The sequence below is a fragment of the Citrobacter telavivensis genome, from assembly GCA_009363175.1.
Taxonomy (GTDB): Bacteria; Pseudomonadota; Gammaproteobacteria; order Enterobacterales; family Enterobacteriaceae; genus Citrobacter_A; species Citrobacter_A telavivensis.
Window position 1 is genome coordinate 1,264,067 of record CP045205.1, and the last position, 57,671, is coordinate 1,321,737.

Annotated in this window: 46 protein-coding genes (2 of these 46 running past the window's edge); 17 read left to right on the top strand and 29 right to left on the bottom strand. The window is 55.0% G+C overall.

Annotated elements, in window-relative coordinates:
• The 5 genes from GBC03_08230 to GBC03_08250 all read left to right on the top strand — a co-directional run.
• Positions 1-10,892, top strand: partial view of an Ig-like domain-containing protein gene (locus GBC03_08230; protein ID QFS73949.1) — the 3' portion only. The gene continues 2,110 nt to the left of window position 1, outside the view; the window shows 10,892 of its 13,002 coding nt (coding positions 2,111-13,002); its start codon lies beyond the left edge, outside the window; the stop codon is at positions 10,890-10,892.
• Positions 10,893-11,084: 192 nt separating this feature from the next.
• A complete protein-coding gene (locus GBC03_08235; GenBank protein ID QFS70194.1) occupies positions 11,085-13,268 on the top strand; it encodes a type I secretion system permease/ATPase in 2,184 nt (727 codons plus the stop codon).
• A gap of 1 nt (position 13,269) precedes the next feature.
• Positions 13,270-14,445: an HlyD family type I secretion periplasmic adaptor subunit gene (locus tag GBC03_08240; GenBank protein QFS70195.1), complete on the top strand. Its 1,176-nt coding sequence runs from the start codon at positions 13,270-13,272 to the stop codon at positions 14,443-14,445.
• 673 nt (positions 14,446-15,118) lie between these two features.
• Positions 15,119-15,319 (top strand): hypothetical protein, encoded by a 201-nt coding sequence (locus tag GBC03_08245; GenBank protein ID QFS70196.1) that lies wholly within the window; start codon positions 15,119-15,121, stop codon positions 15,317-15,319.
• Positions 15,320-15,339: 20 nt separating this feature from the next.
• On the top strand, positions 15,340-15,567 hold the full coding sequence (locus GBC03_08250; protein QFS70197.1) for a hypothetical protein: 228 nt from the start codon (positions 15,340-15,342) through the stop codon (positions 15,565-15,567).
• On the opposite strand, the gene GBC03_08255 is transcribed toward GBC03_08250, so the two are convergent.
• The 8 genes from GBC03_08255 to GBC03_08290 form a co-directional block, all read right to left on the bottom strand.
• Positions 15,542-16,750: a YbfB/YjiJ family MFS transporter gene (locus GBC03_08255; protein ID QFS70198.1), complete on the bottom strand. Its 1,209-nt coding sequence runs from the start codon at positions 16,748-16,750 to the stop codon at positions 15,542-15,544. The two genes, GBC03_08250 and GBC03_08255, sit on opposite strands and share 26 nt — an antisense overlap.
• A gap of 78 nt (positions 16,751-16,828) precedes the next feature.
• Positions 16,829-17,692, bottom strand: a complete 864-nt coding sequence (locus GBC03_08260; GenBank protein ID QFS70199.1) for a hypothetical protein — start codon at positions 17,690-17,692, stop codon at positions 16,829-16,831.
• A 113-nt stretch (positions 17,693-17,805) separates the two neighbouring features.
• Positions 17,806-18,063 (bottom strand): DUF3343 domain-containing protein, encoded by a 258-nt coding sequence (locus GBC03_08265; protein QFS70200.1) that lies wholly within the window; start codon positions 18,061-18,063, stop codon positions 17,806-17,808.
• Positions 18,060-18,827 carry a hypothetical protein gene (locus GBC03_08270; protein QFS70201.1) on the bottom strand — a complete coding sequence of 256 codons (768 nt, stop codon included), beginning with the start codon at positions 18,825-18,827 and terminating at the stop codon, positions 18,060-18,062. The genes GBC03_08265 and GBC03_08270 overlap by 4 nt, the downstream gene beginning before the upstream one ends.
• Positions 18,828-18,836: 9 nt before the next feature.
• The gene (locus GBC03_08275; protein QFS70202.1) at positions 18,837-19,988 is read right to left on the bottom strand and encodes a 2-hydroxyacyl-CoA dehydratase; all 1,152 of its coding nucleotides are present in this window, start codon (positions 19,986-19,988) and stop codon (positions 18,837-18,839) included.
• A 96-nt stretch (positions 19,989-20,084) separates the two neighbouring features.
• On the bottom strand, positions 20,085-20,324 hold the full coding sequence (locus GBC03_08280) for a DUF2164 family protein (GenBank protein QFS70203.1): 240 nt from the start codon (positions 20,322-20,324) through the stop codon (positions 20,085-20,087).
• Positions 20,325-20,333: 9 nt separating this feature from the next.
• Positions 20,334-21,617 carry a DUF445 family protein gene (locus tag GBC03_08285; GenBank protein QFS70204.1) on the bottom strand — a complete coding sequence of 428 codons (1,284 nt, stop codon included), beginning with the start codon at positions 21,615-21,617 and terminating at the stop codon, positions 20,334-20,336.
• Positions 21,618-21,667: 50 nt separating this feature from the next.
• A complete protein-coding gene (locus GBC03_08290; protein ID QFS70205.1) occupies positions 21,668-22,594 on the bottom strand; it encodes a LysR family transcriptional regulator in 927 nt (308 codons plus the stop codon).
• Positions 22,595-22,818: 224 nt separating this feature from the next.
• Between GBC03_08290 and GBC03_08295 the strand changes: the two genes are divergently transcribed.
• Both GBC03_08295 and metC read left to right on the top strand, forming a co-directional pair.
• Complete coding sequence (locus GBC03_08295) at positions 22,819-24,057, top strand: cation:dicarboxylase symporter family transporter (protein ID QFS70206.1); 1,239 nt, start codon at positions 22,819-22,821, stop codon at positions 24,055-24,057.
• 25 nt (positions 24,058-24,082) lie between these two features.
• On the top strand, positions 24,083-25,273 hold the full coding sequence (metC, locus tag GBC03_08300) for a cystathionine beta-lyase (protein ID QFS70207.1): 1,191 nt from the start codon (positions 24,083-24,085) through the stop codon (positions 25,271-25,273).
• Between the two features lie 33 nt (positions 25,274-25,306).
• On the opposite strand, the gene mdtM is transcribed toward metC, so the two are convergent.
• The 10 genes from mdtM to GBC03_08350 all read right to left on the bottom strand — a co-directional run bounded on the left by mdtM (position 25,307) and on the right by GBC03_08350 (position 37,236).
• Positions 25,307-26,548 (bottom strand): multidrug efflux MFS transporter MdtM, encoded by a 1,242-nt coding sequence (gene mdtM, locus GBC03_08305; GenBank protein QFS70208.1) that lies wholly within the window; start codon positions 26,546-26,548, stop codon positions 25,307-25,309.
• Between the two features lie 317 nt (positions 26,549-26,865).
• Positions 26,866-27,507: a LysE family translocator gene (locus GBC03_08310; protein QFS70209.1), complete on the bottom strand. Its 642-nt coding sequence runs from the start codon at positions 27,505-27,507 to the stop codon at positions 26,866-26,868.
• A 48-nt stretch (positions 27,508-27,555) separates the two neighbouring features.
• Positions 27,556-28,371 carry a helix-turn-helix domain-containing protein gene (locus GBC03_08315; protein ID QFS70210.1) on the bottom strand — a complete coding sequence of 272 codons (816 nt, stop codon included), beginning with the start codon at positions 28,369-28,371 and terminating at the stop codon, positions 27,556-27,558.
• 119 nt (positions 28,372-28,490) lie between these two features.
• Positions 28,491-30,014, bottom strand: a complete 1,524-nt coding sequence (locus tag GBC03_08320; protein ID QFS70211.1) for an altronate dehydratase — start codon at positions 30,012-30,014, stop codon at positions 28,491-28,493.
• A gap of 17 nt (positions 30,015-30,031) precedes the next feature.
• On the bottom strand, positions 30,032-31,090 hold the full coding sequence (locus GBC03_08325; protein ID QFS70212.1) for a mannonate dehydratase: 1,059 nt from the start codon (positions 31,088-31,090) through the stop codon (positions 30,032-30,034).
• Positions 31,087-32,436 carry an MFS transporter gene (locus tag GBC03_08330; GenBank protein ID QFS70213.1) on the bottom strand — a complete coding sequence of 450 codons (1,350 nt, stop codon included), beginning with the start codon at positions 32,434-32,436 and terminating at the stop codon, positions 31,087-31,089. The genes GBC03_08325 and GBC03_08330 overlap by 4 nt, the downstream gene beginning before the upstream one ends.
• Positions 32,437-32,496: 60 nt before the next feature.
• Entirely contained in the window at positions 32,497-33,258 is a 762-nt protein-coding gene (locus GBC03_08335; GenBank protein QFS73950.1) for a 2-dehydro-3-deoxyglucarate aldolase, read from the bottom strand.
• A 2-nt stretch (positions 33,259-33,260) separates the two neighbouring features.
• Positions 33,261-34,157 carry an NAD-binding protein gene (locus GBC03_08340; protein QFS70214.1) on the bottom strand — a complete coding sequence of 299 codons (897 nt, stop codon included), beginning with the start codon at positions 34,155-34,157 and terminating at the stop codon, positions 33,261-33,263.
• A gap of 11 nt (positions 34,158-34,168) precedes the next feature.
• Positions 34,169-35,473 (bottom strand): FAD-dependent oxidoreductase, encoded by a 1,305-nt coding sequence (locus GBC03_08345; protein ID QFS70215.1) that lies wholly within the window; start codon positions 35,471-35,473, stop codon positions 34,169-34,171.
• 50 nt (positions 35,474-35,523) lie between these two features.
• The gene (locus tag GBC03_08350; protein QFS73951.1) at positions 35,524-37,236 is read right to left on the bottom strand and encodes a dihydroxy-acid dehydratase; all 1,713 of its coding nucleotides are present in this window, start codon (positions 37,234-37,236) and stop codon (positions 35,524-35,526) included.
• Between the two features lie 273 nt (positions 37,237-37,509).
• Between GBC03_08350 and GBC03_08355 the strand changes: the two genes are divergently transcribed.
• Positions 37,510-38,223 (top strand): GntR family transcriptional regulator, encoded by a 714-nt coding sequence (locus tag GBC03_08355; protein ID QFS70216.1) that lies wholly within the window; start codon positions 37,510-37,512, stop codon positions 38,221-38,223.
• A 36-nt stretch (positions 38,224-38,259) separates the two neighbouring features.
• On the opposite strand, the gene GBC03_08360 is transcribed toward GBC03_08355, so the two are convergent.
• The 7 genes from GBC03_08360 to GBC03_08390 all read right to left on the bottom strand — a co-directional run bounded on the left by GBC03_08360 (position 38,260) and on the right by GBC03_08390 (position 45,016).
• Complete coding sequence (locus tag GBC03_08360) at positions 38,260-38,979, bottom strand: prolyl oligopeptidase family serine peptidase (protein QFS70217.1); 720 nt, start codon at positions 38,977-38,979, stop codon at positions 38,260-38,262.
• Positions 38,980-38,982: 3 nt separating this feature from the next.
• Positions 38,983-40,101 (bottom strand): mandelate racemase/muconate lactonizing enzyme family protein, encoded by a 1,119-nt coding sequence (locus GBC03_08365; GenBank protein QFS70218.1) that lies wholly within the window; start codon positions 40,099-40,101, stop codon positions 38,983-38,985.
• A 9-nt stretch (positions 40,102-40,110) separates the two neighbouring features.
• Positions 40,111-40,992: a D-hexose-6-phosphate mutarotase gene (locus tag GBC03_08370; GenBank protein QFS70219.1), complete on the bottom strand. Its 882-nt coding sequence runs from the start codon at positions 40,990-40,992 to the stop codon at positions 40,111-40,113.
• Positions 40,993-40,994: 2 nt separating this feature from the next.
• Positions 40,995-42,134 carry a mandelate racemase/muconate lactonizing enzyme family protein gene (locus GBC03_08375; GenBank protein QFS70220.1) on the bottom strand — a complete coding sequence of 380 codons (1,140 nt, stop codon included), beginning with the start codon at positions 42,132-42,134 and terminating at the stop codon, positions 40,995-40,997.
• 17 nt (positions 42,135-42,151) lie between these two features.
• Positions 42,152-43,432, bottom strand: a complete 1,281-nt coding sequence (locus GBC03_08380) for an MFS transporter (protein ID QFS70221.1) — start codon at positions 43,430-43,432, stop codon at positions 42,152-42,154.
• Between the two features lie 85 nt (positions 43,433-43,517).
• A complete protein-coding gene (locus GBC03_08385) occupies positions 43,518-44,228 on the bottom strand; it encodes an SDR family oxidoreductase (GenBank protein ID QFS70222.1) in 711 nt (236 codons plus the stop codon).
• Positions 44,229-44,242: 14 nt separating this feature from the next.
• Positions 44,243-45,016 (bottom strand): SDR family oxidoreductase, encoded by a 774-nt coding sequence (locus tag GBC03_08390; GenBank protein QFS70223.1) that lies wholly within the window; start codon positions 45,014-45,016, stop codon positions 44,243-44,245.
• Positions 45,017-45,289: 273 nt separating this feature from the next.
• Here GBC03_08390 and GBC03_08395 point away from each other — a divergent pair, with 273 nt between their 5' ends.
• The gene (locus GBC03_08395; protein ID QFS70224.1) at positions 45,290-45,940 is read left to right on the top strand and encodes a GntR family transcriptional regulator; all 651 of its coding nucleotides are present in this window, start codon (positions 45,290-45,292) and stop codon (positions 45,938-45,940) included.
• Positions 45,941-45,966: 26 nt separating this feature from the next.
• On the opposite strand, the gene GBC03_08400 is transcribed toward GBC03_08395, so the two are convergent.
• Complete coding sequence (locus GBC03_08400) at positions 45,967-47,412, bottom strand: aminotransferase class I/II-fold pyridoxal phosphate-dependent enzyme (GenBank protein QFS70225.1); 1,446 nt, start codon at positions 47,410-47,412, stop codon at positions 45,967-45,969.
• A gap of 176 nt (positions 47,413-47,588) precedes the next feature.
• Here GBC03_08400 and GBC03_08405 point away from each other — a divergent pair, with 176 nt between their 5' ends.
• From GBC03_08405 to GBC03_08430, 6 genes are all read left to right on the top strand, one after another.
• Positions 47,589-47,753, top strand: a complete 165-nt coding sequence (locus tag GBC03_08405) for a DUF1127 domain-containing protein (GenBank protein ID QFS70226.1) — start codon at positions 47,589-47,591, stop codon at positions 47,751-47,753.
• Positions 47,754-47,903: 150 nt separating this feature from the next.
• On the top strand, positions 47,904-48,368 hold the full coding sequence (locus GBC03_08410) for a MarR family transcriptional regulator (GenBank protein QFS70227.1): 465 nt from the start codon (positions 47,904-47,906) through the stop codon (positions 48,366-48,368).
• A 6-nt stretch (positions 48,369-48,374) separates the two neighbouring features.
• The gene (locus tag GBC03_08415) at positions 48,375-49,442 is read left to right on the top strand and encodes a biotin/lipoyl-binding protein (GenBank protein ID QFS70228.1); all 1,068 of its coding nucleotides are present in this window, start codon (positions 48,375-48,377) and stop codon (positions 49,440-49,442) included.
• Positions 49,432-50,496, top strand: coding sequence for a DUF2955 domain-containing protein (locus tag GBC03_08420; protein QFS70229.1), 1,065 nt, complete (start codon positions 49,432-49,434; stop codon positions 50,494-50,496). The genes GBC03_08415 and GBC03_08420 overlap by 11 nt, the downstream gene beginning before the upstream one ends.
• 142 nt (positions 50,497-50,638) lie before the next feature.
• Complete coding sequence (locus tag GBC03_08425; GenBank protein ID QFS70230.1) at positions 50,639-50,926, top strand: BrnT family toxin; 288 nt, start codon at positions 50,639-50,641, stop codon at positions 50,924-50,926.
• Positions 50,913-51,215: a toxin-antitoxin system, antitoxin component gene (locus tag GBC03_08430; GenBank protein QFS70231.1), complete on the top strand. Its 303-nt coding sequence runs from the start codon at positions 50,913-50,915 to the stop codon at positions 51,213-51,215. The genes GBC03_08425 and GBC03_08430 overlap by 14 nt, the downstream gene beginning before the upstream one ends.
• 100 nt (positions 51,216-51,315) lie before the next feature.
• Here the strand turns inward: GBC03_08430 and GBC03_08435 are convergent, their stop codons facing one another.
• The 3 genes from GBC03_08435 to btsT form a co-directional block, all read right to left on the bottom strand.
• Positions 51,316-52,275, bottom strand: coding sequence for a GTPase (locus tag GBC03_08435; protein QFS70232.1), 960 nt, complete (start codon positions 52,273-52,275; stop codon positions 51,316-51,318).
• A 12-nt stretch (positions 52,276-52,287) separates the two neighbouring features.
• Complete coding sequence (locus GBC03_08440) at positions 52,288-52,491, bottom strand: putative selenoprotein (GenBank protein QFS70233.1); 204 nt, start codon at positions 52,489-52,491, stop codon at positions 52,288-52,290.
• A gap of 107 nt (positions 52,492-52,598) precedes the next feature.
• On the bottom strand, positions 52,599-54,749 hold the full coding sequence (gene btsT, locus GBC03_08445; GenBank protein QFS70234.1) for a pyruvate/proton symporter BtsT: 2,151 nt from the start codon (positions 54,747-54,749) through the stop codon (positions 52,599-52,601).
• A gap of 296 nt (positions 54,750-55,045) precedes the next feature.
• On the opposite strand from btsT, the gene GBC03_08450 reads away from it, so the two are divergent.
• Entirely contained in the window at positions 55,046-56,053 is a 1,008-nt protein-coding gene (locus GBC03_08450; GenBank protein ID QFS70235.1) for an oxidoreductase, read from the top strand.
• 165 nt (positions 56,054-56,218) lie between these two features.
• A protein-coding gene (locus GBC03_08455) for a methyl-accepting chemotaxis protein (GenBank protein QFS70236.1) crosses the window boundary here: on the top strand, positions 56,219-57,671 show its 5' portion. 212 nt of this gene lie beyond the right edge of the window; only the first 1,453 of its 1,665 coding nucleotides appear in the window; the start codon lies at positions 56,219-56,221; its stop codon lies beyond the right edge, outside the window.

Sequence of the window (57,671 nt, forward strand, 5' to 3'; positions counted from 1 at the left end):
ATGCCGCAGCAGGCGACACGGTTTCCATCATGGTGGGCGGCAAGCATTATACCGCCACCGTAGAAAATGATTTGAGCTGGAAAGTAACCATTCCGGCGAGCGACCTGAACAGCGTTGGTGATGGTGATCTGACCTTTACCGCTTCTGTAACGAACAGCCACGGCAACACCGGTACCGGCGATCGCGATATCAACATCAACGCGTCGTTGCCTGGCCTGCGTATCAATACCCTCTCTGGCGACGACATTATTAACGCCATCGAACAACATCGGGATTTGGTGGTCACCGGGAGCAGCAGCCATCTGGCGGCAGGTACGACGGTCAACGTGACTATCAATAACGTGACTTACCAGACGGTCGTTGATAGTAGCGGTAACTGGCAGATTGGGGTACCGGCTGCGGATCTGCAAAGCTGGACCGCAGGCCAGGTGGTGGTGAATGCCAGCGCACAGGATGCCTGGGCAAACACGGTGACGGTTGACCACCAGGTCGAACTCGATCTGGATCCTGTCGCGATCTCCATTGATACCATCTCCACCGATGATCTTATCAATAGCGCCGAAAAAGGGGGCGACCTGCTGATTTCTGGTCAGACTCAGGGCGTTGAAGTGGGTCAGACGGTAGTGGTGAAGTTCGCCGGTCAGACCTTTACTGCGCTGGTTCAGACCGATGGTTCATGGAGTGTGACCGTGCCGCCTTCGGCCATTGCATCACTGACCGACAGCCGCGAACAGATCAGCGTTAGCGTCACCAATGTCAGTGGTAACACGGCCGATGCGGGTCGTACCGTCACTCTGGATACCTCTGCGCCATTGATTACGATCAATACCATTGCCGCTGACGATATCCTTAACGCCACCGAATCACTGGCGGACCTGGTGATCACCGGGACCACCACGGCACCGGCCGGTCAGACCGTCACCGTGACCATTAACGGCAACGATTACACCGCGCTGGTACAGGCGAACGGCAGCTGGAGCGTCACCGTTCCGACGGGGAGCGTCTATTCCATCATGGCCGTCGCTGGCGTACTGACCACCGGCACGGTTACCGCCACGGTCTCTGACGCGGCCGGCAACACCGGCTCGGCGAGCCATGCCCTGACGGTTGACACCACGTCACCGGTGGTGACCATCAGCACCGTGGCGTCCGACGACATCATCAACCGTGCCGAGCACGGCCAGACCCAGATCATCAGCGGCTCCGCCAGCGGGGCGGCGGCGGGTGATGCGGTCACCGTGACCGTGAACGGCAAAAACTACACCACGGTGGTGGACGCGGCGGGCAACTGGAGCGTCGGCGTGCCGGCAGCGGACATCAGCGCCCTGAACGACGGCACCACCACCATCGCCGTGACCGTGACGAACACGGCCGGCAACAGCGGCTCCGCGACCCACGATGTGACCGTGGACACCGCGGCACCGTCCGTCACCCTTAACAGCGTGACCGCCGACGACGTGATTAACGCCGCCGAACAGGGCGCGGACCTGGTGCTCTCCGGCACGACCACGAACGTGGAAGCCGGTCAGCTGGTCACCGTGACCCTGAATGGCCAGACCTATACCGCGCAGGTGCAGGCGAACGGCGAGTGGACCCTGACCGTACCGTCTGCGGACCTGTCCGGTCTGACCGACGGCAGCGCCCGCGTGGAGGCCAGCGTCAGCAATGCCGCCGGCAACAGCGCGTCGGCGACCCACGACTACAGTGTCGACACCACCGCGCCGGTCATCACCATCAGCACCCTCGCGGCGGACGATATCCTCAACGCCACTGAAGCACAGGCGGACCTGGTCATTACCGGGACCACCACCGCACCGGCCGGTCAGACCGTCACCGTGACCATTAACGGCAACGACTACACCGCGCTGGTACAGGCGAACGGCAGATGGAGCGTCACCGTCCCGGCCGCAGAAGCCGGTGCCCTGACCACCGGCAGTGTTACCGCCACGGTCTCTGACGCGGCCGGCAACACCGGCTCGGCGAGCCATGCCCTGACGGTTGACACCACGTCACCGGTGGTGACCATCAGCACCGTGGCAGCCGACGACATCATCAACCGTGCCGAGCACGGCCAGACCCAGATCATCAGCGGCTCCGCCAGCGGGGCGGCGGCGGGTGATGCGGTCACCGTGACCGTGAACGGCAAAAACTACACCACCGTGGTGGATGCGGCGGGCAACTGGAGCGTCGGCGTGCCGGCAGCGGACATCAGTGCCCTGAACGACGGCACCACCACCATCGCCGTGACCGTGACGAACACGGCCGGCAACAGCGGCTCCGCGACCCACGATGTGACCGTGGACACCGCGGCACCGTCCGTCACCCTTAACAGCGTGACCGCCGACGACGTGATTAACGCCGCCGAACAGGGCGCGGACCTGGTGCTCTCCGGCACGACCACGAACGTGGAAGCCGGTCAGCTGGTCACCGTGACCCTGAATGGCCAGACCTATACCGCGCAGGTGCAGGCGAACGGCGAGTGGACCCTGACCGTACCGTCTGCGGACCTGTCCGGTCTGACCGACGGCAGCGCCCGCGTGGAGGTGAGTGTGAGCAATGCCGCCGGCAACAGCGCGTCGGCGACCCGCGACTACAGCGTCGACACCACCGCGCCGGTCATCACCATCAGCACCCTCGCGGCGGACGATATCCTCAACGCCACTGAAGCACAGGCGGACCTGGTCATTACCGGGACCACCACCGCACCGGCCGGTCAGACCGTCACCGTGACCATTAACGGCAACGATTACACCGCACTGGTACAGGCGAACGGCAGCTGGAGCGTCACCGTTCCGGCCGCAGAAGCCGGTGCCCTGACCACCGGCACGGTTACCGCCACGGTCTCTGACGCGGCCGGCAACACCGGCTCGGCGAGCCATGCCCTGACGGTTGATACCACGTCACCGGTGGTGACCATCAGCACCGTGGCGTCCGACGACATCATCAACCGTACCGAGCACGGCCAGACCCAGATCATCAGCGGCTCCGCCAGCGGCGCGGCGGCGGGTGATGCGGTCACCGTGACCGTGAACGGCAAAAACTACACCACCGTGGTGGACGCGGCGGGCAACTGGAGCGTCGGCGTGCCGGCAGCGGACATCAGCGCCCTGAACGACGGCACCACCACCATCACCGTGACCGTGACGAACGCGGCCGGCAACAGCGGCTCCGCGACCCACGATGTGGAGGTTAATACCGCAACCGTCACGCTGGCAGTAGATACCATTGCCGTCGATGACGTGATCAACGCGCTGGAAGCGGGGAGTGATCTCATCATCAGTGGAACCAGCGGTCAGTTGCCTGCAGGTACGATCGTCACGATGATGCTGAACGGACAGAGTTACACCGCGACCGTACAGGCGAACGGCACCTGGACCGTGACCGTACCGGCAGCCGATGTGGCGCAGCTTGGCGACGGCCAGCGTTATACCGTCTCTGTGACGGCGCAGGACAGCGCTGGCAACAGTGCGTCGGCCTCCTCTCTGGTCTCGGTGGATACCTCTGCTCCGGTTGTCACTATCAACACGATCTCCGCAGACGATGTGCTCAACGCTGCCGAACAGCAGCAGCCTCTGACTATTCAGGGCAACACCAGTGCAGAGCCGGGTCAGGTGGTGACCATCACAGCAGGCGGTCAGTCCTGGACTGCCGTTGTCGCCGCCGATGGTACCTGGAGCGTTACCGTTCCGGCAGCGGATCTGGCTGGACTCAGTGAGGGTGCGTTGATTGTGACGGCCACCGTCAGCGATAAGGCGGGCAATGAAAGCCAGACAACGCATAACGTGACGGTCGATACCACGGCACCGCTTATCACGATTGATACCGTGGCAAGCGACGATATCGTGAATACTGGGGAGCAGCGAGCCGGACAAACCATTAGCGGTACGACAACCGCAGAACCGGGTCAAACGGTAACGGTGACCTTTAACGGTCATTCCTATCAGGCCACGGTGGATGCCAGCGGAAACTGGTCGGTCTTTGTGCCAGCAACGGATTTCAATGGTCTGGTGGATGGAAATTACACCATCACCGCCACGGTGAACGATACGGCGGGCAACGCGGGTGATACCAGCCACGACGTGACGCTGAACGGTGATGCTCCGACGATTACCATCAATACGCTCAGCACCGATGACATCATTAATGCTGCAGAGCACGGGACATCGCTGATCCTCAGCGGGACGACCACTGCCCCGGCGGGTCAGACGGTCACGATCACGCTGAACGGCCAGACATATACAGCCGTCGTGGACAGCAACGGTCAGTGGAGCTGCGTTGTGGGCAGCGCCGATGTTGCCGCGCTGGCAGATGGCACGGCTTACACGGTGCATGCGGAGGTCAGCAACGCCATTGGCAATAGCGCCAGTGACGATCATTCGATCAACGTGGATCTGACCGCACCGGCGCAGATCATCACTATCGTGGCGGTGCAGAATGATACGGGGCTGAGTGCCTCTGACTTCATCACCAGCGATAACCAGATTGTGCTCGATGGTTCACTTTCAACAACGCTTGCTACCGGTGAAACCGCGCAAATCAGCCTTGATGGCGGCGCAACCTGGATTGACCTGGTGGTGAATGGTACCTCCTGGTCGTATGCCGATGGGCGTACCCTGGCGGATGGTTCATATCAGTATCTGGTGCGTGTGATTGATGACGCGGGCAACGTTGGCGCGGTCATCAGCCAGACGGTGGTCGTGGATACGACCCCACCGGCAGTGACGTTGATTTCCGTCGATTCCATTACTCAGGATTCAGGGCTCTCGACAAGTGATTTCATTACCAGCGACAACCAACTTACCGTACAGGGCTCGTTAAACGCGCCGCTGGCCAGCGGTGAACATGTGCAGATAAGCCTTGATGGTGGGAATACCTGGATTGACGTCAGCGTGAGCGGTCAGAGCTGGTCTTATGCGGATGGACGCACGCTTGCTGACGGTGATTACGTTTACCAACTGCGGGTGATTGACGATGCAGGTAACGTCAGTGCGACCACCAGCCAGACGGTGACCATTGATATGCAGGCACCGGACGCCAGCAAAACAATCACTTTTGACAGCATTACTGACGACAGTGGCCTGAGCAATACCGACTTCTTGACTAATGATACCTCGCTCAGCCTGAAAGGTACGCTGGGGGCGTCGCTGGCGGCAGATGAAACCGTACAAATCAGCCTTGACGGTGGCGCGACGTGGCAGAACGTGACGGTGATTGGTAATCGCTGGACCTTTGATGATGGCCGTACGCTGGCGGAAGGGACTTATGACTACTGGGTGCGCGTGATGGATACGGCGGGCAACGTCGGTGAGACTGCGCATCAGCAGGTGACAGTCGATCTGACTCCGCCGGATGCCGCGACCACCGTGACCGTTGACCGCATCTCCTCCGATACGGGGGCGGATAACAATGATTTCCTGACCCAATCGCGCATCTTCACGCTTGAAGGGACATTGGGTGCCCCTCTGGTAGCGGGCGAAGTTGTGCAGATTAGCCTGGATAATGGGGTGACATGGATTACCACGACGGTCACCGGGACGCAATGGCATTACGACGATAACCGTATCCTGGCGGATGGTGACTATCTCTATATGCTGCGTGTGGTTGATGCGGCGGGCAACGTTGGGGCGACAACGTCTCAAAGGGTGACTGTTGATAATGACGTCAGCTGGCCGACGATCCAGTTTGACAGCGTGTCAAATGATACCGGTATTTCAGGCAGCGATTTTATTACCAGTGATACCACGTTGACTATTCAGGGCTCGCTTAGCAACGCCCTGCGCGGCGACGAACATTTAATGATCAGTGTCGATGGCGGCGCTACGTGGGTTGAAGCAATCGTAAACGGCACAGGCTGGAGCTTTACGGATCCACGTGTACTGGCAGATGGGGATCATACCTGGCAGGTTAAGGTTGTTGATGACGCCGGTAATATGGGCGGAGCGGTGTCTTCTGTGACGGTGACAGTCGATACCACTCCACCGGTTATTACCCTTAATACGGTCGCGTTTGATGATGTGGTCAACACGGCAGAACAACAGGCCGGGCAGACCATCAGCGGGACCTCCGATGCAGGGCAGGGGAGTATCGTGACGGTGACCTTTAACGGTCATCTCTATCAGGCACTTGTTGATGCCAGCGGAAACTGGTCGGTACTGGTTCCAGCGAGTGATTTCAATGGCTTGCCGGATGGTGATTACACTATCAAGGCAACCGTGAACGATAAGGCGGGTAACACCGTTGATATCAATCATGACGTTACGCTGAGTCGTGAAGTTCCGACAATTACGATTGATACGCTCAGTATGGATGATGTGATCAATGCTGCGGAACACGGTGTACCGCTGACGATTAGCGGGACGACGAACGCGCCGGCGGGTCAGATGGTCACTATTACGCTGGGGGGGAAAACCTATCACGCCGTGGTGGACAGTAATGGTCAGTGGAGCTGCGTAGTCAGCAGTACTGACGTTGCCGCTCTGGTGGATGGCACCGCGTATAGTGTGAATGCAGAAGTCAGCAATGCCATCGGCAACAGCGGCAATTCGATGCATGTGGTTAACGTTGATTTGACCGCGCCCGGCCAGACAATCTCTATCGATTCGGTACAAGGTGACAGTGGCCTCAGCGCCAGCGATTTTGTGACCAACACGAATCAGGTCATGCTTGAGGGTTCACTTTCCGCCCCTCTGGGAAGCGGTGAAACCGCGCAGGTAAGCCTTGACGGCGGCGCAACCTGGATTGACCTGGTGGTGAATGGTACCTCCTGGTCATATGCCGATGGGCGTACCCTGGCGGATGGTTCATATCAGTATCTGGTACGTGTGATTGATGCCGCAGGCAACGTTGGGTCGCTCGACAGTCAGACGATCCGGGTGGATACAACGCCACCGGCAGTCACGTTGATTTCCGTCGATTCCATTACTCAGGATACCGGTCTGTCGACCAGCGACTTCATCACGCACGATAATCAGCTTGCACTGCATGGTTCACTGAATGCGGTTCTTGCCAGCGGCGAACATGTGCAGATTAGCCTTGATGGCGGGCTCACATGGATTGACGTCAGCGTAAGCGGGCAGACCTGGTCTTACGCGGATGGACGTACGCTTGCCGATGGTGATTATGTTTACCAACTGCGGGTGATTGACGACGCGGGTAACGTCAGTGCGACTACCAGCCAGACGGTCACTATCGACACGCAAGTGCCAGACGCCAGCAAAACGATCGTGTTCGACAGCATCTCTGACGACAACGGTCTGAGCAGCAGCGACTTTATCACTAAAGATACGTCGCTCAGTCTGCAGGGGTCTCTGGGCGCGACGCTGGCCCCGGGCGAAATCGTACAGATCAGTCTGGACGGCGGCGCAACCTGGCAGAACGTGACGGTGATTGGCAATAACTGGTTCTTCGATGATGGTCGTACGCTGGCTGAAGGGACTTATGACTACTGGGTGCGCGTGATTGATACCGCGGGCAACATTGGCTCGACCGCGCACCAGCAGGTGACGGTCGATCTGACGCCGCCGGATAGCGCCATTACCGTCAGCATCGACAGCATCTCTACGGATACGGGCTACAGCAGCACAGACTGGCTGACCAATGACACATCGCTGACGATCAAAGGTTCTATTGCTGCGCCGTTGGCGGCAGGCGATCGCGTGCAGATCAGTATCGATAACGGGGCGACCTGGCAGGATGTCATCATGAATGGCACCAACTGGTCGTATGTGGATTCACGTACGCTAGTGGAAGGCGATCACACTTATCAGGTACGTGTGGTGGATGTCGCCGGAAACGTTGGGGCAACCAACGATCAGATCGTGACGGTTGACCTGACCCCGTCGGCGACGACGGCAACGATCGTCAGCTACACCGATGATGTGGCCTCTTCTCGGGGTGATTTTGCCTCCGGTACGACCACGGATGATCGTACGCCAGTACTGAACGGCACCCTGTCGACCACGCTGCAAACCGGTGAACGGGTGCGTATTTACAGCGCCGACGGCACGCTGTTGGGCGAAGCGGATGTGAATGGCACAGACTGGACGTATCAACTGAACGTCCCGCTGGTCGATGGTGAAAAAGGGGAGTTCTACGCGGTGGTGGTTGATGCCGCCGGTAACGAAGGGACGCACTCTCCGGTGTTTGATTTCACCGTTGATCTGGTGATGTATGCCGATACCCAAAGCACGCTGGATACCACGCCAATCATTACGGGCAGCGTTGATTTTGAAATCCTTCCGGGTGAGTACGTGGAAGTGACGGTCAACAACGTGGTGTACAGCTCGCGCAATGGCGCGGTGGTGATTGATCCGAAAAACAGTACCTGGTACGTGCAGATCCCTGACAGCGATGCGCTGGCGCTGGGAACGTACGAGGTGAAAGCCGTCCTTTATAAAGCGGACGGCACGGAAATTACCAAAGATGACAGCAGCAACGAGCTGACGGTCGCCGCAACGCCGTCAATCTCCTTTACGTCAACGGCGGCCTCTTCTGAAGATACCGGAACGGCGCTGACGATGAGTGAAGATGGCACATGGCGCATCCTCAGCAACTCGACGGTGTTTACCCAGAACGCGACCGATTCCACGACGTTAGGGTCGTTTGATTCGGTGGCAATTAGCGGTCCGGACAAACAGCAGCAGTCGTCGTTTGTCGATTTTGACCGCGACGGCCTGATGGATATTCTGGGGGCGGACACCGGCTATGCGAACGGTCAGCAGTCGTTCAAATACAACGAAGATGGGACCTATACCTCCTTCCAGGTGGGTGCCTACGGTGTGACCGGGCAAACTAACGATCCTAACGGTAACGTCTACGGCTGGTACGGCGGCGCAATGGGCGTCGATATCAATGGCGATGGCTATATTGATATGGTGTACGGCGATGAAACGCCGAACGATTCTGAGGGGCGAGGTGGCTACGACACCGGGTTTGTGATCAATACCGACGGGACAATTGCCGGATTTGATAAGACGGGTGCCTATGTGAACTCGAGCACCACACAAGATGGTGTGGCATCGACGAACAACAACAATGCTACCCCAGACCGCGAGGTTTCAGGTGTCGATCTGAACAACGATGGCTATGTCGACATCACCTATCACGGTACATCTGGCACGAATACCACTTCGGCGGGAGGAGCAAGTACTTCGAGCAGTCGTCTGGTCGTCGTGACCAACGGCGTGGATAGTAATGGCAATATGACGCTCACCAACACCCAGGTGGTGACGGGTGTGTTTAACGGTGACAGTGCGACGACCAACTACTACACCACCATGACCTGGTCCGACTTAAACGGCGACGGTTATATGGATCTGTTTGTTGGCGGTCTGACCGGTCAGGGGAATGCCACCAGCGCCATCTTCTATAACGACGGTACAGGTAAGTTAACTTCAGCCGCAAACGGCATGGGCGCCGGATCGAACGTGCAGACGTTGGGCGACAGCGTTAACAGTATGACGTCGCTGGCAGTGGACTGGAACGGCGACGGCAAGATGGATTTGATCGAAATTGCCGGTGCAGCAGGTTCAACGGTTGCCACCAATACCAACAACATCGGTCTGCTGTGGACCAATAATGGTGTGAATGGCAGCAACCAGGTCGACTGGACGTCACAGACCCTTTTAACCGGAGCAAACCAGGGCAGCACCAACATCACTACCGGTGCGCTGACGCTGGACCTGGATTACGACGGCGACAAGGATCTGGTGGTCTTCCGTGCCGCAGGCGGTAAAACGGAATACATCACCAACAACAGCACTATCGCTGACGGAACCAGCATTATCCTGCGTATTTCGGATGCGAACGGCATTAACGCCTTCTATGGCAACACGGTGCTGCTCATTGATGAAAGTACCGGCAAGGTGGTCAGCTCACAGGTCATTAACCCGCAGGGCGGCGTGAACATGAACGACTCGTCCGGCATGGTCTACTTCTACGGACTGGATGCGAGCAAGTCGTACAGCGCAGTACTGCTGGCTAGCGGTAAGGACTATGGCGGTGTCTCCTCGGTGAATTTCGACTCCTCCGGCGTGTCGAATACCATCGAGAACGTCAACGCCGCCTGGGGTGGCCTGAAAGCGGTTGAGAAGAACCACGCGTACACGCTGACCGCAGAAGACGGTGCCTCGGCGACGAACAGCGCCACGGCAGCGACGGACGGGACGAACACCACGGGTATTGTCGGAACCGGCTACAACGATACGCTGTATGCCACGGCAGGTACGCACGTTTATAACGGCGGCGGCGGTAGCCGCGTAGTGTCTGATGCCGACGTCTGGACCGCACAAGGTGGGATGGACATTGTCGACTATGAACTGGCGGGAAGTTCCGCGCTGAACATCGATCTAAGCAACACCGGAATGCAGAATACCGGTTTCGGTAACGCGCAGTTCGTGAATGTGGAAGGGATTGCCGGCGGCAACGGCAATGATGTGTTTACCGGCAACGCGACGGAAAACTTCTTCGAAGGTCGCGGTGGCGACGATACCTTCAATATTGGTAACGGCGGCCAGGATACCCTGTTGTACAAGTTGATAACTGCCTCAGACGCCACGGGCGGCAACGGCAGCGATGTTGTAAACGGCTTTACCATCGGTACCTGGGAAGGGACTGCAGATACTGACCGTATCGACCTGCGCGAACTTCTGTCCGGCAGCGGCTACACCGGTAGCGGCGCCGCGAGCTATGTGAATAGCGTTGCGACGCTGGATGCCCAGGCAGGGAACATCGAGGACTACGTCCGCGTGGTGCAGAACGGCAGCAACACTGAAATCCATGTGGATCTCGATGGGGCGGGCGGTAACTTCTCGTCCACCAATGTGGTTACCCTGAACGGTGTACAAACCGACCTTGCCACTCTGCTGGCAAACCATCAGTTAGTGATTATGTAATGCACTATTCCGGGGGAATGATTTCCCCCGGAATATATCGCGTCAAAATCGCACTAAAATAAAAGTCATGAACATTACCGTCCGCAGATGACGAGTGTCTTTTCGGACGAATATAAAAGTATGAGCACACATTCCGTTATTCCTAATGCAATTCCGTTATGGCGCAGTGCCACACAACAGGAACCGAACGCTATGAACACGCAGTCGCAATACGAACCCTGGTTACAGGCAATGATCGGTGTGGCGCAGCATTATCGTCTCGATTTCTCTCAAGAGCATGTTCGGGTGTCGATTAATTATGAAAGCGACTCGCCGCGCGACCTGGTGTTAAAAGATATGGCTCGCCAACTGGGGCTGGGACTGCGCGTTGTGGCGGCAAAAATCTCTTTTCTCGATCCGTGGCGTTTGCCGCTGATTGCGGAATTTAGCGAAGGGCAAATCGCGGTGATTAACCGAATGGACAGCGACGGCAATATTAGCCTTCAGTTCAGCGGTGATGAAGGACTGGAAACTGTGTTAACGCGTGATGAATTACGCGCACGGATAAAAACATTACTGGTTCTGCGTCCACTCGAATCCACGCCCGATGCGCGCGTTGACGATTATATTAAGCCATATAAGAAAAACTGGTTCTGGCGACTGGCGTTAAAAGACTGGCATCGCTATATCGATATTATGGTTGTTGCGCTGGTTGCCAACGTGCTGGCGCTTTCCGGCATGATTTTCTCTATGCAGGTGTATGACCGTGTCGTGCCCTCACAGTCAGAAACCACGCTGTGGGTGCTGTTTGGCGGGGTGATGCTGGCAATCCTGTTCGAATTTATTATGCGCATGCTGCGGGTTTATATTTCTGATGTCGTTGGTAAACGCGCAGATCTCCGTATCTCTGAGCGTATCTTTGCCCATGCGCTGCGCATCAAAAACGGTGCGCGTTCGAAATCGACGGGCTCGTTTATCGCCCAGATTCGTGAACTAGAGTCGGTGCGTGAACTGATCACCTCAACGACCATCTCGGCTATTTCCGACCTGCCGTTTTTCCTGCTGTTTGTGTTTATTTTGTGGATGATTGGCGGGCCGCTGGTACTGGTCGTGCTGATGGCGGTTCCCCTGTTATTGATCCCCGGCCTGCTGGTACAACGCCCACTGGGACGGCTTTCCAACGAAGGGATGCGTGAATCGGCAATCCGCAACGCAACGCTCGTGGAAGCGGTGCAGGGCATTGAAGACATCAAACTGATGCGTGCCGAACAGCGTTTCCAGAATCAGTGGAACAACACCAATTTTGTGGCCGCTGAAGTGGGTATGCGTCAGCGCTGGCTGACCAGTCTGCTGCTGACGTGGACCCAGGAAGTGCAATCGATAGTCTACGCCGTGGTACTGCTGATTGGCTGCTACCTGGTGATTGATGGCGATCTGACGACCGGTGCGCTGGTCGGGACCTCGATCCTCGCCTCACGCACTATCGCGCCGTTGTCGCAGATCTCCGGTGTGCTTTCGCGTTGGCAATCGGCAAAAGTGGCGCTGAAAGGGCTGGATGAACTGATGCAGCGTCCGATTGATGAGCCGCTTCAGGGTAAGAAAGTGCACAAAGCGCACCTGCGCGGCCACTATCAACTGGAAAACGTCAGCTTTTACTACGACGAAGAAGAGAAAGTGAACGTGCTGACGGTGCCGGCGTTGAACATCAAAGCCGGTGAACGCGTGGCGCTGCTCGGGCGCAATGGCTCAGGTAAAAGTACGCTACTTCAGGTACTGGCGGGGATGCAGGAGCCGCAGCAGGGGGCCGTCTTACTGGATGACATCGCCCTGAATCATCTGGACCCGGCGGATTTGCGCCGCGATATGCAACTGCTGAGCCAGCAGGCACGCCTGTTCTTTGGCTCCATTCACGACAACATTACGTTGGGTAACCCTACGGCGACAGACGACGACATCCAGCAGGCACTGGCGATCGGTGGCGCGCTCGATTTTGTCCGTAAGCAGAAGATGGGGATGAACTACGTGATAAGCGAAGGGGGGGCCGGGTTGTCTGGCGGTCAGCGTCAGTCGCTGCTGTTGGCGCGTGCGCTGCTAACATCACCCACTATTTTACTGCTTGATGAACCGACCGCGTGGCTGGATGAGATTGGTGAAAAGCAGTTCATTCAGCACCTCAAAACTTGGTTAGGTAGCCAGCGTACGATGGTTGTCGCGACGCATCGCCTGCCGATCCTCGAACTGGTGGATCGCATTATCGTGCTGGATAACGGACGTATTGTGATGGACGGTCCGCGTGACGCCATCCTGAATAAACATGGTATGGCGCAGCCGGAGACGACACAAAGTAATGTGTCGAGAATCAATACCCCGCCGTCAAACAATCCTGGGAGGTCGTAATATGAGCGATTTTAACCGTTTTAACAGTCGCCTCAGTGAACCGAAGCTCCCGCGCTCTTCACTGGTCGCCTGGTTCCTGTTTGCTCTGTTGGCCGCGTTTGTCGGTTGGATGAGCTACTTTCATCTCGACGAGGTCACCACTGGCAGCGGTAAGGTGGTGCCGTCATCCCACGAGCAGGAGATTCAGTCGCTGGAAGGCGGCATTATCTACAAACTGCATGTTCGTGAAGGGGATATCGTTGAAAAAGGGCAGATTCTGGCGCAGCTTGACCGGACGAAAACAGAATCGGGCGTGAAAGAGAGTGAATCGAAACTGAATGCTGCGATGGCGACGTCGGCGCGTCTTACTGCGGAAGTGAACGGCACCGATCTGGTGTTTCCGGCAGAACTGAACAACGAGACGGCACTGATTAACCAGGAGCGCGCGTTGTATCATTCCCGCCGCGAAAGCCTTGAGAAAGGCGTTGAAGGGCTGCGACAGGGGATTGCACTTATTCAGAGAGAGCTGGCGCTGACCCAGCCGCTGATTAAAGAGGGGGCGGCCAGCCATGTCGAAGTACTGCGTCTGCGCCGTCAAATGAATGAGATGGAAAATAAGATTGCCGAGTTGCAGACGCAATATTACGTTCGCGCCCGGGAAGAGCTGGCGCGGGCTAATGCGGAGATTGAAACAGAGCGTTCGGTGATGCACGGACGTGAAGATTCGCTGACGCGTCTGACCTTTACCGCCCCTGTGCGCGGGATCGTGAAAGATATCGACGTGACCACCGTCGGTGGGGTGATCCCGCCAGGCGGAAAACTGATGAGTCTGGTGCCGTTAGACGATCAGATCCTGATTGAGACGAAGATCCTGCCGCGCGATGTTGCCTTTATCCATCCCGGGCAAGAAGCGATGGTGAAGATTACGGCGTACGATTATTCCATTTATGGCGGTATCAATGGCGTGGTGACGGTCATCTCACCGGACACCATCCAGGATGAAGTTAAACGCGATCTGTATTACTACCGCGTCTATATCCGTACCGACAGTAATCAGTTAATTAACAAGCAGAAAAAAGCCTTCCCGGTTTTTCCAGGCATGATTGCGACGGTGGACATCAAAACGGGGAATAAAACGATTCTTGAGTACCTGTTGAAACCGCTGAATAAGGCGAAAGAGGCATTAAGGGAACGATAACAGACAGTGCGCCGTGTCTCCGGCTGATGGGGGGAAGCAGCACAGACCGGCGCGGTACATGAAGTCAATGCCTGTAGTTTATTATGCATCTGGCAGGTAACGTAAAATTTAGTGTACAAAAGCCGTCGGTATTTGTGTGCTTCATCAGATTCTTACCAAAAACTGGCAAATCACACCTTTAAGAATTGATTAATATCAATTAATGCGCACTTAATTTGCGCCGTTAAAAAATGTCCTTATTTACGACCTGTTTACCTTTTTGGCGTTTGCGGTGGTGGTGGTAAGACGTCGGATGACAAAAGGGATATGCTGCCTTAGCGAAAATAATTGAAAGAGGTCGTCGTAACTCGCTCTAAAAAAGCCCGTTATTGTCCTCAATGTAAACATTTATCTCAGAAGTAACGTATTGGCGGATAGGAATTTTCAATAATTGCAGTGAATGTTTAGCCGGGAGAATGGGGGCTGAAAATCACTGAATTAATCCTGGCATGTCAATAAACCCTGACATCATTAGTCTGCTACGGGTCATCTTTCACTTGAAACGGCGTTCCATTTCAAGGCGTTTTCTTAACATTTTCATCACCCGACTGCTGAAATACTGTGCGTTGACTTGTTATTCAGCCAACTGCATATTCCTCCCCAGTTAAGATGAAATAGCCTTCAGGAGCTGACGATGCCTTCCCGCGATTATCCCGATATCCGTAAAGCCAGAGGAACCCGTTCTAAAGATATGGTGCTGTTAAGTGCCCGTGTTGAAACCACGCTTTGGGACTATGTCCGGACACTGGCTTTAGAAACGCGTAAAAGCAAACAGGATATTATTGCCGAAGCGCTTATGCTTCATCGCATCGCCCATGAAGGCGGTCGTGAATAAGTGCGGGCCGGTTTTACAGGATGATGCCTTTACCATTCTGGCGTTCTGTGGCGTGTATTACGGTCATCGCAGTTGGCCTGACTCTGGTCGTGACGACCGTTTCGTTCATGGCGTGGGAGCTCAGCGTGACGCTCTTTTCCTGGTCAATCGCCGCCGCCAGTAAAATCGTCGCGGCTTCACTGCTTAACGAATTACTGGCGTGGATTCACCAGGCTCCCCGCATTATGATCGTGAGCGCATGTCGTTGATACGACACGCCAGCAAACGCTTTTGTTTATAGCACTGCAGGGCGCTGATTGTTGCGGCGATAAATAACGCCAGTGCACCACACAGCGTGGCATCGGTAATGGCCTGCGTACCGCTGCCCAACAGCGTGGTTAACAGCGGTCCCAGGATCTGCCCGATGCCGTAGGTCAGCGTGACAAACCCCAGCAGATTGAGGTTTCCTGGCACAATAAGCTGGCGCGCGAGGGTCATAACCAGCGACGTGGTACCCATAAACGTCGCGCCAAATCCCACGCTGCTCAGTACCAGCAACAGCGGAGAGCCGCTGGCTAGTGTCAGGAGCACACAGGCGGCCTGAATCACCAGGTTTGCGGTCAGACATTGCAACACCCCCCAGCGTTTCGCGGCCCACAGCCAGGCGAAGCAGCCCGGCACAATCGAGACGCCAACCAGCGTCCACAGATGGACCGTCAGCAGTGGCGAACCCGCGTCTTTTGCCATCAACGGCAAATAGGTCGCGACGATGATGTAGCCGAATCCGGCCAGGCCGTAGAGCAGCGCCAGCAGCCACCAGCGCATCGACTGCGATACGTTTTTTGCCTGCGTTACGGCTGGCAGCGCGTGAGCGCGGGACGGAAGCAACAGCGCCAGCAGAATCGCCAGCACGGCGGAGAAGGCCGCCGCCCCGACCCACAGCGCGTGGGAGGAGAGCGCAAAGTGCAATCCGGCAATCACGTACTCGTTACCCAGCGCAATCCCCACGCCGACGCCAGAAAACAGTGAGGCAATGACAAAAGGATTGCGGGTATGTTGCAGTACCAGCGTAGAGCCAAAGATCAGCATCCCGGCGCTGGCGACGCCCGCCAGAAAGCGTACCAGCATTACCACCACTGGCCCGGAGAATAGCGCCATCGCGAGGATCAGTCCGCCGGTTGCCACCGCTGAACTCAGCAGCATGGGGCGTAAACGTCCCGGCTGATGAAAAAGTCCGAAGGAGAACAGCAGGCTGCCGACCAGGTATCCCGCATAGTTGACGCTGGCTACCCACGACAGTTCGGAAAACGTAAAGCGCCCCTCGGCCAGCAGCACCGGCAGCATCGGGGTATAGAGAAAACGGCCAATCCCCATGCCCAGCGCTAATACCATCATCCCGAAGAGGGCGGTGCTGAGTGAATACCGGTCTGCGATGTGCTGTGGCTGGCTCATGCCGTACCCATTGTTATTTGTCGTGTGCGAAATGCGAGAGTAACAAATTTATAACAAATGGGTAAGGCGATGGAGGAATTATTGTGCGGTGTTGGACGTGAAGCGGTAAAACAAATTAGGCTCAGCAACCATAAACAGCGATCCCTGGTTATCCATCGCGATCCCTTCTGCCTGCCGTATGGTGTGTTCTAACCCGTGGTGGCCTTCGGTCAGCGTCATGACGCCGATGACGTCGCCGTCGGTTTTGACCTCTTTGAGCACGCGTGATTCGTGAGACAGGATCAGCAGGCTATTCTGTCGCGCATTAAATTCCGCGCCTGAAATATCCTTCACATTAAGCTGCTGTTGCAGAGTATTGTCTTTAGCAATAGTCAAATTGTCATTATTGAGCAGCCCCGTCACTTTATAGATCCCAATCGGTCTCTTTTCTTTGAAAAACCAGAATGTCTTTTTCTCTCGTGACCAGGCGAGTCCCTCAAAGCCATCGTTGGTCGGGGTTTCATACAGATCAAGCTTCAACTTTTTTATGATGTTCACCTGTGACTGCGCATTGATAGTAATAACGTAAATGGAATAATCACTTTCATCGCTGATGACAAAGGTGTCGTCGCCGATGAACTCAATGGTCTCCAGATCGCGAATAAAATCGAGTGGGATGGTACGCAGTAATTGACCCTGTTTGGTCAATTCAATAATCGCGGCAGGTTTATTGATCGTGCTGAACAGCGTGTCACTTTTATCAGACCAGGTGAGTGAGGAGACATTCTTTTTCACTCCGGCGATTCGTTCCCCATCTATCGTCACGCGATAATCCGCAAGGGAATTATTGTCGCCGTCGGGCGCGGCCCCACCCGATACGACATCACTCACTCCCACAATGAGTAAAGCAAGAAGTAGCATGACTCGCAGAGGGGGATTCAGACATCGGGCGGACAATCTCATTATTCTTCCTTAAATAAAATCAAAGAGAGCAAGATGAGAAGTATAACGATTTATCTTAATGAATCCTTAACTTCGCGATAATTGCAGAGTGAAATTTATCGCGGTTTAGCGGGTCAACGCGCTGGCGCATCGAAGGTTGCCACACATTGCCAGTCGCCCGACTCAAGGCGGTAGATCGATTCGGTGTGACCGGGGATCACCCACCGCTCTTCTTCTCCGGGCTGGCAATGCAGGTAGACACACAGCCCGCAGCCCCCGCGCAACTGGCGGGGAATATCAGCAACCCGAAAGGTCATGCCTGCGGCCTGCAACGCTTTGCGGGTCTGAATCACGCCCACCGTCGAATGAAACAAAAACAGGTATTCCGTCATTCGCGCTTTCTCTGCCGTTGACCAATCAGCGCCGCGCCAATGGCACCGGCAAACTGCGCGTCAGGGTGGGTGTGTACCGGGATGCCGACATGGCCTTCCAGCATATGGGCAAAGGCCGCGCAGTGGCTGACGCCGCCGGTAAACAGCAGCGGACCTTGTGAGGAGAGTCGACCAATGAAGTTGGCGCTGCGCCGCGCCATTGCGTTGATCACGCCCGCGAGGATCGCTTCCGGAGCGATACCCGCAGAGCGCAGGCTAATCACTTCGGATTCGGCAAAGACGGTGCACATGCTGCTGATGGCGTGCGGCGCAACGCCGGCGGTAATGGCGTCGAGTTGCTCCACGCTGGCGCCCAGGGTACGCGAAATGACCTCCAGAAAACGTCCGGTGCCCGCTGCACACTTGTCATTCATCAGAAAGTCGGTGAGGTTGCCGTCGTCATCCAGTTGGATAACCTTGCTGTCCTGTCCGCCAATATCAATGACCGTGCGGGTGGCGGGAGCCAGTAGCCGCGCCCCCAGTCCGTGACAGGAAATTTCGGTTACCTGCTTGTCGGCAAAATCAACCAACTGGCGACCATAGCCGGTTAAGGTCAGGTACGGTCGCGTTTCCAGACCTTGTGCGAGAACGTCCCAGGCCTCGCGGATGGCGTCGGCTGGTCGGAATGGCGTCGGGCACAGGAAACGGCGCTGAATCACGCCGCCTGCCAGTAAGATACCTTTGGTCGCCGTCGAGCCGGAATCAATCCCTATCGAATACGTCACGCCTGTTCCTTACAGCATTTCAATAAAGGCCGCGACGCGGGTGCTGAGTTGGCCGATATCCGAGGTGGAGTAGTCGGTTTCAATGGCGATATAAGGGAGGTTGTGCTGCTGACGAACATGACGCTTAATGGCCAGTGACTCAACGGCATAGGTATGACAGGCCTGCAAAATCACATCCACCACGCCGTCGGCCTGGTACTCTTCCACCATTTGACTGAGCAGCGTCAGACGCTGTTCGTTTGGAGAGATGCACGAACAGCCGATGGCGAGATATTTATCGGTGAGCGCGTCATAGACGTCGCCGGTTTCCGCAACGCACTGCTCGGTCGCCTTCGCGCCGGTGCAGTTTTCGTATCCCACCACCCAACCGCCGTTGTCTTCAATGGCGCGCACCACTTTTTCTGCCGCCCCGCCAATCGGGCAACCGGTGATCAGAATGCGCGGACGGGCGTCCAGTCGTTTGCCATCTTGCCACGCCTGGCGCACCCGCGCGGTCATGCTGTTCAGTTCGTCAATGAGGGCTTCTTTATCAAAGCGGAAGGTTGCACCGTACACCACTTTCAGGATATCGCTGCCGCTCAATGCGGGGGGATTAAGCTGCCCGAGACGATAGAAATTCGCCAGCGCGCGACGTTCACGGTTTTTGAGGACAATGGCTTCACGCAGCGCCGCTTCAGTTACCGGCGTCCCAAAGCGTGCTTCCACGGCCTGTTGCAGGCGCAGAATTTCTGCTTTCCACAGTGTGCGTGAGGCGGCATCCTGGCTGCTGTTTGGCAACTGCATGACGTGAACGGCTTTAAACTCAGCCATGTACTCGTACATTTTCTTTTTGCCGTCGCAGGTGGTTTCACCCACCACTAGGTCAGAAAAGTAGAAATAGGGGCATTTGTCGGTTTTGCCGAAGCCGTAGCTACTTTTGATCAACGGGCAGAGGTTGCGCGGCAGATCTTTTTCGGCCTCTTCGATGGTTTCATCGGACGTTGAGCACAGCGAGACCACCACCGCTCCCGCCGCCATCGGGATCTCCTGCGGCATGAAGGTGCAATAGGTCCCCACCAGCGGGATACCCTGCTCTTTGAGATCCATCACGGTGAGAAAGCCTTTCTGGCGGGCTTCAGAAAACTGGTCGAAAATGGCGGGTAGATCGGTGATAAGCGACATGGATTTTCCTTCCCCGTGACACGGGAGATGTTAAAAGTGTTCGCATTATAACCATGTCATTATTGTGGGTTTATTGATCTCCCGCCAGGTAAGGCACTATAAAATTTTCTTCAGATCCATCTCTTCCTGGATGCGCTCGCTCCAGGCAAGATGCGTGCGAATCGCCTCCTCAATGCCCGCGTTGTAGTACGCCGGACCCAATTTTTCGCTAATAAAATCAATAAAAAACTCGGCGTCGAACTGTTCCAGCTCCAGTTCGAAATGATCGCGGCAGTAGTCTCTGAGCGCCTCGCGCAGACCGTCGCGTTCCGCCGGGGACAGGGTAATGTCAGCCATTTTTTCTCCTTAAAAAGTGGGCAGTGCGGGCAGTAGTGAGGGGATTTGCGACAACAGATATAACACCAGCCCGATAGTCCCGCCCACCAGCGTGCCGTTGACGCGGATAAACTGCAAATCTTTACCGATGTTGAGTTCAATTTGCCGCGACATATCGCGGGCATCCCAGCTTTTCACCGTGTCGCTGATGTGGCGGGTCAGGAAGGCGGCAAACTCCGGTGCTACCCGATGGGCGGCCTGCTCCAGATGGCCGTTGAGCGAGGCGCGTAGCGCATCGTCGGCAACCAGCGTTTCGCCAAACCACTGTCCGGCATGGGCGATTCGCTGTTTCACCCGGGAATCCTCGGCGTTGATATCATTCTTTAACCACTGGCGTAAATCCGCCCACAGCTCGCCGAGATAGCGGTTAAAGGCATCATCTTCTTTCAGGTAATCCTTGATGCTTTCCGCCCGGTTCGCCATCTCCGGATCGTTTTTCAGTTTGTCGATGAGCATAAAGGTGGCGCGATCGAAGGCGTGGCGGATCTGATGCGCGCGATCGTGGCTGATGTCATCAAGCAGCGAGTTCACCGCCTCTGACACCAGTTCTGCACTGTGCTCGCCCAGCCACTCGGTGGGCAGAATTCGGGCCTTCAGCGGGTGCTCGGTCTCCAGCCAGTGGACGATTTGCCGGGCGATAAAGGTTCTGGAACTGTCGCGCTGGAGGAGCGCTATCAACTGGGCGATCAGCGTGTCGAGCAACTCCTGATGGCGATCGTTTTTGGTCATGCTTTCCAGCATCAGGGCGCTGGTGCCAGAGAGATCGACCTTATCAATTGCCTTATGCACCGCACGTTTTAGCAGGCGCTGGATACGGGCATCATCGGTCAGCTCCAGAAAACCACTCATGATCTGCAACAGATGCTGCCCGATCCGCTGGGCGTTTTCCGGCTGGCTGAACCAGTTGCCAATCAGTAGCGCGGGCTCATGGCGGCGGATTAGCGCGACCAGAGACTGGGTATCGAGGAATTTCTCCTGCACGAACTGACCCAGGTTCTCGCCGATCCGGTCCTTATTACGGGGAATAATCGCCGTGTGCCGAGAAATGAACGGGAGGGGGACGCGGCGAAACAGCGCCACCACCGCAAACCAGTCCGCCAGCGCACCGACCATCGCCGCCTCGGCAATGGCTTTGATCCCGCTGACCCAAAAGCCGGGCGGCAGGAAGAGGGTGACGACGAACGTGGTGGCAGCGATCAGCAGTAATGAGAGCGCCAACAGTTTGGCGCGTTTGAGTTCAGCGATTTTATTCATAGGGTTAAGGATAGAGCCAGACGGGGGGATCGTGCAAAAACAACCGGGGATCAGCCGGGGATCCAGTTGTCCCACGCCGGCAGCGTCCCTAGCTCTGCGACCAGAAAATCAATAAATGAACGCACCTTCGGGTTGCTGTATTTGCTGGGGAAATAGAGCGCATAAAGGGTGTGCGTTTCGCAGGTGATGGTGCCGTCGAGCATTAGCGGGGTGATCTCCTCTTTCTGAATATGATCGCCAATCAGATAGGTGGGCAGATAGGCTACGCCCTGATCTTCCAGCACCGATTTCAGCAGCACCAGGCTGCTGTTGGCCTGGATAGGCATATGCAGTTTCAACTGATGCAGGCGATCCTGCTCGTCGGCAACCTTCAGAACGGGGGTCAGGCCGGGGTAAACCAGACAGTCATGATTCACCAGATCGGTACGCCGTAGCGGCATTCCTTTTTTCGCGAGGTAACCGGGAGACGCGCAGTACGCCCAGCGGATAGGCACCAGTTTACGCATGGCATAGTTTTGCGGTGGCGCGGTGGAGATGCGCAGGGCGATATCGAAATCCGTGTCGTTCAGATTGACGAAGTTATCGTTGAGATCGATATACAGATTCACATCCGGGTACTGGGTGCGATATTTGTCCACCAGATTGACCAGTCGGGAATAGCCGAAGGCAATCGAACAGGTAATGCGTAATTCACCCTGCGGATTGTGATAATAACCGGAGGTGGTATTTAACGTTTCATCAAACTCTTTCAGTAATTTATTGGCCCGGTTAAATAAATATTGCCCGGCGTCGGTCAGGGTAATACTGCGGGTCGTGCGCTTAATTAATGTGGTCCCCAGCGTATCCTCCATTGCCGCCAGACTTTTACTGACCGCCGACGGCGACACGTTAAGTTGCACCGCGGCTTCAGATAATCCTCCGCAGTCCACAATCCGGACAAAAAATTCTAAATGCTTGAGAGAAATGGGTGTGCTCATTGTTTCCTTTTACTCACAAGTGATTTGCAAAAACGGTACGAATAGGCCGTTACATTGGGTTTTGAAACATGTAACTATTGAACCACAGGAAACGACCTACGCACAAAATGAAAAAATAACAACTTAAGTGAGTTGCGTCACAAATAGTAAGGAGGCAAAAACAGAACGTCGCCAAATTGTGAATTTACTCTCATTTAATTCCATTCTTATAAAAGGTACCGATTATGTGGACACGACTCGAACCCTACAAATCGTCAATTATTTTATTACTTGCTCTGGTTGCAGGTGGTTTATTAGGGATTTACGCCCCCGCGTTTGCCAGTAAACTCCAGCCGATAGGTCAGATTTTCCTGAACCTGTTATTTATGATTATCGTTCCGCTGGTGGGAATCAGCGTAATGTCCTCCATCGCCAGCATGACCGACCTGAAACGTTTAGGGCGAATTATGGCGATTATCTTTATCGTTTCCATCGCAATGGCGTTTATTCCTGCTGCCGGTATCGTGGCGTTAGCCCTGTGGTACAACCCGGCGCAGGGGGTCACCATCGATCTTTCGCAGTCCGTGCAGGCGGGCAGCGGCAAGATGGACTTTGTCAGCATGATCACCACCAACGACTTTATTGGTCTGTTTTCTAAGTCGAATATCCTCGCGCTGATCGTGATGGCGATCATTGCCGGGATCGCGATTGGTCAGTCAGAACAGGCGGGCAAACGCATTGCCTCGCTACTGGAAGATGCCAACACCGTCATTATGAAGATCGTATCGATCATCATGAAGGTCGCGCCGCTGGGGCTTGGCTGCTACTTTGCCGCCACGATGGCCAGTCAGGATTCCGGACTGCTGCTCACCTTTGCCCGGGCGATTGGCCTGTTCATGGTTGCCACGCTGGCTTACTACATTTTGGGTTCTATTCTTTACTCTTACATTGGCGGCGGCATACCGGCAGTGAAAGCCTTCTGGCGTCACGCTATTGAGCCTTCCGTGACGGCGCTGGGCACCTGTTCTTCGTTGGGAACGCTGCCGGTGACGCTGCGCGCGGGCAAAGCGATGGGGATTAACCCGGAAATTGTCGATGTCTCGATCCCGCTGCTGGTCAACCTGAATAAGGGCGGCGTGGCGATGATCGCGGCGCTGAAGATAGTCTTTATCTACTCGGTGCTGGGGATTCCGTTCACGACGGAAACCTTCTTCCTGACCATGCTGATCGCCGTGCTTTCCGCGATTATCGTCGGCGGCGTGCCGGGTGGGGCATTCCTTGGGGAGATCTTTATCGTCACTACGCTGGGGCTGCCGATGGAAACCATTCCTATGTTAGTGGTGCTGGGCACCATTACCGATGCGCCGGCGACGCTGATTAACGTGATTCATGATTTGAATGCGGCACAAATTGTAGAACGCTTCTCCGGGAAAAAATCGGTGAATGCAGAGATAGATGCGACGGCTACGGTAGCCGAGGTTTAACGCAGAATTAAGGATAAGAAAAGTTATGAAAGATTCAGTGAAACTCGAAACCCAGTTGATCATCGCCGGACGCGATAAACGCTATACCCAGGGTGCGGTAAACCCGGTTATCCAGCGCGCCTCTTCGCTGGTGTTTGATACCGTGAAGGACAAAAAATTCGCCACCGCCAATCGCGCAAACGGCGAGTTGTTTTACGGTCGCCGTGGCACTTATACCCACTTCGCGTTCCAGAAGGCGATGAGTGAACTGGAAGGCGGCGTCGGCTGCGCGCTTTACCCGTGCGGCGCGGCGGCGGTGACAAACGCGATCCTCGCGTTTGTACAGAGCGGCGATCATCTGCTGATGACCGGCGCGGCGTATGAACCGACACAGGATTTCTGCAATAAGATCCTGAGTAAATTCAACGTCGAAACAACGTACTACGATCCGATGATTGGCGCCGGGATTGTCGACCTGATCCGCCCGGAAACCAAAGTGGTGTTTCTTGAATCACCGAGCTCGATCACGATGGAAGTTCAGGATGTGCCGGGAATGGTGAAGGCGATCCGCGCGGTGAATCCGGAGATCGTCATTATGATCGACAACACCTGGGCGGCGGGCGTGCTGTTTAAGGCGCTGGACTACGGGGTGGATATCTCGATTCAGGCGGGGACTAAATACACGATCGGCCACTCGGATGGCATGCTGGGAACGGCGGTGTCCAATGCGCGCTGCTGGGATCAATTGCGCGAGAACTCGTATCTGATGGGGCAAACGCTGGATGCTGATACCGCGTATAACGGCAGTCGTGGCCTGCGCACGCTGTCGGTGCGCCTGAAGCAGCATCAGGAAAGCAGTATTCAGATTGCGCGCTGGTTGTCAGCACGAGCGGAAGTGGCGCGAGTAAATCATCCGGCGCTGCCGGAGTGTCCGGGGCACGAATACTTCACGCGTGATTTCAGCGGCAGTTCCGGTCTGTTCTCGTTTGTGCTGAAAAAACGACTGACGGATGAGCAGTTAGCGAACTTCCTTGATAACTTCTCTCTGTTCCATATGGCTTATTCGTGGGGCGGGTTTGAGTCGCTGATTCTGGCAAACCAGCCGGAGGAGTTGAACAGTATTCGCCCGGCCGGAGATGTCGATTTCAGCGGGACGCTGGTGAGGGTGCATATCGGTCTGGAAGATGTCGGCGATTTGATTGCCGACCTTGAAGCCGGCTTTGCCCGCATCGCGTAAAAAGTCACAGGCCCCGCATGGCGGGGCCTGATTTTACTTCTCTGTTGCCAGCTCCGTTGCCTGATACTGACGCACCCGCGCTAACAACCCTTTCAACGTGAATACCACCGCCACACCCGCAATCACCGCCAGCAGGTGAAACGGGATCCTGCCGCCGTTAAACCACAGTCCACGCCCGATTTCGACGGAAACGGCCATGACCGCCAGGATAACCATGTTCAGCGAGGCTGACACGGTGCCTTTCGGCAGATTGTTGGTAAACAGCGTGAAGCGAAACAGCGTCGGGAAGATAAGCCCGATACCAAACGCATACAGGCTGGTGCCCAGTACCGACCACAGCCACACGTGAGGCCAGAAAAGGTTCCCGGCAATCAGGACAAACAGGCCGCTGAGTTGAATCGGCACCGCACGCCAGATAAAGCGTGGGTCGGTCGGATCTTTCACAAAACGTGCAACGACCATGTTGGCGACGATCACCGCACCAAATACCGGGACCTGCACCCAGGCGAACTGTGAGGAACTCATGCCGCCCGCGTCGATCAGGATCACCGGGGAAACGGCGACCCAGCTCATCATCGGGATGTAGCTCAGCGAGATCGTGGCGACCCCAAAGAGGAACACGCGGTTGCGAAAGACATCACGGAAATCGCGTACGACACCGATCGCGCTAAATGGCACCGCACCGCGCTGGACCGTTTCCGGCATCGCCAGCAACAGGCCCATAAAGGCGATAAAACCCATCACCGCAATAATGGCAAACAGCACTTTCCAGTGGACGAAGTGCATCAGCGCCGCGCCGGAAAGCGGGCCGATGATCGGCGCCACCAGCACGATAGAGGTGATGATCGCCATCAGCTTGATGGCTTTTGTCTGCCCGAACGCTTCCTGCACCGTGACATAACCGACCGTCGCGATAAAGCAGATGCTGGTGCCCTGCACCACGCGTGCCGCCAGGAACTGTGTCATTGAGGTGGTGAACAGCGTGGCGGTACAGGCGAGAGCAAAAATGAGCGCCCCCGTGACCAGTACCGGACGACGACCGATCCTGTCGGAAAGCGGCCCCAGCAGCCATTGCAGCGCCATCCCCCCCGCGAGATAAAGACTGACCGCTGCCGGTGCCAGACTGACATCGGCATCAAACTCTCTCACGACGTTGATGATGCCTGGCTGAATCAGGTCCGTCGACAGATAGGCGGCAAAATCGTACAGAATCAGCGCCATCGGAAAGAACAGCGTCGTGGCGTGCCGCTTGAAAAACTCAATAATCCATTGCATACAAAACGAACTCCATGTGGAGAACCCCTTAATGGGAACAACGAAATTCAATACTGTCACAGGGACATCAGGCAGAAAATAGAGAACAGCAGACTGCGGATGTACTGAATTTCATGTAATCAAAAGCACTGCCCATGGGGAATCACAGACAGGGGAACACATTCTGATCTGTGTCAGAATGTGTATCGATTACAAATGGTTATCAGCACATCACACCTCGGGAAAAGTAAGTTGAACGGAAAATATACACCTTAAGTGTCATTATAATTTGATGTTAGTCAATAGATTGAGCTGAAAACATTCCGCGCGCCAATGGTCTACGGGAAGAGAAAACGCCAGACGATCCCGCAGCCGAAGGCGATCAACACGGCCCCGGCAATGCGTTCGATCCACACGATCCCATGACTGAGCCGTCGCTGGACAAACGGCAGGCCAATTCCCATCACAATCAACAGATCCCAGCCTAGCACGACGCTGGTCATCCAGACGCCGCTGACGGCCTGCTGCAACAGCGTCACTGACGGGCCAAGCAGGGCGGTCATCAGCGCCAGATAGAACAGGGCGTTTTTCGGATTGAGCAGCGATGAACCCAGCCCCAGCAGCACCTGTTTGCCCAGGCCTGGACACGTGGACTGGGCATCTGCGCCCGTCAGCGCTTGCGGACGACTGCGTAACAGCAGACTACCGATCCACAGTAAATAGAGTGCGCCCAGCAGCGCGATCAGCGTGAAGAGCAAAGGATGCTGACGGAGAATTCCCCAGCCGGCAATCGCCAGCAGGATATAGATCCCATTACCGGCGGCGATCCCCAGACACAGCCCGGCGCTGCCGCGCAGTCGGTAGCGAACGGCGTAGCCCACCAGTAAAAAGAAATCTGGTCCGGGGCTGAGCAGCGCCACAAAGTGCGCCAGCGCCAGTGCGGGAAATGCTGGGGGAAAGAGTACAGACAACGCTTCCATAGTGACCTCAGTGTGCAAACCTGAGGTCACGTTACGCCCGGTGAAACGCTAATTATTGTCTGATATTGATCGTGCCCGCGCATACTGGCGCGGCGTGGCGGCGGTATAGCTGACAAAGGTACGGTGGAAATGACTCTGGTCGGCAAAACCGCTCTGATAGCCGACGTCGGCGATGTCGTCTCCGGCGCGCAGTCGCGTCCTGGCAAAATCGATCCGCGCGATGTTCAGATAGCTGCCCGGCGTCAGACCGGTGTCCTGCTTAAAGGTGCGGATCAGCGTTTCTTTACGCATGCCGAACTCTTGCGCGACGTCATCAAGCGACGGTGGAGAAAGCAAATTGCGTTGCAGTCGCGCTTTCAGAGACTGACTGGTCGCACGCGAACGCTGCGGATTTCCTGACTGCAAGGGGAGCGCGCGCAACAGGAGGCGGGCGGCATCGACAAGCGGTGCGGTTTGCCGCTTCTCCATTAACGCAACAAGATCCAGAAAGTGCTGAAAGCGTTGTGGGTTGCGGACCACCGGATTCGGTGCGAAGAGTGGTGTGTGGGGCGTCAGTTCGGGCAACTGAGCAAGGCACCAGTCGGCGTCAAGGTAGAGCATATGGTAGCTGCGAAACTGTCCGTCGACAGGGTTACAGCTGTGAGGCACCAGTGGCGGGATCACAATCAGATCGCCCACCTGCAGGCGATATTCTTTGCCGTGGCTGACGCAGCAGGTTTCACCTTCCAGAATGGCCCCAATAGAGAGTTGCGGATGATGATGACGCTTATAGGCCTGATGACTGCGCCAGGTGCTGCGCAGTTCCAGCCACGTAAGCCGTTCATCGCGCCAGAACGATTGCGGAATATCTCGGGTATGGGTCACGGTCAGCGCCTCCGACAAAGTGATGATTTGTTATATCACAGGCCGGGCGGTGAAAACGTATTGTCGTGACGTTATGTGGAGGATGACGGGCGGCATGTCAGGACATACCGCCCGATGTATTAAGCCAACACGCCAATCGGCCAGGGAACAAACTCGTTTTCCCCTAATCCCAGCGCTTCGCTTTTACTCTGTTCTCCGGAAGCCACCGCGATAATCTTCTCAAAAATCGCTTCTCCCATCTGACGCAGAGTGGCGTCTCCGTCAATGACGACGCCGCAGTTGAGATCCATATCCTCTTCCATGCGCTGATACATCGGCGTGTTGCTGGCGAGCTTCACGGTGGGTGCCGGCATTGAGCCGAAGCAAGAGCCACGCCCGGTGGTAAATGCAATCATATTGGCGCCGCCTGCGACCTGGCCCGTGGCGGAAACCGGGTCATAACCGGGGGTATCCATAAATACCAGCCCTTTTTGCGTGACGGGATATGCATAGCGGTAGACTTCCATCAGCGGAGAGTTTCCGCCTTTTTTCGCCCCACCCAGCGATTTTTCCAGCACGTTTGCCAGTCCACCGGCATTGTTGCCCGGACTCACCCGACCATTAATCTGGCAATCGCGCCCTTTGTTGTACTCCAGCCACCAGTTGATGCAATCGACGAGCTTTTGCCCGACTTCCGGCGTCACTGCGCGTGCCGTGAGGGTGTGCTCAACGCCGAAGATTTCGGTAGTTTCGGAGAGGATCGCGGTTCCACCTTGTTCCACCAGCAGGTCCATCGCGACGCCCAATGCTGGGTTCGCCGAGAGACCGGAGAATCCGTCGGAACCCCCGCACTGAAGCCCTACAGTCAGGTGCTCTACGGAGACAGGTTGACGTTTTACCGTATTCGCATGGGGTAACATGGACTCGACAATGGCGATACCTTCGTCAATGGTTTTTCGCGTACCGCCCGTATCCTGAATTACCAGTTTGCGCAGCATCGGGTTTTCTTCGAGTCCCATCTGCTCAAAAAATCCGTGAATATTATTACGCTCGCAGCCTAACGCGACGACCAGCGCACCGGCGGTATTCGGGTTGTTGATGTACCCAGCCAGCGTACGGCGCAGCAGATCCATCGGTTCGCCGGTCATTTCCATACCGCAGCCGAGTTCGTGGACGTAGGGGATAACGTTGTCCACGTTCGGCCATGCCTGCAGACGCTCGGGTGTAAAGTGCGCAGCAATTTTTCGCGCCACCGTTGCGCCACAGTTTCCGACGACAAACACGCCGAGAATATTGCGGGTTCCTACCCGACCATCTTCACGGATATAGCCGTTGAAAGTGCGTCGCTGCTCCGGCGGCACGGTTTTCACAGGGTGATAATCGCGGCTGAAGGCGTAATCACGTTGGAAATCTTCAAATACAATATTGTGGCTATGCAACCAGGTGCCAGCTGGCAGATCTTCCGGGGCAAAACCAATGACCGTATTGTATTTGAGGATAGGTTCATCCTTTTTAATCAGTCTGGTGGCCACTTTATGGCCCAGCGGCACATCCTGTAGCGTGACAATCTTTTCATCGACGATAGCGGTACCGGCAGCGATGGCGATACGGGCGACGACGACATTGTCTTTATCGTCAAGGCGAATGACGGGTGATTTAGTCATAGCATTGCTTCCTGTAATCAATGATTCGGATGGTCGGTTCGCGCTTTATCCAGCCCTTCCCACAATCCCTGCATGTAGGTAATTCCCAGTGCGCGGTCGAAAAGGCCATAGCCAGGAACACCTGTTTCCCCCCAAATCATGCGCCCATGATCGGGGCGGATATAGCCGCTGTAACGTGCGTCGTGCAGGGCGGCCATAATGGCGGCCATATCCAGCGAGCCGCAGGCGCTGGGATGGGCAGATTCATAGAAATCGCCGTTTTCGCTGACCTGAACATTACGGAAGTGCACGAAATGCACCCGTTCACGTTGGGTAAATTCTGCGACCATTGCCGGGACATCGTTACGCAGATCGCTGCCTAAGGATCCGGTACACAGCGTTAAGCCGTTGGCGGGGTCATCAATGATCTCCAGCAGGCGGCGGTGATCGTCGACATTTTTCAGAATGCGCGGCAGACCAAACAGAGGGCGCGGCGGATCGTCTGCATGCAGCGCCAGCTTAAGCCCGAGCGCTTTCGCCACCGGGATCACTTTATGCAGGAAATACTCAAGGTTTCGCCACAACTGCTCTTCATCGCAATGTTGGTATTCGGCGAGTAATTGCTGCAACTGCTCGGGGGGATATTTCGCTCCCCAGCCGGGCAGATCGATACCTTGGCGGGGATCAACGGCATCAATGGTGGCCTGATCGTAGGATAAGGTATTGGAACCATCGGGCAGGGGATAAGCCATATTCGTGCGCGTCCAGTCAAAGACCGGCATAAAGTTATAGCAAATCACTTTGATGCCGTTTCTGGCCAGAACCTGCAGGTTCTTACAATATTCATCAATCAGGCGATCGCGGGTGGGTTTGCCCAGTTTTATATCTTCATGAATACGGAAGCTGTCCACGACCTCAAAATGCAGCTGTCTGGCCGCTGCGGCTTGCTTAATTTCCTGTATTTTTTCATCGGACCAACGCTGACCCAACGGTAATTTGTAGAGCGAAGAAACGATGCCATACATTCCAGGTATCTGTCGAATGTAGTCCAGTGAGATAGGGTCTTCTGGCCCATGCCAGCGAAATAAGATTTTCATGCGTTGTTCTCCTGTATGGCGGTAGTATTTTCACGGGGAGCTATTTTCAGACGTTCAATTTTGCCGACAATAAACCAGTAACTGCAGACGGCGATGATGCCGTGGGTGCCGACAAAAACCAGCGCATTGGCGAACGAATTGGTTTCTTGCAGGATGTAGCCAATGACAACCGGGGTAATGATGCCCGCAATGTTGCCCAGGGAATTGAACAGGCCGCCGGTGGTACCGATGATCTCTTTCGGTGCGGTATCTGCAACGACCGCCCAGCCCAGTGAACCGAAACCTTTGCCGAAGAATGCGGCGCTCATCAGGAACATGACCATCGCTTCTGAACCGACATAGTTACAAAGAATCATGCTGGCGCTCATGGTCAGACCGATGGTGATGGGCACTTTACGTGCCAGGCTCAGATTGTTGGTTTTACGCAACAGCCAGTCTGAGAAAAAACCGCTCAGTATGCCGCCCACCAGACCGCAAATCGCGGGCACCGAGGCCATAAATCCGGCCTGTAAGATCGACATGCCGCGCTCTTTCACCAGATAAATCGGAAACCAGGTCATAAAGAACCAGGTGATCGCGGAAATACAGTACTGACCAATGAAAATGCCGATCAGCATCCTGCTTTTAAACAGTTGCGCGATCTCCTGCAATCCGGCACGTTTACGTTCATCTTTCACGCTGGTAACGGTATCCAGTTCAACCAGCGCGCCACCTTCTTTCAGATATTCCATTTCTTCACTGTTGATCCCGGGATGCTTAGTGGGGACGTGGAAGAACTTTGACCAGCAGAAGGCAATCACGATGCCAATGACCCCCATCACGATAAACACGTGATCCCAGCCGAAGGCATGGCATAACCAGGCCATCAGCGGCGTGAAAATGGCGAGGGATGCGTATTGCGCGCTGTTAAAGATGGCACCGGCCACGCCGCGTTCCTGAGAAGGAAACCAGGCGGCGATGATACGTCCGGCAGAAGGACCCACCGGGGACTCGCATACACCCAGCAGGAAACGCAGGATTAGCAGGGCAGGGACAACAAACGTGATATAGCTGACCAGTCCCATCAGGACGGTCATAACCGACCACAGCAAAATACCCAGGAACATGGCGCGTTTTGAGCCAATCTTATCGGCCACCCAACCGGCTGGCGTCATACTGATGACGTACGCCCAACTGAACGCGGAAAAGAGATAGCCTATTTCCACGGCGGAAATACCCAACTCTTTTTGCATCTCTGGCCCCGCAACGGATAGCGTGGCGCGATCGCCAGTGGCCAGCGTTAACACCAGGGTTATCATAAACAGGATGTAATAGCGGGCATGCGTTTTATTATTTTTAGTGCTCATACTGCACTCTCCAGTTCTGACTTTCTGAGTCAGACGATGTTGTAGGGTAGTAAAGGCAAATTAGTTATTTTTGATTTGTAAGTAGTGTTTCGCGCCGTTTACCATATGCGGGGTGATAGCCGTCACCAGGTAGTTGGCGCCCCAGCTTATGGCTTCTGCCGCGCGTTCCGGTGTACCAACATAGGTTCCGGCGATGTTGCCACTGGCAGCGATTTTGCGGATACAGCGCTCAATGGTGTCCAGTACATCACGATGGTTCAAATCATGTCCGTAACCCATTGATACGGCTAAATCTCCCGGGCCGATGAAATAAACGTCAGCCAGTCCCGCAGCCAGAATGTCATCCAGGTTCTCTACCGCCTCCACGGTTTCAATATGTACAGACAGCACCCGCGCCGCGTTGGCTTCTGTCAGATAACGCGCTTTATCCGCACACATCCCGTAATTCGCCGAGCGTGGCAGGAAGGCGACTCCGCGATCGCCCTGTGGTGGAAACAGCGTTGGCCGACTGGCGAGGCGGGCATCTTCTGCGGTATTGACCAGTGGGACCTGTACCCCGTCAGCACCGAAATCCAGCGCTTTTCTTGTGTATTCGGCGCGGTTGTACGGAACCCGTACCAGACAGGGCACCTGCTGGCTGTGGGAGGCGCGTACCATATCTTCTACTGTCTCAGGATTCATATTGCCGTGCTCGTTATCGATAAGCACAAAATCAAATCCCATTGCGGCAGTAAATTCCGTCATCGCGGCAGAAGGAAAGGTGACAAAGCAACCGTGTAATGGCCCCTCGTGGAGCCGTTGTTTAAAATCCGGGAAACGCATCATTAGCTCCTTGCCTGTACTTCGATGCCGGAAAGCTGCTCAAAGACTTTGATAATGTTTGAATGGTCTTCGTTTCCTGTACCCTGTGCCATGCACGTTTTGTACAACTCACGCACCAGGCTGGCGATCGGCATCGGGGAGTCAATCCCCTGACTTAGTTCCATCGCCAGATTGAGATCTTTGTACTGTAAGCGGGTCATGAACCCGGGGGCGAAGTTGCGTTCCAGAATCAGGTTCCCACGGATATCCAGCGCGCCGCAGCGTGCGTAGCCTGCGGAGAGCACTTCCACAATTTTTGCCGGATTCACGCCCGCCTTGGCACCCATGACCAGCGCTTCACCCAGCGCGGCCATAGTGGCGGCGGCCAGCACCTGGTTGCAGGATTTCACTACCTGACCTGCACCGTGTTCGCCCACGTGGGTGACGCGACTGCCCAGTACATCCAGGATTGGTTTGCACTGTTCAAACACCTGCGTGTCGCCGCCCACCATGATGGAGAGCGCTCCTCCTTTCGCCCCTTTGTCGCCGCCGCTCACCGGGGCATCCAGCATATTCGCGCCCAGCGCTTTGATCTTCTCCGCAAAGTTGCGGGTGGCGAGGGACGAGATGGTACTCATGTCGATAATGACTTTACCTTCCCGTAGCGCAGGCGCGAGGCCATTTTCCCCGAACAGCACATCTTCAACCTGTGGCGTGTTGGGCACCATGGTGATGGTGACTTCTGCCGCTTCCGCCACGGCACGGGCAGAGGTCTGACCGATGGCGCCATCGCGGGCAATCTCTTCCACATCCTGCGGCACAATGCTGTAGGCATGGACGGTGTAGCCTGCTTTCAACAGGTTGCGCACCATTGGTTTGCCCATAATGCCCAGACCAATAAAGCCTAAAACTGGTTTCATGCGTATCACCCTTAATAAGTTTGGTATTCAATAATGCTGCGTAATTCCGCAACATCGATTTCATCGAAAGCGCAACAATCCCGATGACTCAGATATGCCGCTGTGCCTGCGGCATATCCGGTTAAAAAACACTGGGCGGTCACTCTTGCCGAAGCCAGTGCTTCATGTTCTGCACAGAGCGTCCTGCCCGCAGTGATAAGGTTAGGAACGTCCTCTGGCAGCAATGTGTCATAGGGAATGTCATACCAGTCGTTGTCGAGATAGAACATGAAGATGCCGTCCTGCCCGTGTGCTTCAATGCACCATGCGCTGCTGGCAACGGCTCTCTGACTTTTTTTCGCCTGAAAGACATCGTCATTAGACAGGCAACGTTGACCGTCGATTGTCCGGCTCTGGCGGATGCCGATTTGCGCCGCGACATCGTTGAGCTGGGCATTTTCGAACCCCGGAACCCATGCGCGCAGAAAACGCTCATATTCACGTACCTGCTTGCGTCCTTGCTGCTCGGCAAAGGTCAGATCTTCCGCGCAGGTCGCGTCAATCGGTCTGCCGTCGTCGCGTAAAATGCTGGTGACGTTACACATCACTTCACCGGGACGTGGGGAGGGCAGCAGATAAATATGCTTGCGCGGCAGGTGATACCCCTTGGCCTGCGCGGCTTCCACCCACGTTTCCAGTTGAGCCACCGGATGGCCGATGCCACGTGCGATATCGACATTACCCATGCGGAATACCATTGTGGGGTACTGCACCATCCCATTACGTCCGCAGGTATAAGGCACCCCGGCTTTTACGCACAGGTCGCCATCGCCGGTGGCATCGATAAAACGGCGCGCGGTAATCAACTGCCGGCCGTTTTTATTCTCAATAATCACTCCGCGTAGCTGATTGCCTTCCATCACCACGTCGGTGGCAAGGGTGTGAAACAACACCTTAGCGCCGCTGTCAGCCAGCAGATCGTCGGCAATCTCTTTCCAGGTATGTGGTTCATGAACCACCAGACAGGTCTCGCCAAACGGGAAGGGATCGCTGACGGCGCCGCGATGTTTCAGATGCTGGTAAAACTCACCGGCAAAACCGTGCACTAACTGCTCATGAGGACCTTTACCCGAGGTAAATAGCCCGCAAATTGCCCCTGACATGCCTGCGGTCGCCATACCACCGCAAAAACCATAGCGTTCGATCAGCAGTGTCTTTTCCCCGGCGCGCGCAGCAGCGGTGGCTGCAGCAACACCGGTTGGACCACCACCCACAACCAGAACTTCAACGTCGTATGCGACGGGGAGTTCATTGGCGGCTTCGTGCCAGATTTGCATGATGTATCTCCTCGCGATGTGGGTGAACGCTCACCCACATTCTGAAATGATTAATCGACGTTTTTCGCGTGGATGCGGCGTTTACCCAGCACCGCGCCCTGCGCAATCGGCTGTACCAGTTGCGCATATTGCGACAGGTAAGTGCCGCTGCCGCCGCCGAGAGGCAGTGGTTTGGGTTGCCACTGCGCCAGCCGGGTGTCGATCACCTCCTGCGGCACGTCCATATTGATACTGAGATCGACGAAGTTGATATGTACGGTCTCACCCTGTTCGATCACCGCCAGTGGCCCGCCAGCAGCGGCTTCTGGCATCAATTGACCGACGATAATGCCGCGGTTCAGACCGGAAAGTTCGCCATCGGTGATTACCGCGACATATTCTGCGATCCCTGCACCGTTCAGCGCCGCCACGAAACTACAGGCGAATACTGTGCCGGGGCCGCCCGCTGGCCCCATGTTGCGCAGGACAATGACATCGCCTTTCTGGATCTTGCCTTCACCCAATGCCTCAATGGCGTCGTCTTCGCCTTCGTAGATATTGGCTGGGCCGGTAAACTGTTCCAGTTCACCCGGTACGGCGGAAAGTTTGACGATGGCACCATCCGGGGCAAGATTTCCGCGCAGGATTGCCACGCCAGGGCGCTGGCTGACCGGGTTATCCAGGGTGCGGATCACCTCATGGTTTTTCACCACTGCGTCCTTAATGTTCTCGCCAACGGTTTTTTGCGTGACGGTAAGTGCGTCCAGATTGAGGAAATCGCGCAGTTGGTTCATCACTGCCGTCGTGCCGCCTGCCGCTTCCAGATCTTCTGTGCGGAATGGACCGTTAGGGCGAACAGAGGTCAGCAGCTTGATGTTTTTCCCGTATTTTTCATACAGGCGGATGACATCGATCGGCAGTTCGGCTTCGGTGGCGATTGCCGAGAGGTGACGAACGGTGTTCACTGAACCACCGACGGCCAGCACCGTCATGACCGCGTTCTGGATAGCCTTTTCTGTGAGGATCTCGCGCGGCAGAACCTGCTGTTGGGTCAGTTCAACAATGCGTTTCCCGGCTGTCTGCGCGTATTCTTTCACTTTGCGGCCGTTGGCCCAGATCGGCGAGTTGCCAGGCAGCGTCATGCCTAATGCTTCAGCCACGATATGCATAGAGTTGGCGGTACCCAAACCGGCGCAAACGCCCGGTGACTGGATCGCGACATCGGTCATATCGGTCAGATCTTTCTCGCTGATTGTTCCGGTTGCCAGGGCACCCACCTGCTCGTAAACGTCATCAATATCGAAGAACTGATCGTCGAATTTTTCGTTTGAGCACTTGCCGCCCACCTGGTAGCCGCAGGTCAGCAGCAGGGAAGGTACATTCAGTCGAGCGGCTGACATCAGGTGTGCCGGCGTGGTTTTATCGCAGGAGGAGAGACAGATCATGCCGTCCAGCACTGCGCCTTCCATCATGCATTCCACTTCGTTAACCATCAGGTCGCGGGTCGGCATCAGATACCGTGCTTTTTTCCCGGCGCTGGTCACAAAGTCACTGGGTGCAACTGTGCGCACTTCAAACGGTAATCCCCCAGCGTCACGGATCGCTTGTTCAACGATCCGGCAAAGTTCGTCCAGATGGATATAACAGCAGGAAAGCTTGTTGGAGGTATTGATGATCGCGATCTTCGGTTTATGCATGTCTTCTTCGCGGATCCCCATGCTGCGCCATTGCGCACGACGTACTGCCCAGCGGGTCGATCCCGGCTTAAAATTGCTTCTGTACATCATGAATTCCTTAATCGGGTTGTGGTTTTATGGTTTCGAATATCCTCCAATTGGGTTGGTTGTCCAACCAATTTTTAAATAAAGTGCAATATTGGTCACAAAACGAGGGTTTTTACGCCTTTTTGAACGTTGGGGAAGGAAATGGAGGGTACTGAACAACCAATAATGATATAGTGGTCCATCCAATTTTTTCGATACAGTGATTGAGTGCGATGTTGTACACAGAACGCGACCGATCGCCTGTGTGATACGTCGTTGGGAAGAGGTAACGGTATGCCGGATAAGAATAAATTCACGATGATCCCCATTAAGCGCACGGACGTTTTTCAGACGATCATCCAACACATCACTAATTTACTCGACAGCAAACAGATCAAACCCGGTGAGCGCTTGCCATCCGAGCGCGAGCTTGCCGAGATGCTCAATGTAAGCCGCACCTCGGTGCGTCAGGCGCTGAAGGTACTCGAATCGTCCGGACGTATTGAGACGCGCGTGGGCAGCGGAACCTTTCTGACGGAACCGCCGGCGGTGTCGCTCAGCGATACCCACAGTCTTTCAAGATTGATCGAAGGCGGGGTGACAAAAGAGTTCTTGCGTAATCTGATTGTGGCGCGGACGTCGATCGAGCGAGCCATCTTTGAAGACTATGCCTGGCGTGCCAATAAGTCGGGAATTAACCAACTGCGGGAGCTTATCGATCTCAACCGGGAAAAATTCTCGCGTCAGGATTGCGATGATGATGACAGCGCGCTGGATCTGAGTTTTGAGAAAAAGGTGGCCCAGTTGGGCGGCAACCCGATCCTTATCAACATGCAGGAGCAGTTGCACCATTTATGGGTGCTGGCATGGCGCCAGTATGGTTTCACGCCGGAGCAGACTGAAGTACTGCATGAAGAGCACTTAGCGATTATGGACGCGCTGGCGGCGAAGAACTCAGCGCGCGTTGCCGATCTGATCGTCCAGCATGTGGATAAAGAGATCGACTGATTGCGCACAAAGCCCGGTGATACCGGGCTAATCGAGTTAAATCGGTAAGGATTGACGGAAAAACAGGAGGCCTTCTTCCACTGATGACTGCGTGATTTTGTGCCCTGCCTGTGGATCGATGACGCAGGCTAGTGAATCACTGTTGATAGCCTCCCGGAGACGTTCGGTATACCTTACGTCGACAATCGTATCTTGCTCACCGTGCCAGAGAAAAAGTGGTCTCTGAGCCAGAATGGCTTCTTTTCCTGCGACGTCGTAAGGGGCCAATCCGCGCAGGCAATCTGCAATCATGTTGCCTGAAGGAGGATGAATTTCAAGGATGGCGTCGGTAAAATAACCGCTTGCCATATAGGCGGCTCCGGCCTGAATAGCCGGATAACGTGCCATCGCCCCCAGAACGGCAAAACCGCCCATTGAAGTACCTAGCAAGCCGAGTCGAGAAATATCGCCCAGATTATCCTGCTGACATGCTGCGATTAATACGGGAAGCTCATCCAATGTATGTTGCAGGATCTGCCAGAAAGAGGCGGCGCGAAGCGTTGCATCATCCTTCACCCCATGCAGCGCCGCCTGTGGGCAAACCACGCTGTAACCTGCCTTCGCGAGCATATAACCCAGATTGGCATCTAACTCGCGGGAGGCCATAAAGCGATGAAACAGTACAATGAGCGGTCTGCGACTGACACTACCATCTGCTGGACGAAACCAGAGCACCGGCGTGTTGGCAATCAGACGGTCAGAAATAACAATGTCCATCTTTTATCCTTTCGCAATCAGATGGCGTTCTAGTACGTCGATATCAGGGGTAAAGCCCAGACCCGGCGCATGTGGCAGATCCATCACAGGTTGGAAATGCATAAACGGATGCAGGGTTTGTTCAAACATCAACCATGGTACTTCCAGTGGAACGGGTTTTGGCAACACGCTGAGCAGATGGGCGCTGGCAAGGAGTCCGGGACCATAATAAAAACAGTGTGGCAGTAGGCTAACGTTCTCATGCTTGCGTGCGTGTTTGATAATGTTCAGCACGGCAGTGATACCGCCAATTTTGGCGACACTGGGCTGTAATACATCTACTGCATTAAGCGCCATACTCAACGCAAACTCTTCGCTGTTGTTAAAGTTTTCTCCTGCGGCAACGCGTGCGCCCGTCACCTGACGCAGGTAACGGAGTTGGCTTACGTTTTCTGGTGGGAATGTCGGTTCTTCAACAAAGTCGACACCTGCAGCATGTAGTTGGGGGAGAATCTCTTCGGCCTGCTGCGCGTTCCATGCGCAGTTGGTGTCTACCATCAGAGTGACCTCATCCGGCAGCGCCTGGGCAACCTCCACAATAGACTGCGGATCTCGTTCGTGCAGTTTAATATGCCGATAACCCTTTTCAATTAAGGGATTAATACAATCCATGAGTTTAGCGACATTTCCGTCGAAACTGGCGAGGCTGGGATACAACTCAACCTGGGAGCGCGTGCCGCCGAGCAATTTCCACAGCGGCAGATTCTCTGCTTTGCCACGCAGATCCCACAGGGCGATATCCAGTGCGGAAAGTGCATACATCATTGCGCCGCCACGACCATAGCTGTGAAAGGCATAGTGTGCTTTCTGCATCAACGCCTCTATGTCGTCGCATTTTTCGCCTGTATAGAATGGGGCGAGTAATCCGCTTAACAGCGCCATACTGGCGGGGTTACAGGCGTGACCAAATGCTTCTCCCCAACCGGTAAGTCCGCTATCGGTTTCGACCCTCACCAGCAACGCATCCAGGGTGGGGTTTAGCGATCGCGCGGCATTAAAGAGACCTTCTTTATCGGTGGTGCGCGTCATTGTTGGCGTATAAGGCAGACGGACCAGAAAGCTATCTATGTTCGTAATACGCATAAAGTGTCCTTAATGATGAGAGAGCGCGAACTGCACACCCAGTGACGCAGGATGCTGAGGCATGCTGACAAGAGGGCGGTCGATCGCCGCCGTTTCCAGACAGACAAAGTGTTGCCAGCCGTCATCCGGTATGTCGCTTGTCTGTGCAGCCCGTTGCTGCCAGGGATTCCACACCACCACGTTGCTGTTATTGACATGGGTGAGCGTCAGGGTTCTGTCCGGCGTGACGAGTACCGTCTGCGGTTCCGCATAGGAACAGATCGTGCCAAATTCGCCATTCAGGGAGAGCGGCGATGGCAGATTCTGTCGCGGTTTCCCGGCAACGGTGTCGTAGCCTTGCGTTCCCACTCCGTGAATACGCGTAGCACGAATATCTGACGTCGCGAGATAGCTGTGCAGGGCCGCGGTGGTGCTGTAATTACCGTGGGCGATTAGCCGTAATTCGCAGATCTCTGCCGTGAAATTCAGCGTCAATTCCAGTTGAAACGTGTGGTTCCACCACTGACGCGTTTGCGGTGTGTCGCAAAGGCGCAACGTCAGAGAAAGGGAAGTTCTGGCGCTGTTGAGCGCCATTAACTGCCACGGCAGAATGCGGGCAAAACCGTGAAACGGCTCACCGCCGAGATCGGTGAACCACGGCCAGCAAACCGGCACACCGCCACGAAGGGGGACTCCGGCTTTAAACGGCGTGTTATCACTTAACCACAGTACAGAATTTGTTTGCCGCAACGGTCTCCAGGCGAGCAGATGCGCCCCCTGTAAGGCTACGGCGGCGTCGCAGTAAGGTGTCTGAATCACCAGAATTTCCAGTTCATCCATTTTCCGCCGGGTAATGCCCGGGCTGAGCGTTTCCAGCACCGGTAGAGCGAATAGCTGTTGAATTACGTTCATCGTCAGACATCCGTCCGTGTAGTGACATTTTGCTGGCGTAACAGATCGTCGTTCATCGCATAGCGCGCCAGCGCGGGACGATCGAACGTGATGCCATGTCCTGGTTCTTCGCCCGGACGAATGGCGCCGTTTACGACCTGACAGGATTGATGAATTATTCCCATCTCGCTCAGACTCGCCCCCTTTAGCCCTTCGAAGAGCTGGATATTGGGCAAGCCGCAGCCCAGATGCGCCATCAGTTCCATACCGAAATGCGGGATCACGGGGATGTTGTGACTTTCAGCTAATTTCGCAATTTTTATAAACTCGGTAATTCCCCCCACCCGATAAACATCCGGCTGGATGTAGTCACATGCCTCCTGTTTAATCCAATGAGCGAACTGGTATTTGGTGTACAGGCTTTCACCAACGGCAACCGGAACCGGGCATTTCTGGCGCAGCAGGCGGTGACCGTTGATATCGTCGCTGAGCAGCGGCTCTTCCAGCCAGTACAGCCCGACCTGTTTCAGTGTCGCCATCCGACGAGCGGCATCCCCCGAGGACCACTTCTTGTTGGCATCTACGGCGATGTTTATCGACGGTCCCACAAAGTTGCGCACCGCCAACAGGCGAACCAGATCGTCCTCAACATCCTCGCTGCCGATTTTCATTTTGACCGTGCGATAGCCTGCGCTGAGGAAACCTTCCATCTGTGCAAGCAGGGCATCAAGTGAGAGATGCAGGTTCACGCCGCTGCCGTAACCCGGTAAAGCATCCCGATAGCCGCCGAGCAGTCGGTATAGCGGCTGATTCAACTGCTGGCCAATGAGATCCCACAGCGCGATATCCACGGCAGCGATTGCGTGGGTCGTCACGCCCGCCGAACCGATATCGTGGCTTTCCAGCCACATACGGCTCCACAAGCGCTCGACGTTCAGTGGATCTTCTCCCATCACTTTAGCGACAAGATAATGGTCAATCAGGTTTTTAAACGCGCTGCCGCCGTTGCCAGTACTGAACGTCCAGCCGGTACCGGTATGTCCGGTATCAGTTTTTAACCACACCACCACAAATTCCAGACTGGAGAACGCGTAGTTTGACGAACCCCAGTTCTCAGTGAGTGGGACGCGGTAAAGCCCGGATTCAAAATCGATAATTTTCACGTTGTTTTCCTCTTACGCTATGCGAGGGATTGATGTCCATCACGCTGGGCCGCTTTTTTCACAAACAGCGCCACCACGGTCGCTCCCAGTACGCCGAGGCAACCGGCGAGGATAAAAGCAGCGGCGTAAGAGCCTGAGCCGACAATAAAGCCGGTCACGGTAGGCGCGACGATGCCAGAGATATTGGCCAGACCGTGCATCAGTCCGCCCGCGCTCCCGACGTACTCCTTCGGCGCGGCGTCCTGAATCAATGTCCAGTAGGCTGGGGCAGCAATTTGCATGAAGCCAAAGGCGATAGTCATCAACGCGACAGCCCCCATCGCGGTTTGCGTCTGACTGATAAGCCCCACGCAGACGGAGCAGATGCCGAAACAGGTCACCAGTACCACTTTGCGGGAGAAGAGCTGTTTGCCGGTTTTACGGTAGATGAAGTCAATAATGAAGCCACCGGAAACGTAGCCGAGCGTCCCGGCAACCCACGGCAGCACGCCGACGAGACTCATGTCTTTCAGACTGATCCCTGTGGTATCGACGAGGAATGTCGGGAACCAGTTCATGAAGAAAAACAGCACGTAGTTGAAGCAAAACAGCGACAGCGCGGTGGCGAGAATAGACGGCTGGAGGATCGCACTCCACATTGAAGGGGCTGGGGCACCGGGCTCTACGTGTGGAATGAGCACGTCCTCATCGCCTTCAATCAGTTGGGCTTCATCAGCAGATACCCGTTTGTTATCCCGGGGCCTGTCGGTGGCAATCAACGCCCAGATAATGGCCCAGGTAATGCCGATAAAGGCAATGATGACAAAGGAAATACGCCAGTTGAACGTGAGGCACAGAAAACCGACTATTGGACCGGATATCGCCCCGCCCAACGGTCCGCCAGCCTGGTTAATGCCTACCGCCCGGGCACGCTCATTCAGCGGAAACCAGTTATTCACCACTTTGTTGGCCGTGGTAGAAATGGGACCTTCCCCGGCACCGAAAAAGGCGCGAGCAATAAACATGGTCCAGAAGTTAAAACAGCCTGCCGTCAGGCCGCAAATAATCGACCAGATGGACATTGACCAGGTAAACACCCGCTTGGGTCCAAATTTATCAGCCAGTACGCCGCCGATAAAATTAAATAAGGCATAACCAATTGAGAAACTACCGAAAATAATACCTTTTTCTTCAGGCGTCAGATGAAAGTCTTGAGTAATAAAAGGCATAGCGTAGGCTAATGCCGAACGGTCGAGATAATTGATGATCATCGCCAGCGTCAGCATGACCAGAATGACACGACGGAATTGCGTATTCATAGGGGTACCCTTCACTAATATGAGGTTAGCGGTAGAAATAATGCACAATTTTTCGTAATGATTATTTTGTAATTATTTTATCCTGTCATTCCCTGACAGGATCCAGATAGCGTATTTTTCGGGTGACATAAAAACCACCATCGAGCGTTAACATTGCCCCGTTAAAACTGTGAATTTTCGGGTCGGTTAACAGCATACTGGTTTTGGCAATTTCTTCTCCGTCCACATATTCCAATAGTGGAATGCCATCGTCTTTATGTAGTTGCTTTAATTGCTCGACAAACGCTTTTTGTTGCGGATCTTCTTCACTAAAACCACGGAATATCGTATTGATTTTAATGCCATAGGGTACCAGTTCCTGAATGCCGGAACGGCAGATATTCATTAGAGCCAACTGACTGGCGGCACCATAAGAGTAGTACTCGGTGGGCACCAGTGCCGCAATATGTGCCAGCGTGACAACGCGTCCTTGTACGCCTTGTTGCACCATTTTTTTGCAGGCATTTTGTACCCACCATAATCCTCTTTCCAGATCGTCATTCATCGTTTCGGCAATGATATGATCGTCATCGTCCAACATTGAACCCTGGCGTGGTGGAGGGGAAATATATATAAAGGCATTCAGTTTTTTCTCACCGATAATAATCTCGTCAATAGCCATGGCCATTTTGTGATATTCAGTTTCTTGACTAAAATAAACGCTCCATCCCTGTTGGGAATAGTATTTTTTCAGCGAGGATAACAGGTTGGGCTCAGCCTGACCGCCGGTAATCAGAATGGTGTTTTTGTTTTCCATTTCTATTCTCCCGATTAAATGCAGCGGATATGCTGACCGCCATCAATTTTAATAAAATCACCCGTTACGACGGCACCGTAGTTCCCTGCCAGATAGACTGCGGCGGCGCCCAACTCTTCAATGGTTGCGGGCTGGCCAATAGGAATTGTTGCCAGCAACTTCTTCCGTCCTTCATCGGTTGCCAGTTCGGGCTTCGGATCGTTGATATTCGTATCAACAAACCCGGGCCAGAGTTGGTTTACTGTAATGCCATAGCGTGCCAGTTCGAAGGCCATTGACTGACTCATCTGATCAATTGCAGCTTTGGTCGCAGCATAGACGCCCATCAACGCCATTGGGCGGCGAGCATGTCCAGAAGCAACATTGATGATGCGACCACGAATACCTTTTTTTACCATCATGTGTGCAGCGTGGCGGGCACAATCATAGGTACCTTTGATGTTGATGTTTACCGCATGGTCAAAGGCGGGCTTACTGATCTCAAGGAAGGGTTCCCATACGCAAACACCGGCGTTGTTCACCAAAATATCCAGACGACCGAAGTGGGCGTCGACGTCCTTAAACATCTGGCGGACCTGCTCTGGATGAGAAATATCGGCCTGAACCAGCAGCGCGCGCCTGCCAAGTCCGCGAATGATGTTGGCAACCTGTTCGGCTTCTTGTGGGTTGATAACGTAGTTGATGACAATATCTGCACCCGCCTCAGCAAGGGCGCAGGCGATGCCTTTACCTATCCCTTTCATATTTCCCGCACCGGTCACCAGTGCGACCTGGTTATGTAGACTCACGACCTTCTCCTTTTAAGTGTGCAACACGCGATGGCAATGTATGGCGTCGTAGTAGCATCCTGTGTTGACGATATCTTAACCGTTTAATCAACAACTGATATATTAGTTGATTATTAGATTTGCACTTTGCAAAAAAAACATCCATCATCTGTTGGGTTAATTACGATGGAGATCACAAATTTTGTCGTAACTGTCTAATTAACAGAGAATTTCTAATTTTCATTTTTGTTGCGTTAGGGGGATAATGCCCGCAACTCAGCAGGGAGAATGCCCATGAATCCGCCCGTCAATAAAATGAACCAGGCCTATGAAGCCATTGAAAGCATGATTATTTTTCAGGATCTTGCGCCAGGTTCGATGGTGTCCGAAGCGCAACTCATGGAGCTGACAGGGTTTGGTCGTAGCCCGGTGAGGGAAGCGTTACAGCGCCTGGCAAATGACCGGTTGGTAGAGATTTACCCGTATAAAGGCGTCTTTATCCCGGCCATTTCTGTTGAGGTACAGCTCAAAGTGCTGGAATTGCGCCGCTGTGTAGGGGAGTTCGCCGTGCGTCTGGCAACCCGGCGTGGTACGCATCAGCAGAAGAAAGAAATGCTGCAACTGGCGGAGGCCTTTGAGGCGATTAACGATATTTCGCATATGCGTCAGTTCGGCGCATTGCTCAAGCAAGCCTATGCGTTGATTGGCCTGGCAGCAGAGAATGAATACCTGCAGCCGTGTCTTTCGCCACTACAGGGGCTTTCCAGCCGCTTCTGGTTTGCTCAGCTTAGTGCCAGCAATCAGTATGAGCTGGTGAAAGCATCACAGCTGAACGCTGTGATGCTGCGTAATATCTGTCATGGCGATGAAGAACTGGCCGCCAACGCCTCGAAAAACGTCAACGATTACTTTACTGAGTTTACCTACAAGGTACTGGCGCGCTAACAGGACGGTATGGCAGGATGGGGCTGTCAGGAGTCGCTCAGCACCCCTGGCGTCGCGACTTCTTCCATCGCCACCTTTAACGCTTCACCCAGTTTCTGCATCACATCCCGATGCTTTTCGTTGGGCGGGAGCGCGCAGTTTATGCGCACGCAGTTGCGGTATTTTCCGGATGCGGAAAACAATGAACCCGGCGCGACCTGAATTTTCAGGCGACAGAGTTGTTTGGCGACACAAACCATGTCGACCTGCTCCGGGAGTTCAACCCACAGCATAAAACCGCCTTTTGGCCGCGTAACGCAGATCCCACAGGGAAAATATTCCCGCGCCCAGCAGGTATACATCTCCCTGTTACGCTGATAAATCTGGCGCATTCGCCGAACGTGGCGATGATAGTGCCCCTCCCGGACAAACGCCGTCGCGGCCAGCTGTGTGGCGGGAACGTTAGTGCCAATGACGGCGTATTTCATGTGCAGCAGTTTGTCATGATAACGACCCGGTGCGACCCAGCCAACGCGCAGGCCGGGGGCGACCGATTTGGTGAATGAACTGCAAAGGATAACCCGACCGTCGATATCCCAGGAATGAATGGTTCTGGGACGGGGATACTCTGTCGCCAGCTCGCCATACACATCATCTTCAAAGATCACAATGTCGTGGCGTTGGGCTAGCGCCAGTACGGCCCGTTTACGGGCATCCGGCATGATAAACCCCAGCGGATTGTTGCAATTCGGCACCAGAATTACCCCTTTGATCGGCCATTGTTCCAGCGCCAGCTCCAGCGCTTCAATACTGATGCCGGTATCCGGATCCGTCGGGATTTCAATCACTTTGATCCCTAAGCCGCGCAGCAATTGCATGGTGCCGTAATAAGCCGGGGATTCCACGGCCACAATGTCTCCTGGCTGGCAGACGGCCAGCAGTGCCAGCGACATGCCGCTTTGACTGCCGCTGGTGATCACCAGATCATCAGCGTTAACAACCGAACCGCCATCAAGCATCAGCCTCGCGATTTGTTGGCGTAGTGCGAGGCTGCCAGCCAGTTCATCGTAGCCCAGAATCGCACTTAGATTGTGTTGTGCTACGCGACTGAGTTCGCGCCAGAGCGGTTTCAGACTGGGTTGGCTGACATCCGGAATACCGCTGCTAAGCGGGATAACCGATTGGTCGTGATGGCCTTCCAGCATGTTCAGCACCTGCTCCCATTGGGTAATCTCAACCGGACGCTGTACCGGACGCGACATCGGCGGGACCGGTGGCTGCGCTTTCTGCGGTGCGACGAAGTAACCTGAGCGGGGCTGCGGCGTGATGAGTTGCAGCGATTCCAGTACCTGATACGCCTGCTGCACAGTGCTAATGCTGACCCCGTGCTCCTGACTCAGACTGCGCACCGACGGCAGTTTTTCTCCGTGACGATACAGCCCTTGTTCAATACGCTCGGCCAGCAGGTTGGCCAGATGTTGGTAACGCGTCATGCTGTATCCCTCGAAGATGCCATACAGATGCAAAAATCAGTACAGACAGGCGGAAAATGTGCGGTGCAGAGACTGTTTTAGCGGATCTGTATGTTAAATAAAAGCTGTTTTTGAATCTGTATTGTTCAGCCCTGAAACCGCCAGAATAAAGGCTCTGGTAGGCGAGGGGGTGGAGTATGGAATTTCATGAGAACAGAGCGAAGCAGCCGTTTATTGGTTTTGTCCTGATCTGGCGAGCGTTTAAAAAATGGCGCTTGCAGGTACAAACCCGACGGATCCTGCAACAGATGAGCGATGAACGGCTCAAAGACCTGGGATTACGCCGGGATCAGATTGACTAGCGCGATTTCGGGAGTCAGAGGCTGGATGTTGACCCTGTCCGGCCTTTTTTACATTCAGAAAATTTATCAATTTATGCTTCCTGACAGTATGTTTCTTGATACTTACCCTGATAAGTATTATTTTCCCTTTCGCTAAGAGAGGAAAGACACATGACTGAAGATGAGCTGTTTGCCCGCCGCCCGATGGGGATGCGTATGGCGATGGTAGTGCGTCAATGGCGTGCCATTATTGATGCGGCTATTACCGATACCGGCCTGACCCAGTCCAGTTGGACGGTACTGATGCAACTGCATCAGTTGGGCGATAACGTCTCGGTCAGCGAACTGGCGGAGGTGCAGGGCATTGAACTGCCGCCGCTGATGCGCACTCTCACGCAACTGGAAAATCAGGGCTATCTGGTGCGTTCCACATCGCCATATGACAAACGTATCCGCCTGCTTATGCTGACCGCGGAAGGCCGTGCCCGGCTGGAAGAGTTAAACCGGGTGATTGAGGCCTATCAATATCGCGTCACGCGTTCCATACCTGAAGCGGATCTCGCTTCCTTCAGCGCCACCCTAAATTTAATCGCCTGCAATTTGCGGACAATCCGCGAAGAAGATAATCAACACTAAAAAACTATGATGACCCCAGAACAGAAATTTGCCCGTTGGGTAAGGGTGAGTATTGCCGCTTTCCTTGCCATATTCGCCTGGTTTATCGTTGCCGATATCTGGATCCCGTTGACGCCGGACTCCACGGTGATGCGCACCGTTACACCGGTTTCGTCGCGCGTTTCCGGATACGTCTCGCACGTCTATGTGCGCAATAATAGCCAGGTGAAAAAAGGCGATCTGCTTTATGAGCTGGATCCCACACCATTTATCAATAAAGTCGAGGCCGCGCAAATCGCCTTTGCGCAGGCCAGACTGAGCAATCAGCAACTGGATGCGCAGATTGCCTCTGCCCGCGCCAGTCTGCGTACTGCCGAATATACTGCGCGTAATGACAAGCTGACGTTCGATCGCTATCAGCGGCTAAGCACGATGCAGAACGTGTCGCAGGCGGATCTCGACAAGGTGCGGACGACCTGGCAAACCAGCGAACAGTCGGTAACCGCCCTGCATGCCAACATCCAGAATCTGCTGATCCAGCGTGGCGAGCGTGAAGATAGCCATAACGTGACGCTGCAAAAATATCGTAATGCGCTGGAAGAGGCGCAGTTGAATCTGGCATGGACAAAAGTGCACGCAGAGACGGACGGGACGGTGAGTAATCTCCAGCTTAACGCCGGGCTTTACGCCACCGCCGCCACGCCGCTGCTGGCGCTGGTCAGCAACCAGACGGATATCGTGGCCGATTTTCGCGAGAAAAGCCTGCGTCATACCCGCGTGAACACCGATGCCGCAGTGGTATTTGATGCCATGCCGGGCAAAGTGTTCCGTGCGCGCGTTACCAGCAGCGATGCCGGGATCCTCGCCGGACAGGAAGCGGTCAACGGTCAGTTGTCGCAGCCGGAGCAATCCACGCGCTGGGTGCGCGATGCGCAGCGGATGCGTATTCACGTGACGCTGAGTGAGCCACTGGATAAACCGTTGCCGACCGGTGCCCGCGCGACGGTGCAGTTGTACAACAGTGAAGGGCCGTTTGCCCGCACCTTTGCCGGCGCGCAAATTCATCTGGTTAGCTGGCTGCATTATGTCTATTAACACGCTGGCGCGCGTGTTTACGCCACATGACAATATCGTCTATACGGCGAACGACTTTCGCCAGACCCTGCGGATAGCCGTTGCCGGGACGATCGCGCTGAGTATTTCGACCTTTTACAACGTGCAGTACGGCGTTTTCTTCGTGGTTTATCCACTGATGCTGATGTCGTTGGTGCCGGTATTCAACCGCCACGTGGCGCGACAGTTTGTGTTCAGTGCGGCGGTGAACTGCGTCGAAATGGTGCTTATCGTCGGCTATCTCTCGCAGTGGCCGGTGATCATGACGCTGGTGGTGTTTGGTCTGTACGTCATGCGCTTTCGCTTTATGAGCAAGGGGCCGTTGTTTTTGCTGGGGTCAATGGGCGTGGTCTGCCAGAGCACGATGCTCAACTTTATGAGCTATTCCACCACGAACTGGCACACGCTGATGTTTTCCAACATGGAAGCCTGCGTGATGGCGGTGGCGCTGAGCGCGCTGCTGCACTATCTGATCCCTGACGTGGAACCACGCAAGCCGCCGCCGCGCATTGAGAAAGATGACGCCCGCGTTCGCCATGAATCGCTGCTTTCCGGGAGCGTGGCGACGATGATTTTTGTCATCTTTCAGGTCTGCGATCTGAGTGATTCGCTGTCGGCGCTGATGGCGGGGATTTTGATTCTGTTTCCCATGCATTATCGCGGCGCGGTCCTGAGTTCTATCTGGCGCGTCGTGGGCGTGGTGCTAGCCTGTCTCTACATTCTGGTGGTGCAGTTACTTATTTATGATTTCAGTAACCATATGTTGCTGATGATGCCGCTGATTGGCCTCGGACTAGCCTTCAGCGCCCGTCTGCACGTGATGGAAAAAGTGGGTGCAGGCGTTGGCTTCGCCAGCATCACCACCATCGGCATTATGTTCGGCCAGAACCTGCACCCGGACAGCGACTTAGTGTTCAGCGATCTGTATCGCATCACCTCAGTGACCGTGGCGCTGGTGGTGACGCTGACGATGGTTTTTCTGGTACACCGGATATTGAACTGCTTCGCCGCGACACGGTTTGTGGTGGTGGAGTGAGGTTCCTCATAGCGATCTCAGCTAATCCACACATGAACGCAGGCAGAAAAATACGTAAATTGTGATGCTTTTTCCAACAGCGTCGTTATACTCGTAAGATAATTGTCTATACTTTTTTGTATATACAATCAGGAAGCGTGATATGCCAACGGAGTTTGAATGGGATACAAACAAGGCAAAAAGCAACGTCGGTAAACACGGTGTCCGTTTTGAAGATGCGATTCTGGTATTCGACGATCCCCGACATCTGTCACGACAGGATCGCATAGAGAACGGGGAATATCGCTGGCAAACAATCGGTCTCGTTCATGGCATCGTGATTATTCTGGTTGCCCACAGCATTCGGTTTGAAAGCGGCATTGAAGTCATTCGCATCATCAGCGCCCGAAAGGCGGATCGTAAAGAGAGGAATCGTTATGAGCATGGTTAAACATAAACGCGGTACACAATCCGCGCTCAGTGCTCAGCATGAAGCTGAACTCAACGCGCTGGCGAAGCAATCCGATGATGAAATTGATTACAGCGATATTCCCTCCTCGGAAGAGGCGCAGTGGTCTGACGCGGTACGCGGTAAGTTTTTTCGCCCGCTAAAAACTCAGGCGTCCGTACGGATTGACGCCGATGTGATGGAATGGTTGAAGCGTCCGGGCAAAGGGTATCAGACCCGACTTAACGCGATTCTGCGGGAAGCGATGCTACGGGAGCAAAACAAGAAATAGTGAGTGTTTACTCGTGTGTAGATGCCGGATGGCGGCTACGCCTTATCCGGCCTACAAATCGGCGTAGGCCCGATAAGCGAAGCGCCATCGGGCACGGGAATCACGACTTCTTAAGCCCCGCAAACGCGGTTCTGATCTCTTCTTCCGGCAACTGAATGCCGATAAACACAAGCGTGCTGTGCGGCGGTTCATCGCCCCACGGGCGATCCCAGTCGGCGCTGTACAGGCGTTGCACGCCCTGGAACAGCAGACGGTTCGGTTCGCCTTCAATCCACAGCATCCCTTTGTAACGCAGCAGTTTTTCTGCGGACTCCAGCAGCAGGTTTTCCATCACGCGGGAGACGTCGCTGATATCCACCGGGTAATCCAGTTCCACCACAATAGAAGAGATATCGTTCTGCTTGTCGGCAATGAAGTGGAAGCGCGGTTTAGCGCTAACGACGTTCTCTTCCAGCATAAAGCCGTTGGTGTCGAACAGCAGGGAGAGATCGATATCGCCATGTGTCACGGTATAAACTGGCGCGCGGGCGTTGATACGCGCCAGACGTTCGCGCAGTTTCTCGCTTTCGCCTGCGACATCGGTTTTGGTCAGCAGGATGCGATCGGCGTAGCCAACCTGCGACTGGGCAATCGTGAACTGGTTCATCTGATCGTCGGCATGGACCGCATCGACCAGCGCAATAACGCCGTCCAACAGATAGCGCTGGCAAAGGATCTCGTGCGAGAAAAAGGTCTGAATAATCGGGCCGGGATCGGCCATGCCGGTGCATTCAATCACCAGACGATCGAAGCTGATATTACCCTTATCGAGGTTGTCGAGAAGGTCTAACAGCGCGTCCTCCAGTTCGTTCGAACGCGTACAGCAGATGCAGCCGTTGGTCAGGGTTTTGATCTGCGTGGCGCGATCGCCAATCAGCTGATCGTCAACGGACACTTCGCCGAATTCGTTTTCGATAACGGCAATCTTATAGCCGTGTTCTTCGTTGAGGATGTGGCGCAGCAGAGTGGTTTTACCCGCGCCAAGAAAACCGGTGAGTAGGGTGACTGCAATCGGGGTCATTCACTTCTCCTTCTAACAGCAGCGCATGCCGCCTTTACCGTCGCCGCCGTAGCGCGCCTGCTGGCGCTCGCGGAAGAATTCTTCATAGCTCATGTACGGCTTGTCCGGATGGTTGGTTTGCATATGCTCGACGTAGTTGTCGTAGTCTGGAATACCAATCAACATCTTTGCCGCCTGGCCGAGATATTTTTTTGCCTGACCTAAGTTACCAAACATTGTGCCGCCTCGTGAATGATTAAAGCCGGATGGCGGCTTTCGCCTTATCCGGCCTACGCTTACAGCATTCTGTAGGCCGGGTAAGCGAAACGTTACCCGGCATCAGCTTAGTGATGTGAAGAGGTTTTCACGCCGCCTTCAGGAATCGGAACGTACGGGGTTTCTTTATCGGTACGTTTGTCCACGTTGCGCACATTCATCCAGGTTTTGAAACCGTAGAAGATGATGCTGTACACCACCACCAGGAACAGAATACTCAGGCCTGCGTTAGTGTAGTTGTTCACAACGATGTGATTCATGTTGGCAATCTGCTGAGCGGTCAGTTCGCCGCCGTTGGCAATCTTCTCTTTGTACTGGTTAGCCATGTAGAAGAAGCCTTCCATCTGCGGGTTGGTGCTGAACAGTTTCAGACCCAGCGCCCAGGTGGTGCAGATCAGCAGCCACACAGCCGGGATAACGGTCACCCAGATGTATTTGGTGCGCTGCATTTTAATCAGTACCACGGTACCCAGAACCAGCGCCACGGCTGCCAGCATCTGGTTAGAGATACCGAACAGCGGCCACAGGCTCTTAACGCCGCCCAGCGGATCGACCACGCCCTGATACAGCAGGTAGCCCCACAGGCCCACACAACCCGCCGTACCAATGATACCGGCAACCAGAGAGTCGGTTTTCTTCAGGAACGGTACGAAGTTACCCAACAGGTCTTGCAGCATGAATCGACCGGAACGCGTACCCGCATCCAGTGCGGTCAGGATGAACAGCGCTTCAAACAGAATACCGAAGTGGTACCAGAAGCCCATGTCAGCCATCGGCAGTACTTTGTGGAATACGTGCGCGATACCAACCGCCAGCGTCGGTGCACCACCGGCACGGTTCAGAACGGACGGTTCGCCGATGTCTTTCGCGGTTTGCAGGATCTGCTCAGGCGAAATCACGAAGCCCCATGAGCTGACGGTTGCCGCCGCATGCGCGGTCACGTCTTTCAACTGCGCCATAATCAGCGGCGCGTTCTCACCCCCCATTTCATGCAGGTTCGGCATCGTAATGCCCAGGCCTGCCGGTGGGGTGTTCATCGCAAAGTAGAGACCCGGTTCGATAATGGAAGCTGCAACCAGCGCCATAATCGCCACGAAGGATTCCATCAGCATCGCACCGTAACCGATGAAGCGGGCGTCAGTTTCACAGGCCAGCAGTTTCGGGGTGGTACCGGAAGAGATCAGCGCGTGGAAGCCAGAGACAGCGCCACAGGCGATGGTAATGAACAGGAACGGGAACAGTGCCCCTTTCCACAGCGGACCGGTACCGTCAATGTACTGCGTCATGGCCGGCATTTTCAGCTCAGGGTTGAGGATCACAATACCCAGCGCCAGGCCGACGATAACGCCGATTTTCAGGAAGGTGGCCAGATAGTCGCGCGGGGCGAGGATCAGCCATACCGGCAGCAGTGCAGACACAAACGCATAGCCGATCAGTGCAAAGGTAATGGTGGTGTCTTTAAAGGTCAGCGCCGGACCCCAGTACGGGTCGTGAGCAATCACGCCACCGAAGTAAATAGATGCTACCAGCAGAACAATACCAATCACCGACACTTCACCTACACGCCCCGGACGCAGGAAGCGCATGTAGATCCCCATGAACAGCGCGATAGGCACGGTGGAGCAAACGGTGAAGACCCCCCACGGACTTTCGGCCAGCGCTTTTACGACGATCAGCGCCAGTACCGCAAGGATGATGATCATAATTAAGAAGCAGCCAAACAGCGCAATCGTCCCCGGCACGGAGCCCATCTCTTCTTTAATCATCTCGCCAAGCGACGCGCCGTTACGGCGAGAAGAGATAAACAGCACCATGAAGTCCTGAACCGCACCCGCCAGCACAACGCCCGCCAGCAGCCACAGGGTACCTGGCAGGTAGCCCATCTGCGCGGCCAGAACCGGACCGACCAGCGGACCTGCGCCAGCGATGGCGGCAAAGTGGTGTCCGAACAGGACATAGCGGTTGGTTGGAACGTAGTTCAGGCCATCGTTATTGATGACCGCAGGTGTCGAACGTGTAGGGTCGAGCTTCATCACCTTCTGGGCGATGTACAGACTGTAGTAGCGGTAAGCCACCAGATATACCGACACGGAAGCGACCACGATCCACAGGGCGCTGACGTGTTCACCCCGGCGTAAGGCGACAACCGAGAGGCAGAATGCCCCGATGATCCCGAGGATCACCCAGGGTATGTGCTTGAATATCTTTTTCGTATCCATAGTAAAACCTGGTTTTATAAGATTAATAATTGGCCGAAGCCGTTTGGTTTGGGTTGCGTTTGAAGAGGTAATTGGACTGCTATGCTGGTGACGATCTTGCCAGAGAGTCGCGCGCGTAAAGTACGGTAAATAAGTGAGCGGTCAAATGGTGAGTTAAGCGGTCAGAAGTGTCAGTAAGCGGTAAAGAGGATCGCTGAACGACGGATATTATGTGACTGAGATCACAAAGAAAAATCCACCAACGACTGGCGAATACCGACTACGCTTATTGCCGACAACATCATAAGGAGAACAACATGGAAACAGTAAACCTCACACTATCTGAGGCTTACACGCTGGCGCGTGAGGTGCTGAGCACCAACGGCTTTAGCGCGGAACATGCGGATGCCATCGCGCGTAACGTGACGGCAGGCGAGCGTGATGGCTGCGCGTCTCACGGGTTATGGCGATTGTTGGGGATCGTCGAGACTCTGCGTAAAGGAAAAGTCTCCGCTGATGCACGTCCGCAGATTTCCGATCGGGCGCCCGCGATCGTCAGAGCGGACGCTGGCGGCGCGTTTTCGCTGGTGGCTTATGAACAGGCGCTGCCGTTGCTCATCAGTAAAGCCAGCACGTGCGGCATTGCGGCGCTGGCAATCAACCGCTGCGTTCACTTTTCCGCGTTGTTTGCGGACATTGAACCGCTGACGGACGCCGGACTGGTGGGCTACGCCTGTACGCCAAGCCACTCCTGGGTCGCCCCGGCAGGCGGTACGCGCCCGCTGTTTGGCACGAACCCCATCGCCTTTGGCTGGCCGCGTAAAGGCAAACCGCCTTACATTTTTGATATGGCAACCAGCGCGGCGGCGCGCGGCGAGATCCAGTTGCATCAGCGAGCCGGAAAAGCGATCCCGGAAGGGTGGGGCATCGACAGTGAGGGGCAACCGTCAACCGATCCGCAGGCGGTATTAAACGGTGCCATGCTGACCTTTGGCGGTCACAAGGGCTCGGCGTTTGCGGCAATGGTTGAACTGCTGGCAGGGCCGCTCATCGGTGATATGACCAGCGCGGAATCGCTGGCCTGGGATGACGGGGCGGGCGGTCTGCCGTACGGCGGTGAGTTGATTCTGGCGTTTGACCCGTCCCGATTCCTCGGAGATGAGGCACACCTCCATCTGGAGCGGGCAGAAACCCTGTTTGCCGCGATGCAGGCGCAGGGGGCGCGACTGCCGGGAGAAAGGCGCTTCAGTTCGCGGGAGAAATCACTGCAGGAAGGCGTGACGATTACCCGTTCTCTGTTTGCGGACATTTCCGCGCTGAGATAAGGCAGAATGGGCGAGGCATCCTCGCCTGATTCCCGTTCGGGTAGAGGGTAATCGCATTTTTTGCCAGTTAATTGAACAAATTTCCTGTGATACCCCCTGCGATTACATAAAGTTTTCTCATTCCGGGCCGAAAACCAGAGTATCTGTCTAGCGGAAAGAGAAAACATGTTAAAACGTATCAAGATTGTGACCAGCCTACTGTTGGTTCTGGTTTTATTTGGCCTTTTACAACTCACTTCAGGCGGATTGTTCTTTAATGCATTGAAAAATGACAAAGAGAACTTCACCGTTCTGCAAACTATTCGTCAGCAGCAGTCCACGCTGAATGGCAGTTGGGTGGCGCTGTTGCAAACGCGTAACACCCTTAACCGTGCGGGTATCCGCTACATGATGGATCAGAGCAATATCGGTAGCGGTGCGACCGTTGCGGATCTGATGCAGATTGCCAGCGTCTCCCTGAAACAGGCGGAAAAAAACTGGGCGGACTACGAAGCGCTGCCGCGCGACCCGCGCCAAAGCGAAGCGGCATCGGCGGAGATCAAACGCAATTACGACATTTATCACAACGCGTTAGCTGAACTGATCCAATTGCTGGGTGCCGGGAAAATCAACGAGTTTTTCGATCAGCCCACTCAGGGGTATCAGGACGGTTTTGAGAAGCAGTATGTGAACTATCTGCAACAGAACGACCGCCTGTATGACCTGGCGGTAGAGGACAACAACCGCTCATACAGCCAGGCGATGTGGGTTCTGGTCAGCGTGTTGTTGGCGGTGCTGGTGGTCATTATTGCCGTCTGGTTTGGCATCAAGCTGTCGCTGATAGCACCGATGAATCGCCTGATCGCGAGCATTCGTCATATTGCCAGCGGCGATCTGGTGAAGCGTATTGATGTGGAAGGCACCAATGAAATGGGCCAACTGGCGGAAAGCCTGCGCCACATGCAGGGTGAGCTGGTGCGTACCGTGGGCGACGTGCGTAACGGCGCAAACGCCATTTACAGCGGTGCCAGCGAAATCGCGATGGGTAACAACGATCTCTCTTCCCGTACCGAGCAGCAGGCGGCGTCTCTGGAAGAGACAGCGGCGAGCATGGAAGAGCTGACGGCCACCGTTAAGCAGAACGCCGAAAACGCCCGCCAGGCCAGCCATCTGGCGCTGAGCGCGTCCGAAACGGCGCAGAAAGGCGGGAAAGTGGTCGATAACGTGGTGCAAACCATGCGTGATATCGCCTCCAGTTCACAGAAAATTGCTGACATCATCAGCGTGATCGACGGCATTGCCTTCCAGACCAACATTCTGGCGCTGAACGCGGCGGTAGAAGCGGCGCGTGCCGGTGAGCAGGGGCGTGGCTTTGCGGTGGTTGCTGGTGAAGTGCGTAACCTCGCGCAGCGCAGCGCGCAGGCAGCACGTGAGATCAAAAGCCTGATTGAAGACTCCGTCAGTCGTGTTGACGTCGGTTCTACGCTGGTAGAAAGCGCCGGTGAAACCATGGATGAGATCGTGAATGCCGTTACCCGCGTGACCGACATCATGGGCGAGATCGCGTCGGCTTCCGATGAGCAAAGTCGTGGGATTGACCAGGTGGGTCTGGCCGTAGCGGAAATGGATCGCGTCACCC

Coding starts and splice junctions, on each gene's coding strand:
- GBC03_08235 (QFS70194.1), top strand. CDS start 11,085: ATGAACACGCAGTCGCAATACGAACCCTGGTTACAGGCAATGATCGGT.
- GBC03_08240 (QFS70195.1), top strand. CDS start 13,270: ATGAGCGATTTTAACCGTTTTAACAGTCGCCTCAGTGAACCGAAGCTC.
- GBC03_08245 (QFS70196.1), top strand. CDS start 15,119: ATGCCTTCCCGCGATTATCCCGATATCCGTAAAGCCAGAGGAACCCGT.
- GBC03_08250 (QFS70197.1), top strand. CDS start 15,340: ATGATGCCTTTACCATTCTGGCGTTCTGTGGCGTGTATTACGGTCATC.
- GBC03_08255 (QFS70198.1), bottom strand. CDS start 16,750: ATGAGCCAGCCACAGCACATCGCAGACCGGTATTCACTCAGCACCGCC.
- GBC03_08260 (QFS70199.1), bottom strand. CDS start 17,692: ATGAGATTGTCCGCCCGATGTCTGAATCCCCCTCTGCGAGTCATGCTA.
- GBC03_08265 (QFS70200.1), bottom strand. CDS start 18,063: ATGACGGAATACCTGTTTTTGTTTCATTCGACGGTGGGCGTGATTCAG.
- GBC03_08275 (QFS70202.1), bottom strand. CDS start 19,988: ATGTCGCTTATCACCGATCTACCCGCCATTTTCGACCAGTTTTCTGAA.
- GBC03_08280 (QFS70203.1), bottom strand. CDS start 20,324: ATGGCTGACATTACCCTGTCCCCGGCGGAACGCGACGGTCTGCGCGAG.
- GBC03_08285 (QFS70204.1), bottom strand. CDS start 21,617: ATGAATAAAATCGCTGAACTCAAACGCGCCAAACTGTTGGCGCTCTCA.
- GBC03_08290 (QFS70205.1), bottom strand. CDS start 22,594: ATGAGCACACCCATTTCTCTCAAGCATTTAGAATTTTTTGTCCGGATT.
- GBC03_08295 (QFS70206.1), top strand. CDS start 22,819: ATGTGGACACGACTCGAACCCTACAAATCGTCAATTATTTTATTACTT.
- metC (QFS70207.1), top strand. CDS start 24,083: ATGAAAGATTCAGTGAAACTCGAAACCCAGTTGATCATCGCCGGACGC.
- mdtM (QFS70208.1), bottom strand. CDS start 26,548: ATGCAATGGATTATTGAGTTTTTCAAGCGGCACGCCACGACGCTGTTC.
- GBC03_08310 (QFS70209.1), bottom strand. CDS start 27,507: ATGGAAGCGTTGTCTGTACTCTTTCCCCCAGCATTTCCCGCACTGGCG.
- GBC03_08320 (QFS70211.1), bottom strand. CDS start 30,014: ATGACTAAATCACCCGTCATTCGCCTTGACGATAAAGACAATGTCGTC.
- GBC03_08325 (QFS70212.1), bottom strand. CDS start 31,090: ATGAAAATCTTATTTCGCTGGCATGGGCCAGAAGACCCTATCTCACTG.
- GBC03_08330 (QFS70213.1), bottom strand. CDS start 32,436: ATGAGCACTAAAAATAATAAAACGCATGCCCGCTATTACATCCTGTTT.
- GBC03_08335 (QFS73950.1), bottom strand. CDS start 33,258: ATGCGTTTCCCGGATTTTAAACAACGGCTCCACGAGGGGCCATTACAC.
- GBC03_08340 (QFS70214.1), bottom strand. CDS start 34,157: ATGAAACCAGTTTTAGGCTTTATTGGTCTGGGCATTATGGGCAAACCA.
- GBC03_08345 (QFS70215.1), bottom strand. CDS start 35,473: ATGCAAATCTGGCACGAAGCCGCCAATGAACTCCCCGTCGCATACGAC.
- GBC03_08350 (QFS73951.1), bottom strand. CDS start 37,236: ATGTACAGAAGCAATTTTAAGCCGGGATCGACCCGCTGGGCAGTACGT.
- GBC03_08355 (QFS70216.1), top strand. CDS start 37,510: ATGCCGGATAAGAATAAATTCACGATGATCCCCATTAAGCGCACGGAC.
- GBC03_08360 (QFS70217.1), bottom strand. CDS start 38,979: ATGGACATTGTTATTTCTGACCGTCTGATTGCCAACACGCCGGTGCTC.
- GBC03_08365 (QFS70218.1), bottom strand. CDS start 40,101: ATGCGTATTACGAACATAGATAGCTTTCTGGTCCGTCTGCCTTATACG.
- GBC03_08370 (QFS70219.1), bottom strand. CDS start 40,992: ATGAACGTAATTCAACAGCTATTCGCTCTACCGGTGCTGGAAACGCTC.
- GBC03_08380 (QFS70221.1), bottom strand. CDS start 43,432: ATGAATACGCAATTCCGTCGTGTCATTCTGGTCATGCTGACGCTGGCG.
- GBC03_08385 (QFS70222.1), bottom strand. CDS start 44,228: ATGGAAAACAAAAACACCATTCTGATTACCGGCGGTCAGGCTGAGCCC.
- GBC03_08395 (QFS70224.1), top strand. CDS start 45,290: ATGAATCCGCCCGTCAATAAAATGAACCAGGCCTATGAAGCCATTGAA.
- GBC03_08400 (QFS70225.1), bottom strand. CDS start 47,412: ATGACGCGTTACCAACATCTGGCCAACCTGCTGGCCGAGCGTATTGAA.
- GBC03_08405 (QFS70226.1), top strand. CDS start 47,589: ATGGAATTTCATGAGAACAGAGCGAAGCAGCCGTTTATTGGTTTTGTC.
- GBC03_08410 (QFS70227.1), top strand. CDS start 47,904: ATGACTGAAGATGAGCTGTTTGCCCGCCGCCCGATGGGGATGCGTATG.
- GBC03_08415 (QFS70228.1), top strand. CDS start 48,375: ATGATGACCCCAGAACAGAAATTTGCCCGTTGGGTAAGGGTGAGTATT.
- GBC03_08420 (QFS70229.1), top strand. CDS start 49,432: ATGTCTATTAACACGCTGGCGCGCGTGTTTACGCCACATGACAATATC.
- GBC03_08425 (QFS70230.1), top strand. CDS start 50,639: ATGCCAACGGAGTTTGAATGGGATACAAACAAGGCAAAAAGCAACGTC.
- GBC03_08430 (QFS70231.1), top strand. CDS start 50,913: ATGAGCATGGTTAAACATAAACGCGGTACACAATCCGCGCTCAGTGCT.
- GBC03_08435 (QFS70232.1), bottom strand. CDS start 52,275: ATGACCCCGATTGCAGTCACCCTACTCACCGGTTTTCTTGGCGCGGGT.
- GBC03_08440 (QFS70233.1), bottom strand. CDS start 52,491: ATGTTTGGTAACTTAGGTCAGGCAAAAAAATATCTCGGCCAGGCGGCA.
- btsT (QFS70234.1), bottom strand. CDS start 54,749: ATGGATACGAAAAAGATATTCAAGCACATACCCTGGGTGATCCTCGGG.
- GBC03_08450 (QFS70235.1), top strand. CDS start 55,046: ATGGAAACAGTAAACCTCACACTATCTGAGGCTTACACGCTGGCGCGT.